Source organism: Streptomyces sp. NPDC002671, assembly GCF_053592475.1.
On the sequence record NZ_JBSFVU010000001.1, the window covers coordinates 57,034 to 112,700 of the forward strand.

Below are 55,667 nucleotides of genomic sequence, written 5' to 3' on the forward strand. Positions count from 1 at the left end.
TCGGCGCGCAGCGCGGCGAGTTGCGCGGGGTGCGTGAGCAGGGCGAGGACGCCGTTGCCGATGAGGTTGACGGTGGTCTCGTGACCGGCGATGAGCAACAGGTAGGCCATGCCGCGCAGTTCCTCGGCGGAGAGCCGGTCGCCGTCCTCGGCGGTGGTGCGGATCAGATCGCTGAGCAGGTCGTCGCTCGGGCCGGAGCACCGCTTGTCCTCGATCAGCTCGGTGAGGTACTCGGCGAGGCGGACGACCGCGGCGTACTCCGAGTCCGCGCTGCTCGGTGCGACCACCTCGGTGGACACCTTCCGGAACTCCGCGCGGTCCATGTCCGGGACGCCGAGAAGTTCGCAGATGACGGTGATGGGCAGCGGGTAGGCCAGCGACTCGATGAGGTCCGCACGGCCGTGCGGCAGCATCTCGTCCAGCAGGTCGTCGGTGATGCGCTGGATCCGCGGGCGCAGCTGCTCCACCCGGCGCATGGTGAACGCGCGGGTGACGAGGGAGCGCAGGCGAGTGTGCTGCGGCTGGTCGGTGGCCAGCAGGTACTTGCCGATCATCTGCTCGTCCAGGAAGGTCACGCCGATCCTGGCGCCGTCCTTGGCCAGCCGAGGGTCGGCGAGGGCCGCGCGCGCCTCCTCGTACCCCACGACCAGCCAGGTCTCGTAGCCGTCGTCGCTGTCCGGCAGCCGGACCCGGTGCACGGGGCCCTGCTCGCGCAGGCGCGCGTACACCGCATGCGGGTCCTCGCGGAAGGCGTCCCCGAACTCGCCCAGATCGACCACGCGTTGCCTGTCCATCGTTCCCCTTCCGGACTCCCCCCGAGGCGCACACCGGGCATCCCCCGGTACCGGGTCAACGCGCGGGTAACCCGCTTAGTGCCCGTCCTGCCCGTCCTGCCCGTCCTCGTCGAGAAGTCCCGCGTCGTAGGCCAACAGGGCGATCTGCACGCGGTTGTTGAGGCCGAGCTTGGCGAGGACGCGGGAGACGTGGGCCTTGACGGTCGCCACGCTCATGTACAGCTCAGCGGCGATCTGGGCGTTGGCCAGGCCCCGGCCGACGGCGACGGCGACCTCGCGCTCGCGGTCGCCCAGCACCGCGAGCCGGTCCCGCGCGCGTGCCTGCCGGGAGTCGGCGGCGGTGCCGGCCGCGTGCCGCATCAACTGGCGGGTGACGGCCGGGGACAGCACCGGCTCCCCGGCCGCGACCCGGCGCACCGCGTCGACGATCTCGGCGGGCGGGGTGTCCTTGAGCACGAACCCGGCGGCACCCGCGCGCAGGGCGTGCAGCACCTGTTCGTCGGCGTGGAAGGTGGTGAGCACCACGACCTGCGGGGCGTCCTTGCGACCGCGCAGCCGCTGCGTGGCCGTCAGCCCGTCCACCGACGGCATGCGGATGTCCATCAGGATCACGTCCGGGCGGGTGCGGTCGACGGCGGCCTCGACCTCGCTGCCGTCCGCGGCCTCCCCGACGATCTCGATGCCGTCGGCCCCGCCCAGCATGAGGGACAGGCCGGCCCGCACCAGCGGATCGTCGTCGACGAGGAGCAGTCTGATCGCAGTCATGGACCTTACGAAATCACGGTTCAGGAGGGGCTCGCCGAAAAAAGGCGTGCCCGGCCGTACAGGTGGTCCTGCGGACACGGACACATCAAGCGCAACCCGTGAGACATATGCCCCTCAGACTTGCCTGAATCGGTGAGGCACGTCGAAAGGGAATCGTCATGACGGAAACAGTTCTCGAGTACGAGAGCGACGCGATCTGCGAGCTGATGGAGGTGGAGGAAGAAGCGCGCGCCGACGACTGGCTGAAGAATTCCCTCCAGCAGGCGATCATGCTGGAACTCGCAACGCTGCCGCCCTATCTGTGCGGTTACTGGTCGATCATCGAGAAGACCAAGGAGGACGAGAAGATCTCCTTCATGATCAGGGAGATCGTCTTCGACGAGATGTCCCACCTGGGACACGTGTGCAATCTCCTCACCACGATCGGGGGGAGTCCGATCATCGCCGACAAGGGCGTCGTGGCCCCCTATCCGAGCCATCTGCCGGGCGGAGTGCGCCCCAATCTCCCGGACGAAGAAAACCAGGACGAGAACCTGACCGTCTACCTGAGCGGGCTGACCAGGAAATCGGTCGAAATGTTCTCCCGGATCGAGGCGCCCGTGAAGCCGCTTGCCAAGTTCGCGGCCGTGGGCGGGGGGAAGATCTACCCCTCGATCGGTGAGTTCTACGACGCGATCCTCAAGGCGTTCCAGAGGCCGGGCGTCCGCTTCACCGGCCGGAGGCAGGTGGTCTACGGCATGAGTGGTCACGGGAAGGGGAACAGCCTCTTCGCGATCAAGAACCTGGCGGATGCCGAGAAGGCAATCAAGATCATCCAGGAGCAGGGAGAAGGCACCCACTCGATGCCGGAGAACCCGTACGACGGGTACGAGGGCGAGCTTGCCCACTACTACACGTTCCGGCAGCTGTACCGGGGCAAGAAGCTGATCAAGGTGCAGGAGCAGCCCCCCAAGTGGGACTTCCAGGGGGCCGACATCAAGATGCCCGGCACGCGCCCCATGGGTGTGGTCCCGAAGGGCGGTTGGGCGGGAGACGAGAAGACCGCACCCGACGCGGAGGTCCAGAAGCTTCTGACGGAATTCAACGGCACCTTCAGTTCGATGCTCCGGTCGCTGGAGAAGGCTTGGCAGCAGGACGATGCGAAGGAAGCCGAGCGCCACCTGTCGGACGCGGTCGGAGACATGTTCGGCCTGGGCAGCCCCGCCCAGGCGTTGATGGACAAACCCCTGCGCAACGACCCCGCCAAGAGGTACGGACCGGAATTCCTCTACATCCCGAAGAAGCCCTGAGCACAGCTGCGTCCAGCCGGCGCCGGCCCCTCACTCCCCGCTCCACGGCAGCCACCCCCGCACCTCGAACCCTCCGTCCGCCGTCACCCCGTGCTCCAGGTGTCCGCCGGCCAGCGTGGCGCGTTCGGTCAGGCCGATCAGGCCCTGCCCGGAGCCGGGGACCGGAGGGACGTCGGAGGCTGGGGCGGGGTTGCGGACCGTGATCGTCAGGCCGGTTCCGGGGGCGCCGGTGACGCGGACGGTGACCTCGGTGCCCGGCGCGTGCTTGCGGGCGTTGGTCAGGGCCTCCTGGGTGATGCGGTAGGCGGTGCGGCCGATGGAGGCGGGTACGGCGGCAGGGTCGGCGACACGGTGGTCGAGGGTGACCTTCATGCCGGCCTCGCGGCTCTCGGCGACGAGCGTGTCCAGCGCGGCCAGCGTCGGCTGCGGGCGTCCCCCGGCCGCGTCGTCATGCTCGCCCGCCCGCAGTACGCCGATGATCTCGCGCAGGTCCTGCAGGGCTTCGTGGGCGCTCTCCCGGATGACCCCGGCGGCCCGCGCGATCTCCTCGCCGGGGGCGTCCGGCCGGAACTCCAGGGCCCCGGCGTGCACGCTGAGCAGGGTGAGCCGGTGGGCGAGCACGTCGTGCATCTCGCGGGCGATGGCCTCGCGGGCGAGCCGCTGCGCCTGATCGGCCCGCAGCTGCGCCTCCGTCTCGGCGCGCCGCGCCCGGTCGCGCAGGCTCACCGTGAGCTGCCGCTTGGAGCGGACGAACATGCCCCAGCCGAGGACCGAGACGGTCAGCAGCCCGGCGAAGGCGACGGCGCCGACGTACGGCAGCCCGGACTCGGGACGCCACCAGTAGTAGAGCGGGAGCAGCGCGAGGTTGGCTCCGCCGATCCAGCCGACGTACCGGAAGGGCCGGTGCACGGCGAGGGTGAACAGGGCGACGAGGGTGGCCGGGCCCGAGGTGTCGGACAGGAAGCCCACCGGGATCATCACGGCGGCCAGGCCGACCGGCCAGCGGCGGCGCAGCCAGACGGCCTGGACGGACAGGACGCCCAGGATCAGGTCGAGGCCGAGAAAGGACACCGGGATGTCCGGCTTGTTCAGCAGGCTCCGCGCGGCCAGCAGGTACAGCACCCAGACCAGCAGGTAGCAGCACACGTCCACGGCCCAGTCCCGCGCGGTGCGCCGGGGGCGCCGTCCGTCGGGTCCGGCGTCGGGGTCGGGCTCGTGCAGGACGGCGGAGGGGAACATCCAGCGGTGCACCCCGCCCCCGTGCGCGGCGGCCCGCTGGGCTCTGGGGGCTCTGGCTGGTTTCACGGTCGACCTTCTCTCACACCTTCTCTCACAGTCGACAAATCTAGGCAGCCCGGCCGCCCGTGGCCGCCCCGCGCGCGTGATCATCGACCGAAGTCGCGCGGGCAGCTACTTTCGGCGGACCCGCGGCCCTTCTTTCGACGTACCGACAGCTTCTCGGACGCCGGGGTTAACCCCCGGAAAACTCAAGGTACTTGACGGGAAAATCATCAGGTTTGTCATTGACATGCCACTATCTACGCGCGTCATCATGACGGCATGAGAACCCCCCACGCCACGCGTATCGGCGCCGCAGCCGCGCTCCTGTCCGCTCTCCTCGTCGGCGGCACCGTCTCCGCCACCACCGCGGACGCCGCCGCCACCTCGGCCGGCAGCATCTGCTACACCGACCTGCCCTCGCAGGCCTACGACACCCTGGACCTGATCGACCAGGGCGGCCCCTTCCCCTACTCGCAGGACGGCACGGTCTTCTCGAACCGTGAGCGCGTCCTGCCCTCCGAGTCCTACGGCTACTACCACGAGTACACGGTGATCACCCCGGGCTCCCCGACGCGCGGCGCCCGCCGGATCGTCACCGGTCAGGAGTACCAGGAGGACTACTACACGTCCGACCACTACGCCACGTTCGACCTCATCGACTTCACCTGCTGAGGTCCGACCGACGTCAGTGCCGCCATTGCGGTGGCGAGGCAGCGGCCCTGGTAGCGGGCCGCCGCCTCTGCGCTCTGCTCGGACGGGCCGTTGCCCTCGTGGTGGAGCGGGCCGTGTACGCGGACAGCAGCGTGGACTCTCCGCCCGCGTGCGCGTTCAGGGTCGTACCGAACGCCGTCACGACCTTGCCCCGGTAGCCGGGGACCGGGCAGTTCGCGCTGGATCCACCGGGCAGGGCGACTCCGCCATGCAGTTCGGCTTCGCCGCGCACCGTCCAGGGGGTCGGCCTGGCACTGCTGGAGGAGATCGAGCTGGACGGGGGGCGGGTGCTCAACCCGTCGTTCTCCGGCTATCCGCTGCCCACGATGGCGGATGTGCCGGCGGTGCGGGTGGAGATCCGGGAGCGGGCCGACCCGCATGCGCCGTACGGGCTCCGCGGCATCGGAGAGCTGCCGTCGATCTCGGCGACTCCCGCGGTGACCTCGGCGGTCAGGGCAGCCACCGGGATCGACCTCGACCGGGTCCCGATCCGCCCCGCCCACCTGCTGACCGACCTGCGCGGCACATCCCGGAACTGAAGAGCGGGATACACAGGCGGTGCTCGCCCTCACCCGCAGCTTGACAACAAGATCAGTAATCGATGCGGTCGGACTTGGCCAGCCACGCGTCGAACGGCGCCGTACGGTTCGGCAGGTCCAGCCGCTCGACCGACATCGGCCACATCGACTCGGCCTTCTTCTCGAACAGGTCGTAGAATTTGCGGTCGTCGAAGCCTGCCACCGCGGCGTCGTGCCGGTCGGCGGCGTAGACGATGCGGTCGACGCGCGCCCACAGTGCGGAGGAGAGGCACATCGGACACGGCTCGCACGACGTGATCAGGGTGCAGCCCTCGAGCGCGAAGGTGTCCAGCTTCTTGCAGGCGGCGCGCATCGCGCTCACCTCGGCGTGCGCGACCGGGTCCAGGGTCGCGGTGACCTGGTTGTTCCCGAGCGCGACGACCTCGCCGCCCTTGGCGACCAGCGCGCCGAACGGACCGCCGCCGTTCGTCACGCTGTCGGTGGCCAACGTGATCGCCTGTGCCATCCAGGCTCGTTCGAACTCCTGGACGCTCGTTTCCTGGGTGTTCGTGGTCACGGTCACTCGCTTTCGGAGAGGGTGGGGACTTTCTGGATGCTCCGCCGGTGCGCTCATCACGGCTCCAGGTCGCCCTTGATGACGGGCTGGTAGCGCACCACGTTGCCGCCGGGGTGCAGCTTGGGAAGCGTGTCGTCGTGCGCGGCCCGCTCCGGATCGGTGATCGGCTCGAACACCTCGTAGCCGACCACGATCTTGGCCGGCGCGCGGCGGGCCGTGCGCCGCAGCGGACTGTCGCCGATGCCGCCGGTAAGTGGAAGGCAGCCCACGGCACTCATCCCTTGCTCGGTCGCAACCCGCTTTGTTTCGTTGCAACTTGTACGAGGAGTACACAGCCAACCAAGCGAAGTCAGCCAGGCGTGAAAGACATGAAAGCAGCCGCAGACCCAGGCCGGCTTCTTCGTAGCTTCCTACAAGAGCCGGTCAGATCTGCGGCGTTAGAAAGCTCCCAGTACTGCAGCGGCAGTTGGCCTCAGCAGTAGCGGATCTCGTCGTCGTATCCGGCCAGCGGGCTGTCCTCGCACAGGTCCAGCAGCCAGACGGTGTCGCCCCAGCGGTAGTAGAGGCAGAAGCCGACGAGTGCTTCGCCGGGGCGCGAGCACAGCACCACTTCGGCGCGCGAGCCGGCGAGTTCGCCCTGCTTGCGGAAGGACTCGGCCAGCGCCCGGTGCTCCACCTCGTATCCGGCCTTCTCGAACTTCCGTACGGTCGGTGATTCCCGTGTTGGCCGGTCGTCAGCCCGCGGCCCTGCGGCCCCACGCCGTCCCGGCCAGCACCAGCGCGCCGCCCGCGAGGCCGAGGGCGCCGAGCCGCTCGCCGCCGAGCGCGATGCCGGCCGCGGCGGCCCACAGCGGTTCCGTGCCGAGCAGCAGGCTGACCCGGGACGGGGACGTACGGCGCACGGCCCACATCTGCACGAAGAACGCGAACAGCGTGCACAGCACGGACAGGAACAGCAGCCCCGCCCACTCCCGGACACCGAACCCGACCGCGGCCGTCCAGGGCGCCGGGCCGCCGGAGCCCGCGGCGAGGACGGCGAAGACGGCGACGGCGGTGCCGAGTTGGACCGTGGTCAGGGGCAGCGCCTCGGCGCCCTGTACGGCCCTGATCCGGGACATCGCGAGGACGTGCAGGGTGCGGGCGAGGGCGGCGAGCAGCATGAGGAGGTCGCCGGGCGAGGGCCGGGTGAAGCCGCCGCCTTGGGTGAGCAGGACGACGCCGAGCACCGACAGGGCCGCCGCGCCGAGGAAGGAGGGCGCGGGCCGGGTGCGGGTGACGGCGGCCTCGGCGAGCGGGGTGAAAATCATGGTGAGGCTGATGATGAGCCCCGCGTTGGTCGCCGACGTGTGCACGACGCCGTACGTCTCCAGCAGGAAGATCCCGCTCAGGATCAGTCCCAGCAGGGCCGCGCCGCGCCACTGGGCACCGGTCAGCGCCCGCAGCGCGGACCGCCCGGCCGTGGCGAGGACGGGGACGACCAGCGCGAACCGGAGCACCAGGACGGCGAGCACCGTGCGGGCGGTGGTGATGTCCTTCGCGGCGAGATAGCTGGCGCCCCAGAACACGGCGACGAGCAGGACCGGCAGGTCGGTGTGCCAGGCGCGGCGGAGCGCGGGTGCGCCGGGTACGGCGATCGACGACATGGGTACGGCTCTCCCGGTCTCCGGAGGGGGTGCGGAGACGTCGGTGGCTCGCACGCGGGGCGATCACCGTACCGGCGGCGACGATCTTCGGCCAGGGTTTTCCCGCCCGACCGGGTTCTACGGCCTCACTCGGGGAGCTCGTACGACCCGTACTCGGGGCTGCCCGCGAGGTCGTACGTCTGGATGGAGACGCCGGAGCCGGTGACGCGTCCGCCGATGTGCCGGAACCTGGTCGGCACGGCGCCCTCCGCGAACAGGCGGCGACCCGTGCCGAGGACGACCGGGAAGGTCAGCAGGTGCAGGGTGTCGATCAGCTGGAGGTCGAGCAGCGAGCGGACCAGGGCGCCGCTGCCGTGGATCTGGAGTTCGCCGTCCGTCCGCTCCTTGAGGGCCGCGACCTCCTTGGCGAGGTCGCCGCTGATCACGGTGGTACCGGCCCACTCCGGGGCGGTCAGCGTGGAGGAGACGACGTACTTGGGGAGTGCGTTGAGCTTGGCCGCGATCGGGTCGGCCGGGTCGGTCATCTTCGGCCAGTAGGAGGCGAAGATGTCGTAGGTACGGCGGCCGAGCAGGAAGCCGCCCACGCGGCCGAAGACCTCGGTGACGAACCGGCCGAAGTCCTCGTCGCCGTACGGGTAGCTCCAGCCGCCGTGGGTGAAGCCGCCGCTGGGGTCCTCCTGGGGGCCGCCGGGCGCCTGGTAGACGCCGTCGAGGGTGACGAACATGGTGGAGACGAGCTTGCCCATGACGGGTGCCTTCTTCCGGGTGCGGGGTCTGCTGTCATCACCTCAGACCCCGCCGTCACCCGCAACTCATCGGTTCAGCCGGCGTGTGTGGAGAACAGTCCGCCGGTCGGGCCCTGCTTGTCGCCGCCCTGGGCCTTCTTCAGGGCGTTGGCGAGGCTCTCGATGGTGAGCGACTGCAGGATCACCCGGCCGTTGCCCTCCAGGGTGGCCAGGGACAGGCCCTCGCCGCCGAAGACGGCGTTCATGATCCCCTGGCGGTTCAGGCCGCCGACGCGCTGGACGCCGTACTGGATGCCCTCCTCGAAGGCGACCACGCAGCCGGTGTCCACCTCGATGCGCCCGCCGAAGTCCGCCGGGTTGAGGTCGATGAAGTTGCCCGCCCCGGCGATGATCACCGTGCCGTGCCCGGTGAACTTCTCCAGGATGAAGCCCTCGCCGCCGCTCATGCCCGTGCGCCCGCCCTGGAAGGCGATGCCGAACTCGACGGTGGACTCGGCGGCCACGAAGGCGTCCTTCTCGGCGAACCACGCGCGTCTGCCGTCCAGTTCCAGGGCGCGCATCTCGCCCGGGAGCACGCCCGCGAAGCCGACCGTGCCCTCGCCGCCCTGGGCGGTGAAGTACTGGAACGCCAGCGACTCGCCGGCCAGCATGCGCTGCCCGACCTGCATGGCGGTACCCATGGCCTGGCGCAGCATGCCCCCCATGCCACCGCCCCCGCCCCCGCCGCTCTGCTGCTGACCACCGTTGCCGGACGGGCCGGACAGCCGCGTCTCCATGGTCACGTTCGTCGTCTTGAACAGGAACTTCCCCGCCTCGCAGTACACGGTCTGGCCGGGGTGCAGGTTGACGACCGCCATCTGCATGGCGGTGCCGACGATCTCTTGCTGAAGGGTCACGCGACGACAACGCGCGAGGGGGAGCGAAGAGTTCCGGCGCGCCGACATCCGTGTCCGTACGCCGCCAGCGAACGGTCCGTCCGGCCGCTGGGATGGAGCCATGACGACGACATACGGAACTCCCGGCGCAACGCACGGACCTCTTGACGGCAAGGTGGCCCTGGTCACCGGGGGCAGCCGGGGCATCGGCGCGGCGACGGCGCTGCGGCTCGCGCGGGCGGGCGCGGACGTGGCCGTGACCTATGTGAACGGCAAGGACGGGGCCGAGGAGGTCGTCCGGGCCGTACAGGCGCTGGGGCGCCGGGCGGTGGCCCTGCGCGCGGACTCCGCCGATGCCGATGAGGCGGCGGGCGCGGTGGAGCGCACCGTGGAGGCGCTGGGCGGACTGGACGTGCTGGTGAACAACGCGGGCGTGGGCGTCTTCGCACCGCTGGAGGGCCTCGCTCCGGCGGACGTCGACCGGGTGCTGGCGATCAACGTCCGCGGGGTGTTCCTGGCCTCCCAGGCGGCGGCGGTCCGCATGACCTCCGGGGCCCGGATCATCACCATCGGCACGTGCATGACGCAGCACGTTCCCGGGCCGGGCGGGACCCTTTACACGACGAGCAAGGCGGCCCTCGTGGGGCTGACCAAGGCGCTGGCCAGGGAGCTGGGCGAGCGTGGCATCACGGCGAACATCGTCCATCCGGGCCCGACCGACACCGACATGAACCCGGCGGACGGGCCGCAGGCCCCGGCCCAGGCGGCGATGACCGCCCTGGGCCGCTACGGCACGGCCGACGAGGTGGCCGCGACGGTGACCTACCTCGCCGGACCGGACGCCGCCTACGTCAGCGGCGCGGAGTTCGTGGTGGACGGAGGTTACGCGGCCTGAAGGAACGCGTGGGGCGCGCCGGTGCTGTCCGGGCCGGTGCGCCCCCGCGCGTGTGAGGGCGCGTCAGCCGCCCAGCTCCTGGTGGCGGGCCGACAGGGCGGCGCTGCCCTGCTCCGTCAGGGAGCCGAACAGGCGCAGGCGGGAGATGCCGCCGTCGGGGAAGATGTCCACCCGCGCGTGCGTGCCGACGGCCGGCTGCGGCAGCACGAAGCGGTGGTCGGTGTCGGGCTGGAGGCGGGTGCGCGGCAGGATCTCCGCCCAGTCGCCGTCCTCGCCGTCCTTCACCGAGACCGAGGCCCAGCCCGCGCTGTTGCCCTTCAGGTACGCAGTGTCGATCTCGATCGCGCGGATCTCGGACTGGGCGGCCAGCCGGTAGCGGATCCAGTCGTTGCCCTGGTCGCGGCGGCGGCGCGTCTCCCAGCCGTCGTCCATCTTGCGGGAGCGGCCCGGCTGGATGGTGTTGGTGGCCGGGGAGTAGAAGAGGTTGGAGGCGTCCTCGACCTGGCCGCCGTTCTCCAGCGCGACCACGTCGAAGGTGCCGAGCACGTCCAGCCACTTCGGGTCCGGTACGACCTCGCCGTACACGCGCAGGCGGGCGATGCCGCCGTCGGGGTGCTGGTTGACGCGCAGGTGCGTGAAGCGCTCTTCGACGGAGACGGCGAAACCGTTCGCCGCGTGGCCGCCGACGGCGGTGCGCGGAACGAGGGTCGTCCACTTCACGTCGTCGCCGAGCAGTTCCTCCGGGGAGGGGGAGCCGGGCACCGACGTGGCCTCGACCGACACGGCCTGCGGGTAGTTGCCGCGGAAGTGGGCGGTGTCGACGATGATCCCGCGGATCACACCGGGCGCGCCGAGCCGTACCAGCGCCCAGTCGTGGTCCTCGGCCGTCGGCCAGGGGTGCTCGGCAAAGACACCGCGCCGGCGGCGGGTCTCCCAGCCGTCCATGATCTTGCCCTTGTGCCCGAAGTGCTCGGGGTCGAACTCGGCCCGCTCGGGCACCAGGAGGTTCTCGCGCTGGGCGAAGAACTCGTCGTTGGCGGCGATGACACCGGCGCCGAGCTGCCGGTCGGCGAGGTTGGCGTACTGGGTGAAGGGGAAGTCGGCGGTGCGGTAGTCCGCGTACGGGTCGCCGCCTCCGTAGGGGTTCGCGTCGCCGGTGAAGGTAGGTATCGCCGTCACGGTGATCAGGGGTTCCTTTCGTGGTCGGCCGCTGCGGGTGCGGGGGTCGTCAGGGGCGGGTGAGCAGGGTGCCCTTCGGCGCGGTGAACTCGCCGTCGGCGACGATGCGTTCGCCGCGCAGCCAGGTGGACTTCACGACGCCGTACAGGGTCCGGCCGGCGTACGCGGTGACCCGGTTGCGGTGCTGGAGTGCGGCCGGGTCGACGGTGAAGGTCTCGTCGGGGGCGAGGACGGCGAAGTCGGCGTCGCGGCCGGCCTCGATGGCGCCCTTCTGCCCGAGGCCCACCAGGGCGGCCGTTTGCGTCGACATCCAGCGGACGACGTCCTCCAGGCCGTGGCCGCGCCCCCGGGCCTCGGTCCACACGGCGGAGAGGCTGAGCTGGAGGCCGGAGATGCCGCCCCAGGCGGTGGCGAAGTCGTCGGTCTTCAGGTCGGCCGTGGAGGGCGAGTGGTCGGTGACGACACAGTCGATGGTGCCGTCGGCGAGGGCCTCCCAGAGCAGGTCCTGGTTGGCGGCCTCACGGATGGGCGGGCAGCACTTGAACTCGCTGGCGCCGTCCGGGACTTCCTCGGCCGTGAGGGTGAGGTAGTGCGGGCAGGTCTCCACGGTGACGCGGACGCCCTCGGCGCGGGCGGCGCGGATCAGCGGCAGCGCGTCGCTGGAGGACAGGTGCAGGACGTGCACGCGCGCGTTCAGGCGCCGGGCCTGCGCGATCAGGGCCTCGACGGCCGTGTCCTCGGCGTCGCGCGGTCGGGAGGCGAGGAAGTCGGCGTACCGGGGGCCGCCGTGCTGCGGGGCGGCGGCCAGGTGGTTCGGGTCCTCGGCGTGCACGATCAGCAGCCCGTCGAAGCCGCTGATCTCCGCCAGGGACCGGGCGAGCCGGTCCTGGTCGAGGTGCGGGAACTCGTCCACGCCGGAAGGCGACAGGAACGCCTTGAAGCCGAAGACACCGGCGTCGTGCAGCGGGCGCAGGTCCTTGACGTTGTCGGGCAGGGCGCCGCCCCAGAAGCCGACGTCGATGTGCGCCTTGTCGGCGGCGACGCCCTGCTTCACCTTGAGATTCTCGACCGTGGTGGTCGGCGGCAGGGAGTTGAGCGGCATGTCGATCAGGGTGGTGATGCCGCCGGCCGCCGCCGCGCGCGTGGCGGTCCAGAAGCCCTCCCACTCGGTGCGGCCGGGGTCGTTGACGTGCACGTGGGTGTCGACCAGGCCGGGCAGCAGGACGTGGTCGCCGAAGTCCTCCAGCCGGGCCGTGGCGGGGACCTCGGCGTCGTACGGCAGTACGGCCGTGATCTTCCCGGCGGACACGGTGACCGTGGCGGCCCGCGTCCCTTCCGGAGTGATGACGCGCGTCGAGCGCAGCACCAGTTCAGCGTCGGACACCCGGACCCCTCTCTCTGCCGCCGTTTTACGCCCAGGAAAACGGGATTTACACCCACGTAACGGAATTCAACGTTCTGTTGAAGGAGTCTTCACTCCCGCTCCGGTGCCGTCAAGGGGCATGCCGCCGGGCAGCGCACCCCGAGTGCCCACTCTGGACGTTTCCACAGAACGGAATTAGAATTCCAGTAGGCAGAACGTAGCTACGCACAAGCAGGGAGTCAACCGACTCCCGGGTAGGCTGCTGCCCTTCCTGTCCGTCCCGAAAGGAACGCGCCGTGCCGACGTCCAGCGCCAGCACCAACGACTCCGCCAAGTCCTCCGCCGGCGGCGGGGTCCAGTCCCTGGAGCGCGCCTTCGATCTGCTGGAGCGGATGGCGGACGCGGGCGGCGAGGTCGGCCTGAGCGAGTTGTCCGCGACCAGCGGGCTGCCGCTGCCCACCATCCACCGCCTGATGCGCACGCTGGTCGCCTGCGGCTACGTACGGCAGCAGCCGAACCGGCGATACGCGCTCGGGCCGCGGCTGATCCGCCTCGGCGAGTCCGCCTCCCGGCTGCTCGGCACCTGGGCCCGCCCGTACCTCGCCCAGCTGGTGGAGGTGACCGGCGAGACGGCGAACATGGCGCTGCTGGACGGCGACGAGATCGTGTATGTGGCGCAGGTGCCGTCGAAGCACTCGATGCGGATGTTCACGGAGGTCGGGCGCCGGGTGCTGCCGCACTCCACGGGTGTCGGCAAGGCGCTGCTGGCGCATGTGCCCGACGAGGAGGTACGGGCCCTGCTCTCCCGCACGGGCATGCCCGCGGCGACGGAGAAGACCATCACCACGCCGGAAGGGTTCCTGGCGGCGCTGGAGGAGGTGCGCAGGCTCGGGTACGCCGTCGACGACAACGAGCAGGAGATCGGGGTGCGGTGCCTCGCGGTGTCCGTCCCGGACTCGCCCACGGCCGCGGCCATCTCCATCTCCGGGCCTGCGGGGCGGGTCACCGAGGCGGCGACGGACAAGATCGTGCCGGTGCTGCAGCAGGTCGCCGCCGAGCTGTCCCAGGCGCTGGCCAGCTCCGGCGTGTAAGCCTGTTCTTACGTTCGCGTTCCTACATCCTCGGTGATTCGCCGAACAGGTCCACCGCCGCCCTCACCTCCCCCAGTCCCTGCCCGAGCGCGCTGACCGAGCCGATCGCGCCCGCGATCAGCAGCAGGGAGCTGCGCAGGCGGGGGATCTCCGGGCTGCCGCCGGCGGCCATGGCGGCGAGGGCGGCGAGTTCGTCCTCGGCGATGGCCCGGTCCGGGAACTCCGCGGGGAGCGCGGCGAGTTCGCGTCGTAACCGGGACACGGCGGTCCGCAGTTCCGCCACTCTCGGGTCCTCGCCACTGCCGGTCACTGGCTTCTGCCCCAAGCTCCGCAACACAGCCCTCCCCCAGGCACGTCCTCGTGCGCGGGTCAGTAAACGCCACCGCGTGCGGGAGCGCCACAGCGCGCGCCGAAATTCAGCCCGCCGAAACCGGCCCGCTCAGCCCGCGTCAGGTATGCAGGACGCATGACGGACGAACTGCACGAGGAGGTCGCCGGGCTGCTGCTCGCCGCCGGTGGCGGCAGGCGGCTCGGAGGGCGGCCCAAGGCCCTGCTGGAGCACCGGGGGCGACTGCTGGTCGAGCATGCGGTGGGGGTGCTCAGGGCGGCCGGATGCCGGCGGATCCATGTCGTCCTCGGCGCACGGGCCGACGAGGTGCGCAGGCGCGCCGAGCTGTCCGGCTGCGTACTCGTGGACAACCCCGACTGGGCCGAGGGCATGGGCACCTCCCTGCGCGCCGGGCTCGGCTCGCTCGCGGGGACGGGGGCGCGCGCGGCCCTGGTGAGCCTGGTCGACCAGCCGGGCATCGGGGCCGAGGCGGTGGCGCGGGTGCTCGGTGCGTACAAGGACGAGGGCTCTCTGGCCTCAGCCGCCTACGACGGCGTGCGCGGGCATCCGGTCCTCTTCGGCGCGGCCCACTGGCCGGGTATCGCGGCGACCGCGACCGGCGACCGCGGGGCGCGCGCCTATCTGCAGGAGCACGCGGCGTCGGTCCGGCTCGTGGAGTGCGCGGACGTGGCCGAGCCGTACGACATCGACACCGAGGCCGACCTGAGCCACCTTGAGTCCTGAACCATCTTGAGTGAAGGGGGTGGCACCGAGCGCCACCTTGCCTCGACCCAGAGAATCTCGACATCAACAAACCATTGAAGTTCCACAATGAGGAAACTACTATCCACTGTTCAGAAGCGCCTGCCCGCACAGTCGGCGCTGTTCGCCCCGTTCGTGCCAGTTGGCACTTAGTGCCACCGCTGAAGGAAGTGACAGCTCATGTCCGCACCAGCGCCGTCCCCGCTGGCCATCGTCGACGCCGAGCCCCTGCCCCGGCAGGAGGAGGTCCTCACCGACGCGGCGCTCGCCTTCGTGGCCGAGCTGCACCGGCGGTTCACACCGCGCCGCAACGACCTCCTCGCCCGCCGCGCCGAGCGCCGCGCCGAGATCGCCCGCACCTCCACGCTCGACTTCCTCCCGGAGACGGCCGCCGTCCGCGCGGACGACTCCTGGAAGGTCGCACCGGCCCCGGCCGCGCTGAACGACCGGCGCGTCGAGATCACCGGCCCCACCGACCGCAAGATGACGATCAACGCGCTCAACTCGGGCGCGAAGGTCTGGCTCGCCGACTTCGAGGACGCCTCGGCGCCCACCTGGGAGAACGTGGTCCTCGGCCAGATCAACCTGATCGACGCCTACACCCGGAACATCGACTTCACCGACCCCAGGTCCGGCAAGTCGTACGCCCTCAAGGCGAACGAGGACCTCGCCACCGTCGTCATGCGCCCGCGCGGCTGGCACCTGGACGAGCGGCACCTCGTCGACGCCGACGGCCACGCCGTGCCGGGCGCCTTCGTCGACTTCGGCCTGTACTTCTTCCACAACGCCCAGCGCCTGCTGGACCTCGGCAAGGGCCCGTACTTCTACCTGCCGAAGACCGAGACGCACCTCGAAGCGCGGCTGTGGAACGACGTGTTCGTCTTCGCGCAGGACTACGTCGGTATCCCGCAGGGCACCATCCGTGCCACCGTCCTCATCGAGACGATCACCGCCGCGTACGAGATGGAGGAGATCCTCTACGAACTCCGCGACCACGCCTCGGGGCTGAACGCGGGACGCTGGGACTACCTGTTCTCCATCGTGAAGAACTTCCGTGACGGCGGCCCGAAGTTCGTCCTGCCGGACCGCAACGCCGTGACGATGACCGCCCCGTTCATGCGGGCCTACACCGAACTCCTCGTCCGCACCTGCCACAAGCGCGGCGCGCACGCGATCGGCGGCATGGCGGCGTTCATCCCCTCCCGCAAGGACGCCGAGGTCAACAAGGTCGCCTTCGAGAAGGTCCGCGCCGACAAGGACCGCGAGGCGAACGACGGTTTCGACGGCTCCTGGGTCGCCCACCCCGACCTGGTGCCGATCGCCATGGAGTCCTTCGACCGGGTCCTCGGCGACAGGCCGAACCAGAAGGACCGGCTGCGCGAGGACGTCCACGTGGCGGCGGCCGACCTCATCGCGATCGACTCACTCGCCGCAAAGCCGACGTACGCCGGTCTCGTCAACGCCGTCCAGGTCGGCATCCGTTACATCGAGGCCTGGCTGCGCGGGCTCGGCGCGGTCGCCATCTTCAACCTGATGGAGGACGCGGCGACCGCCGAGATCTCCCGCTCGCAGATCTGGCAGTGGATCAACGCGGGCGTCGAGTTCGAGAACGGCGAAAAGGCCACCCCGGAGCTGGCCCGCAAGGTCGCCGCCGAGGAACTGGGCGCCATCCGCAAGGAGATCGGCGAGGAAGCCTTCGCGGCCGGGCACTGGCAGGAGGCGCACGACCTGCTGCTCCAGGTGTCCCTGGACGAGAACTACGCCGACTTCCTCACCCTGCCGGCGTACCGGCAGCTCAAGGGCTGACGCCCACCCGACCGCGGCCCCGGGGAATCCCCCGGGGCCGTTACGCGCTCAGCCCAGGTGCGCGGACCAGTCCTGTTCCGCCGCGGGCTTGCCGTGCAGGTCGGGGACGCGCTTGAGCCAGTCCGGGCGGCCCGCCTGCGTCTTCGCCGCGCGGGCGGCCTCCTCGGCCGCGAGCTGCTGCCGGCTCGGGAAGTCGGTGGGCAGCCACTCGGCGGAGAGCCGTACACGCGCGAGGAGGTAGTCGACGTAGGCCGCGCGGACGTCGTCGGGGGTCGCGAACCCGGCGTCCTCGGCCAGCCAGGGGTCCGGGACCTCGGCGACGATCCCGCGCAGCAGCTCCTCGGTCACCCGGGGGGCCAGTTCGGCGTCGGCGGCGCGGACGTCGGGGCCGTAGTGGCCGAGGGCGTGGTGCCGGAAGTCGTACTTCTTGCCCGGGGTCCTGGTGTCCCAGCGGTGGTGGAAGACCAGGGCGGCGCCGTGGTCGATGAGCCACAGGCGCGGCGGGACGGTGCCGAGCGTCGGCCAGACCATCAGGTTGGAACTGTGCACCGTACGGTCCACGTTGACGGTCAGCGCGTCCAGCCAGACGATCCGGCCGGCCTCCAGCGGGTCCACGGGGAAGGTCTTCGCGAGTTCCGGGGTGAAGTCCCGCGCGCCCGGCAGATAGTCCATGCCGAGGTTGACGCCCGCGCTGGCGCCGTGCAGGTCGCGCACCTCCTGGTGCGGCTCCTCGGCGGCGATCGCCGGGTCGAAGTGGACGAGGACCAGTTCGGGGAAGCGCAGGCCGAGCGCACGCGCCAGCTCGCCGACGATCACCTCGGCGACCAGCGCCTTGTGGCCCTGCGCGGAGCCGGTGAACTTCACGACGTACGTGCCCAGGTCGTCGGCCTCGACGACTCCGGGCACGGAGCCGCCGGAGTGCAGGGGTTCGACGTAGCGGGTTGCGGTGACTTCAGTCAGCATTTGTGAGCATAGTAACCGGGCGTGACGGACCGGGCGGGATGGTCAGTAGTGGCTGTTCATGGCAGCACGCACCTCGCTGAGCGTGGCATGGGCCACCGCCCTGGCCCGCTCGTTTCCTTCGCGCAGCACCTCGCGGACGTGGGCGCGGTCCTGTGCGTACTCGGTTCGGCGGGCCCTGATCGGGGCCAGGTACTCGTTGACCGCCTCGGTCACGGTCTTCTTCAGCGCGGCGGCTCCCGCGGAGCCGATGCCGGCGGCCACCTCCTCGGGGGTCCGGTTCTGGCAGAGAGCTGCCAGCAGCAGGAGGGAGGACACCTCGGGGCGCGTGGCCGGGTCGTAGGTGATGTGGCGCTCGGAGTCGGTCCTGGCCCCCTTCAGCAGGCGGGCGGTCTCGTCGGCGGAGGCGGCCAGGGTGATGCCATTGCGGCGGCTCTTGCTCATCTTGGTGCCGTCCGTACCGAGCAGCAGCGGAGCGCTGGACAGCAGGGCATCGGGCTCGGGGAACACGGGGGTGCCGTTGCCGTAGCGGTCGTTGAAGCGGCGGGCGACGGTGCGGGTGAGTTCGAGGTGCGGGAGCTGGTCCTGGCCGACCGGGACCAGGTTGCCCTTGCAGAAGAGGATGTCGGCGGCCTGGTGGACGGGATAGGTGAACATCAGGCCGCTGACGGCGGACTGGCGCGAGTGGGCGATCTCGTCCTTGACCGTGGGATTGCGGTTCAGCTCGGCGACGGAGACGAGGCTCAGGAAGGGCAGCATCAGCTGGTTGAGGGCGGGGACGGCGCTGTGCGTGAAGATCGTGCTGCGGGCCGGGTCCACGCCGACGGCGAGGTAGTCCAGCACCAGTTCCTCGACGTGTCCGGTCAGGTCGTCCGCGACATCGCGGTCGGTCAGGACCTGGTAGTCCGCGATGATCACGAACATCTCCACTCCGAGGTCCTGGAGGCGGACCCGGTTGTGCAGCGTGCCGAAGTAGTGGCCGAGGTGCAGGCGGCCGGTGGGGCGGTCGCCGGTCAGCACCCGGAAATGTGCCGGGTCCTTGACGATCAGTTCTTCCAGCTGGGCGGTGGTGTTCACGACATCTCCTGGTGGGTCGGGTCGGTCTCGCCGTGCGGAGGACACGAGCCCTGGTCCAGGGAACGAAAAAGGGCCGTCCATCCGAACGGCCCGGGCGCATGAGGGTCATGCATGAGAGGTGGCCGCTCCTAAGCGGAGCGCCACCAGCTCAGACATGACGAAAGATGCATGGGCGCAGCATAGCGTCCAGCGGCACGCCGTCGGCCTGGATTGCACTGTCGGGTGGCGGAGCCGGGCTGCCAGCATGGTCGCGAAGCCACGCGCCTGATCGGCGCGGGCAGGGGAGGACGAACCCGGGGGGGCGCGGAATGCGTGGTGGCAGAGTTGCGGTCGTGGGCGGGAGCATCGCCGGATGCGCGGCGGCGCTCGCGCTGGCGCGGGGCGGGGCCGAGGGGATCACGGTGTACGAACGTGCGTCGCACCGCCTGGCCGACCGCGGGGTCGGGCTCGCCGTGCACGACGCCCGCTACGCGGAGCTGGAGGCGGCCGGCCGGCTCGACGCCTCGATGCCGTGGGTGGGGCTGGTCCGCCGCCGCTGGTACGTCCGGGCCGACGCGGCGGCACACGGCCCGCTCGGCCGCGAGATCGGCGTGATGCCCTTCCCGTTCCGCACCTACAACTGGGGCCCGCTCTGGCACGCGCTGCGCAGCCGGGTGCCCGAGGCGGCGGACTTCCGGGCCGGTTCTGCTGTGGAGGCGGTAGAGGTGACACCCCGGGGCGCCGAGGTGCACGCGGACGGGCGCAGCGAGCGGTACGACCTGGTGATCGGCGCGGACGGCTACCGCTCGACCGTGCGCGCGGCCGTGTACGCCGACGTCCGCCCCCGGTACGCCGGGTACCTGGCCTGGCGCGGCGCGTATCCGTCGGAGCGGCTGCGCGACCCGCAGCTGTGGGCCGAGGACGAGTGCGTGTACGTCGTCTTCGAGGGCGGCCATCTCATCGTGTACCGCATCCCGGATCCGGCCTCCGGCGGCCACCGGGTCAACTGGGTGCTGTACACGGCCCCGCCGCCGGGTCTCGACCAGGGCCTGGAGACACCCACGAGCCTGCCCCCGGGCACGGCGGGCGACGGACTGCGCGCCCATCTGGCCTACGTCGCGGCCGAGTTGCTGCCGCCCTACTGGGGCGACCTGGTGCGGGCGACGACGCACGAGGAGCTGTTCCTCCAGCCGATGTACGACTTTTCGGCGCCGCGTTACACGGTGGGCCGTGCGCTGCTCATGGGCGACGCGGCCACGGTCGCGCGCCCGCACACCGGCGCCGGCGCCGTCAAGGCGCTCCAGGACGCCACGGTCCTGGAGTCGGCCATGACGTCGGCGGCCACCTGGTCCGACGCCCTGGCCGCGTACGACGCCGACCGCACGCCCTCCGGCCGGGTCCTGGTCGACCTGGGGCGGCGGCTCGGGCGGGCCCTGGTCCAGGAGACCCCCAACTGGCGGACGCTCGACCAGGCGGGCCTGGAGACCTGGTGGAAGCAGGCGGACGGGACGGGGGCGTTCGGCGGGCGGGAGCTGCGGCGCGGGGATCGCGGGGACAGGGCCTAGGTCCCGCTTCCTGCCAGCGGGTTCGGCAGGGGCAGATAGCGGGCGTCCGCGCCGTCCGCGCCGGTCCAGCGCAGCAGCAGGTTGGTCTTGCCCGGCAGGGTCGGCGAGGCGAGCAGCGCGGGTATCTCGGGCAGGTCGTGCCGGGCGAGTTCGCGGCGGGCGGCGGGCCAGGGGTCGAGGCCGGGGTGGTGTTCGGCGAGGGCGGCGGCGATCTCGGTGAGGTGGTTGACGACCAGGCAGTACACCAGCCGCTCCCAGCCCGCCGCCCGGGACACGTCCGGCAGCAGCTTGGCGCCCTCGGCGTCCCGGAACAGCGCCTGCACGGGCGTCCCGGCCGCGTCCACGGCGACGAGCGTGTTCTGCAGGTGCGCCTCCAGGACGACGCCGTGCTCGGCGAACGCCGTGAGGGCGGGCGGCACGACCTGGCGCAGGTACGCCTCCCACCAGGCCTCCGGGTCCGCCGCGGCGGCCAGCGGACTGCCGTCGAAGCCCTCGGCCAGCCCGGCGGCGAGCAGCGGGGTGGCACCGGGCAGCAAGTGGCCGCGCAGGCCGTCACGGACGAGGACGGCCAACTCCTCGAAGGCGAAGGCCGCGGTGCGGTAGCCGCGGTCGCTCAGCCAGGCCGCGGGCCGGCCCATCGCGGCGAAGGCCTGCGTGACCGCCGTATCGGTGCGGCGCAGTTTCAGCAGGTCGTGGCGCCACAGCCGGCGGATGTCGTTGGTGATGCGGACGTCCAGGCTGAATTTCAGGAACAGGTCGCGCCCGGGCTCGTACACCGTGCGGACGGCGGCCGTGGGCCAGGCGGCGAAGGGGGTGGTGCCGAGCCGGACCAGGCGGCCGTCGGCGAAGGAGGGGGCGAGCTCACGGGCGACGAGGCCGAGCTGCCAGGGGTGGGCGGGCAGCAGCCGGTAGCCGGGCGGAGCGGTGCCGAGGGCGTCCAGGGCGCTCGTGTCGCCCTCCTCGGCCACCTGGTCCTCGCGGACGCCGAGCAGCACCAGCGGGAAGCGGGCGTGGGCCTCGGGGGCGTACGGCAGCCAGGACGCGGCCGGGCCGCCGCCGCGCGCCTTCGGGGCCGGGTGGCAGGGGTGGCCGGTGATCAGCGACTGCTCGGAGCGCAGGTACGGGTCCTCGGGCGGGGTCACCGTCGAGCGCGCGCAGAGCAGGGCCGCCACCGCCTCCCGGCTGTCGACCATCTCCGCGGGCAGGTCGCCGCCGGACAGCCCGGTGTGCCGGCGCAGCTCCTCGGTGACCAGTTTGACCAGCTCGGTGTGGCCGAGCCGGTGCCAGGCCCCGGCCGTGCGCACTTCGGGGTCGGCGGGCCGCCGGCCGTCCCGCACGCGCAGCAGCCGCCCGCCGCCCGGGAGCCGGTAGACGCGCCGGTCCCCGGAGTCCGGCAGCGGCTCGGCCAGCTCCCGCAGCAGACAGTTGAGCAGGGGGGCAGCCGCGTACGCGTCGGCACGCAGGCCGACGGTGTCGGCGGGGGGCTTGAGGTCCACGCGTTCCATTCGTTCTTCGTCCGGGACCGGCCGCGGCCGTCCCCTGGTCTCTGGGCCGGGGAGCCGGTCGCGACCAGTATGTCTGTCGTACGCGACAATCCTGCCTTGAGCAGTGCGTACCCGAGGAGCCGACCGTGTCCCGTCCCCCCACCGCCGAGACGAGGATCGCCGATGAGTTGGCGGCCGTCCGGCCCGCCCTGGCGGCCCGGTACGCGGCGGAGCTGCCCGGCGCCCGCGCGGCCGTGCTGAGCCGCCTGTGGCGGGCGCTCGCCCACGAGCCGCTGCCGTGGATCACTGGCAGGGTGCGGGGGGTGTACGGCCTGGCCCTGCGGCTGGCTGACGGCCGCACGCTGCACGGCCCGCACGCGGACCCGTACGCGACGAGCGCCTACGTGAGCGCCGTGCGCCTCGGCCAGGAGCGCTACGACGATCCGGCGCGGCTGATGACCGATCTCGCGGTGCCGCACGCGGCGGACTTCGCGGCCGAACTTGCCCACAGCGTAGCCTCGTTGGCGCTGTCGCGGGCCGACGCAGACCACCCGAAGGAGTGGCCCGAGCGGGACTGGGAGTGGGAGCAGCGGGTGGTGGACGGCCACCCCTTCCACCCCAACTGCCGTTCCCGTCCCGGCTTCTCGGTGACGGACCAGCTGGCGTACGGCCCCGAACACGGCCCGGTGGTGGAGCTGAGGACCGTACCGATGCCGCTCGCCGAGTGCCTGCTGAGCGGGGAGTGGCCGGAGGAACTGCGGGACGGGGAGCGCCTGTTGCTGCCGGTGCACCCGTGGCAGGCGGCGCATGTGCTGAAGCGGTCGTCCGCCCCCTGGCGCCCCGCGCACCCGCTCATGTCCCTGCGCACCCTGGCCGTGCCGGACGGGCCGCACGTCAAGACAGCTCTGAGTGCGCGGCTGACCTCCTCGGTGCGGGACATCTCCGCATACTCGATCGAGACGGCGGCGACCCTGTCGTCCTTCGCGACAGACCTGGCCACCCGCACCGACGGCCTGCTGCACATCACCCGCACCCTGGGCGCGGCCACCGCCCACTCCCCCGATCTGGCGGCCGTACTGCGCGAGTCCCCCCAGGCGTACGCGGGTCCGGGCGAGCGGGTGGTGCCGGTGGCCGCGCTGGCCACGACGCAGCTGCCCGACTCCCCCGCCTGGCTGGCCGCCTTCACCCGCCTCACCCTCACGGTCGGTCTACGGCTGCTGGACCTCGGGGTGGCCCTGGAGGCCCACGGCCAGAACCTCCTGGTGATCCTCTCGGCCGACCACACCCCCGTCCGCCTCGTCTACCGCGACCTCGCCGACCTCCGCATCAGCCCAGCCCGCCTCACCCGCCACGGCATCGCCCCACCCGCCCTGACCGGCCGCCTGATCACGGACGACGAAACGACCCTGCGCCGCAAGCTGTTCGGCTCCCTGGTGGCGGGGGCGCTTGCCGGTACGGCGGGGTCGGGCGCGGCGCTGGGGGCGGCGCTGGCGGCGGCCACACCGGAGCTTCCGGACACGGCAGACCTGCGGGCGCTACGCGAAGGCCCGGTCCCCGCAAAGGCGTTGACGCTGATGCGCCTGTCGCCTGGGCTCCGGGGAGACATCTGGGCCGGCCTGCCCAACCCGCTCACTCTGCTGAACTGATTTCGCGTCATATCCTTGCAGGAAAGAGGCGTTGGCCTCCCAATCCTCGAGAGCAGAAGATAACTGACGCCGACAGCAGTGACGGACTGATGACGCCGATCCGCCCCGAACAGCTGGAGCCGAGGGCGGTGATCGCGCAATCGCCGGACAACCAGTGCCCGGCTGGCGGGCCTGTTCTGACGGTACGGCGCCCGGCACAGTGGCGGTGCCTGCCGTTCCGGTTCCGGTCGCCTGCCGTTTTGGCACCCGGCGCATGTGGTCAATAGGATCCGCCGATGATCAGAAGACAACGGCTGGCGGCGGGCGTGTGCGCGCTGCTCGCCGCCCTGACGGCCGGGATCGCGGTCCCCGCCCCGGCCCTGGCCGACGAGACGGGGCAGCCCGCTCCCAAGGTCGAACTCGTGCTGGACGTCAGCGGCTCCATGCGTACGCGGGACATCGACGGCGGCTCCCGGATGGCCGCGGCGAAGCAGGCGTTCAACGAGGTGCTCGACGCGACCCCCGAGGAGGTTCAGCTCGGCATCCGGACCCTGGGCGCCAACTACCGCGGCAACGACCGCCAGACGGGCTGCAAGGACACCGCACAGCTCTACCCGGTCGGCCCGCTGAACCGGACCGACGCGAAGACGGCGGTCGCCACGCTGGCGCCGACCGGCTGGACGCCGATCGGGCCGGCGTTGGAGAAGGCCGCGCAGGACCTCGACGTCAGCGGCAGCGACGGCGGCACCCGCCGTATCGTCCTGATCAGCGACGGCGAAGACACCTGCCAGCCGCTGGACCCCTGCGAGGTGGCCCGTGAGATAGCCGCCAAGGGCATCGGGCTGACCATCGACACGCTCGGCCTGGTGCCGGACGCCAAGACCCGCGCCCAGCTCAGCTGCATCGCGGACGCGACCGGCGGCACCTACACCGACGTGCGGCACAAGGAAGAACTGAGCGACCGTGTCGGCCAGTTGGTCGACCGGGCCGCCGATCCGGTGGTGACCCCGGTGGCCACCGAGGGCACGGGCCAGTGCGCCGACGCGCCCGCGCTGAAGTCCGGGCTGTACACCGACCGCGAGGACTTCGGGCGGCAGCGCTGGTACAAGGTGGACGTCAACCCCGGCCAGGAACTGCGCGCCTCGGTCAGCGTGGCGGACGACCGGGCCGTGAACCCGAACTACGGCGTGCTGCTGCGGGCGGTGAACGCGCACGGCCGCGAGCTCGTGCGCGGCGAGGCCGCCGGCACCGGCCGCACCGACGTCATCTCCACGGGCCTGCGCTACCCGCGCCCCGACAACGACGACGACAACGCCACCCCCGAGACGGTGTGCCTCCAGGTCACCAACTCCTTCACGCCGGCCGCCGGTGTGAAGACGTCCCCGGGTCTGCCGCTGGAGCTGACCGTCGACGTGGTGGACGGTCCGGACAAGGCGAGCGACGTGGCCGCCTTCGGTCTCGGACGCGGCTGGTGGCTGCTCGGCGCGCTGGTGCTGGCCGGATTCCTGGCCGGTCTGCTGTGGGGCTGGGTGTCGCGCTGGCGGGTTGCTGTCTGGAGGACGAACTGATGCGTATCACGCGTATGTTGGGCACCGCGCTGCTGGCGCTCGGACTGGCCGCCGGACCGGCCGCCGCCGACTCCTCGCCCTCCCCCAGCGCCTCGTCCGACGACCAGGCGCCCACCCAGGCGGGCACCTCGTTCCGTACGGCGACGGAGATCGAGCAGGGCCAGCAGGCCTCCGCATCCGCCTCGACCGGTGACTACCTGTACTGGTCGTTCCCGGCGGACTCCGGCCAGCGGCCCACCGTCAAGGCGATGGTGAAGCTCCCCACGACGCACGCGGCCGAGACCTGGCAGATCGACGTGTACGACGGGCTGCGCCGCCGCCAGTCCTGCCAGTACGGCGCGGCGACGCGCACCGCCGCGCAGGGAGCGGCCTCGGTCGAGCTGGCCTGTGTGCTGCGCACGGTGCGCGCCTGGTCGGAGCCGTGGGCCAACGACCCGCTGCCGGGCACGTACTACGTCCGGCTGACGGTGGCGAACCTCGGCCCCACCGACCTCGGCCAGCCGGTGAGCGCGCACGTCCGCGTCGACTCCAAGGACATCGGGGGCGCCGCTGCGGTGGACGGCTCGCTGGCCAAGCCGCTCGTCCCCGGCATCGCCGTCAAGTCGGAGGAGAACAAGGACGGTTCGAAGGCGGCCGTGCTGTCCAGCTTCGGCTCGGACGACGGCTGGTCCTCCGGCTGGTGGACCGACCGCTGGGTGTGGACCGCGATCGGCGGCATGCTCGCCGCGCTCGCGGGCATCGGCGGCTACGCGCTGACGCGGGGCTCGGGACGGCCGTCCCAGGTGCCGCCCGGCGTCTGAGGCGACGTGAGCGAAGGCCCGCCTTTCGGCGGGCCTTCCGTTTTTCCCAACCGCCCGCCACTAGGCGGTCGGCTGAAGATGCGGAGTCCGGGCCGCGGCCCGTTTTCACGCCTCCCGCAGGCCTTTGGCCAGCGTGCCGTCCCCGGTCACCGTCACCCGCCCGGCCCGGACGGCGTCGGTCAGTCCCAACTCGCCCCGCGCCACGGCCTCGCACGTCGCCGCGTCCATCACCAGCCGTGCGTCCGCCTCGCCGGGCGCCGGCCCGTCGCCGTACACCGGCCCCTCCTGGGCGCCGACCCGCAGATGGAACTCGCCCTCCTCCAGCTGGACTTCGACCAGCCCTTCGCCCTCCAGGGCTCGCAGCAGCGGCAGGGCGAACCAGTGGGCGCGCACCGCGTCGGTCGGCCGCCGTTCCACCAGCTCCGCCGCGCCCCACGTTCCCAGCGCCTGCAGCACGGGCAGCAACTCACGACCCCGCGCGGTGAGTTCGTAGACGTACGCGGCGCCCGGCGGAGGCAGGCGGCGCCTCGTGGTGAGTCCGTCGCGCTCCATGTCCTTCAGCCGGGAGGCGAGTACGTCCGTGCTGACGCCGGGCAGGTCCGCGTGCAGGTCCGTGTAGCGGCGGGGGCCGGCCAGCAGCTCCCGGACGATCAGCAGGGTCCAGCGGTCGCCGACGAGGTCGAGGGCGCGGGCTGCGGAGCAGTACTGGTCGTAGCTTCGGCGTGGTGACATGCGACGCAGTCTAGACATGTTGTTGGACTTTCCAAGCTCCTACTTGGTAAAACCAAGCAACACGAGTTTCCGGAGGGACGCATGGAGTTCCGGCAGTCGAACAAGCTCAGCGAGGTCTGTTACGAGATCCGCGGCCCGGTGATCGAACACGCCAACGCGCTGGAGGAGGCGGGCCACAGCGTGCTGCGGCTGAACACCGGCAATCCCGCGCTGTTCGGCTTCGAGGCACCGGAGGAGATCCTCCAGGACATGATCCGGATGCTGCCGCAGGCCCACGGCTACACGGACTCGCGCGGCATCCTGTCCGCCCGCCGGGCGGTCGCCCAGCGCTACCAGAACCTCGGCCTGGACGTCGGCGTGGACGACGTGTTCCTCGGCAACGGCGTCTCGGAGCTGGTCTCCATGGCCGTACAGGCGCTGGTCGAGGACGGCGACGAAATCCTCATCCCCGCACCGGACTTCCCCCTCTGGACGGCGGTCACGACCCTGGCGGGCGGCAAGGCGGTCCACTACCTCTGCGACGAACAGGCCGACTGGACCCCGGACCTGGCCGACATGGCGGCGAAGATCACCGACCGCACCAAGGCCGTGGTCATCATCAACCCCAACAACCCCACGGGCGCGGTGTATCCGAAGGAAGTCGTCGAGGGCATCCTCGACCTGGCCCGCCGGCACGGCCTGATGGTGTTCGCCGACGAGATCTACGACCAGATCCTGTACGACGACGCCGTGCACCACTCGGCCGCGTCCCTCGCCCCGGACCTGGTGGTGCTCACCTTCTGCGGCCTGTCGAAGACGTACCGGGTCGCGGGCTTCCGCTCCGGCTGGCTGGTGGTGACCGGCCCCAGGCAGCACGCCAGGAACTACCTGGAGGGCCTGACCATGCTGGCCTCCATGCGGCTGTGCGCCAACGCGCCCGCGCAGTACGCCATCCAGGCCGCGCTCGGCGGACGCCAGTCCATCGGCGAACTCGCCGCTCCAGGGGGGCGGTTGTACGAGCAGCGGAACGTGGCCTGGGAGAAGCTGAACGAGATCCCGGGTGTGTCGTGCGTGAAGCCCAAGGGCGCGCTGTACGCGTTCCCGCGCCTGGACCCCAAGGTCCACAAGATCCACGACGACGAGAGGTTCGTCCTCGACCTGCTGCTCCGCGAGAAGATCCAGGTGGTCCAGGGCACCGGCTTCAACTGGCCCGCCCCCGACCACTTCCGCATCCTCACCCTTCCCCACGCCGACGACCTGGAGGCGGCGATCGGCCGGATCGGGCGTTTCCTGGGCGGCTACCGGCAGTAGCCTCGGCCTGCCGATCGGCAGGTCTTGGACGGTGCGATGGGCCGCCGTGAGACTCCCTCCACCTTCAGGCGCCGCCGGCGCGCCGCGTCCGCCCCGGCTGTCGTGGCTGGAGCGGACGCGGTGCCGGCCGCTGGCGTGCTACCCCCAGTACCCGAGGTGCACCGCGGCAGCCTCTTCGTAGAGGTACGGCCCCGACACCTCGACCGTGTTCCCGCCGGCCGCGAAGATCTGACGGCACGGGAGATCGAGCAGCGGCTCGTCGGGGTCCACTCCGGCGAGGACGTTCAGCTCTGTCGCCGCGAGTGCGTAAACCACCCGGCGGATGCCGCTCCAGTAGATCGCGCCCGAGCACATCGCGCACGGCTCGGTGCTGGTGTACAGCGTGGCCTCGGCGAGCTGGTCCGGCGTCAGCGTGCGCGACGCCTGCCGGACCAGGTTCGTCTCCGCGTGGCCGGTGACATCGTGCTCCGTGATCACGGTGTTCTCGGCGGTGAGCAGGACGTTCCCGGTCGCGTCGGTCAGCAGCGCGCCGAACGGATGGTTGCCGTGCTTGCGCGCGCGGGCTGCGAGGTCGATGGCCGCGAGGAGGTGAGCCCGGTCCTGATCGGTCGGCGTGTTCGAAGCTGGTTGCATGACGTGCTCCTCATAGGGGGTGAAGCTGGTTGGCGAAGCTGCCGCGGGCCAGCCGGGGGGGTGTCGCTCGCGGTCAGCCCGGTGATGGTGCTGGTGATCACGTTGTCGGTTCATCTGGTTCGCGGACTTAGCGGGTGCCGCGGTCCAGGCGACGGGTCCGTCACGTCGCTTGCTGCCGGTGACCCGGTTCCTTCGGTCGCAGTGGGTAGGTCCGCGGTCACATTTCTGTGAGCAGTCGGGTCAGGAGCTCGCCCATGCGCGAGGCCGAGTCGCGGCCGGCCTGCAGGACCTCTGCGTGGTCCAGGGGCTCGGCGGTCATTCCGGCTGCCAGGTTGGTGACCAGGGACCGCCCGAGCACCTCGGCGCCGCCCGCGCGGGCGGCGATCGCCTCCAGTGCGGTGGACATGCCGACCAGGTCTGCGCCGAGGGTGCGCAGCATCCGGATCTCGGCTGGGGTCTCGTACTGCGGGCCGGGCCACTGGGCGTACACACCCTCGGTGAGTGTCGGGTCGATCCGGCGGCACAGTTCGCGCAGTCGGGGCGAGTACAGGTCGGTCAGGTCGAATCTGGTAGCCGAGGACGGCCAGCACAAGAGCGGTCAAAAGCCCGAACTGGCGCCCGGCGGACCGGCCAACGACGGGGCTCGTCAGCGACATGACGGCGCCTTCACCTTCGCGAGGGGAAATGGGGGTTTGCGAGCGGCATCCTCGTTCCGCGCCATCACTTGTCAGACAAGTGGACTCGCGGGACACTTTTAACCTGAGCGCAGGGGATGCGTCAAGAAGCGGAGGAGGTACCGGTGGCTGACAACCAGCCCCGACGACGGCCGGTGGTCGTGCTGTACGAGCGGATCGTGGAAGCCATTCGCGAGGGCGTCTACCCGCCGGGTTCACCGATGCCCAGTGAGCCCAAGCTCGCCGCCGACCTCGGGGTGAGCCGGCCGGCACTGCGCGAGGCGCTGATCCTGCTCCAAGAGGACGGCGTACTCGACGCGCGCCGCGGTGTCGGCCGCACGGTCAACCAGCCGCCGCAGCGCGGGTTCGAGCAGCTGCGCCCGATGGAGCAGCTGCTCGGCGGCGGGCGGGGGGCGCGGGCCACCGTCCTGCGGCACGACATCGCGGAGCCGACGGACTTCTCCACCCAGCACCTGCTGCTCTCCGCCAAGGACCGGGTCCCCTTCTGGGAGGTCGTCCTGGAACTCGACGGCCTGGCCTGCTGCCTGGCCCAGGAGTGGGCGGCTCCCCCGGAGAGGCTGCGTGAGCTGCTCCCGGAACTCGCCGATGCGCTGAGCGAGCCCCCGACGCCGCCGAGCTCCATGCTCAAGGTGCTGCTGGAGGCCGGGCGAGAGCTGCCGCTGCGCGGCTCGGCCACGATCGTGGCCTCCATGCTCGGCCAGCGCCGCGGCCAGCAGCTCGCGCGCCCCGCGGACACCCCCGCCATCCTGACCACACAGGTCGTACAGGTAGGACGGACCCCGGTACTGGCAGCCAAGTACATGCTGCCCTCCGGAGCCCCCGCCCTGCCGGTGCTGCAGGCCCGGTGAATCACAGCGGCAACCCGCAGGGTGTCACCATCCCAGCCGCACTCGCCTTGTCTGACAAGTGACGGGCGCGTGGAATCCAGCCGCTGGTATGTGACCGCCTCCTGGCAGCGCGCGCCCGTCCCCCTCCTGCCGCTGGAGGCGGCCCTGGCCCGGGGCGTGGTCGCGGTGGACATGAACGACGACCACCTCGCCGCCTGGCACCTGGACGTGCACGGCAACCCGGTCGGCGAACCACGGCGCTTCTTCTACGACCTGTCCGGCACCACCCAGCACCGCGACGCGAAGATCCGGCACGCACTGAACCGGCTGCTGCACCACACCCAGCGCTGCGGGGCCTCGGCGGTCGCGATCGAGGATCTCGACTTCACCGACGGCACATCCCGGGAGAAGCACGGCCGTAACAAGTGCTTCCGCCGCCTGATCTCCCGCCGTCGTCGCGGTCGACCGCCTACACCAGCCGCTGGGGCGCCCAGCACTGGCAAAAACCCCTCACCACCAAGACCCGTACAACCACGCAACGACCGAAGTGATCGTTCATTAGGAACGGTGAATTGTCTCAAGAGGAGCCAGAGCGGAGGACGACAAGCAATAAGAACCAACGACAAGGAGTGCACGATGGAAGCTCGGCTGAACGTCTCCGCCAGCCCGGTCGCGGCCAAGTTCGGGAAGCACCTCGTCGCGGCGGACAGGGTGCTCGCGGACTCGACGCTGCCGAAGGCGACCCGGGAACTGGTGAAGCTCCGCGCCAGTCAGATCAACGGCTGCGGTTTCTGCACCGACATGCACACCAAGGACGCCGCCCACGCCGGGGAGACCTCGGTGCGCCTCAACCTGGTGGCCGCCTGGCGGGAGGCCACGGTGTTCACCGAGGCCGAGCGCGCCGCCCTGGAGCTGACGGAGCAGGGCACCCGCGTGGCCGACGCGGCCGGCGGGGTCACGGACGAGGCCTGGTCGAACGCCGCCAAGCACTTCGACGAGGAGCAGCTCACCGCCCTGGTGTGCCTCATCTCCCTCATCAACGCCTTCAACCGCGGGAACATCATCATCAGGCAGCCCGCCGGCGACTACCAGCCCGGGCAGCACGGATGACAGAACACGGATGACAGCACTCCGGCACCGACACTGACGGTGGCTGCCCGTCCGGACCAGTTCGCCCTGCGCGCCGAGGCCGCCCTGTGGCACCGTGCTGACAGACGAGCGGAAGGGCCGGCACGTGGGTGACCTCTTTCTCGTCCGGCACGGCGAGACCGAGTGGTCGCGGTCCGGACGGCACACCGGCTGGACCGACGTGCCCCTCACCGAGCACGGCCGGGAGGAGGCGCGCCGGCTGGTGCCGCTGATCCGCTCGCACCGGATCGGCGCGGCCTTCGTCAGCCCCCTGCAACGGGCCCGGGAGACCGCCCGGCTCATCGGCATCGACGACGCCCGGGTCGATGCCGACCTGCGCGAATGGGACTACGGCGGGTACGAGGGTGTGACCACCGTGGAGATCCAGCGGAGCCGGCCCGGCTGGTTCCTGTTCACGGACGGGGTCGCGCCGGGTCCGCCCGAACATCCCGGGGAGACCCCGGAGCAGGTCGGGGAGCGCGCCGACCGGATGCTGGCCAAGGCGGACGCCGCCCTCGCGGACGCCGAGGGGATCGTCGTCCTGATCGCCCATGGGCACTTCCTGCGCGTCCTCACCGCCCGCGCCCTGGGGCTGCCCCCGCAGCACGGCGCCCTTTTCCAGCTCGCGACCGGGGCGCTGAGCCGCATCGGCACGGAGCACGGGCGGCCGGTCGTGGCGGGATGGAACATCCGGCCGGCCTGACCGGCCCGCTCCCTGGCAGGCGCACCCGGCCCGTTGTCGGACCCCGGTCGTACGCTGCATCCGAGCCGCCCGTCCGGCGGTTTCAGGGCATCCGACGACACGGGGAGGGAGCACGCCGTGACCCGACCGCCGACCGTCGCGCAGCGGCGCGTGATCGACGCCGCCGATCCGGTCACCGGGCGGCTGCGCGGGACCGAGGCGCAGCTCGCGGCCCTGGTGAAGCGGGGGCTGGCGTTCCGGCACCCCCGGCCGCCGCACGACCACTTCCTCACCCCGGCGGGGCACCGGATACGCGAGTCGCCGCCTGAGGCGGGGGCCGCGGACGGGAGCAAGGCGCCGGAGCGGGCCGCCCCCGCGACGGGGGTGTTCGCGGCGCGCGTCGGCGGGGAGGAGGAGGCCCCGGCGTCCGGTCCGGCGCGGCTGCGCGAGGTGCACAGCGCCTGGCAGGGGCTGCTGGAGCTGCGCCGGATGACCCATCCCGACGGCGCTACGGACCGGCCCTGCGGCTGGGAGCGCGCGCATCTGGTGCGGGCCGCCGCCCTCGCTCTGGAGGCGGCCGGGCACCGCCCTGAGGGGCCGGAGGGCCCCGGCTACCGGGTGCGGGCGACCGCGCAGCCGGAGGCGGTCGCCGTGTACGCGCCGGACGCAGCGAGCCTCACCGCCTGCGCGGCCACGCTGGAGCGGGCGGGCTGGCAGGCCGGCGAGTACACCGAGCCGCGCACCAGGATGCGCTATCTGCTGGCCTCGCCGCGCCGGGTCTGAGCGGCATGCCAAGATCGTGCATCGAAGAGTCGAACGTGAGTGAACGTGAGCAAGTGCGAGAAGGGGAAGCAGTGGCCGAACCGTATTCCGTCCGTGTGACCGTGCGTGGCTACGAGACCGACACACAGGGCCACCTCAACCAGGCGGTGTACCTCAACTACGCCGAGCACGCCCGCTGGTCGCTGCTCCAGGAGGCCGGCATCAGCCAGACCCGGCTCACCGGCCAGGGCGTGGGGCCGGTGGCGCTGGAGACGACGATCAGCTTCCGGCGTGAGCTGCTCGCTGGTGAAGAGGTCGACGTGACCTGCGAGTTCGAGTGGAGCGGCGGCAAGACCTTCCGTATCCGCCAGCAGGTCGTCAAGACCGACGGCACGCTGGCGGCCGAGATCACCGCGGTCGGCGGTCTGCTGGACCTCAAGGCGAGAAAGCTGGTCCCCGACCCGGCGGCGGTCTTCAAGGAACTGACCACGGATCCGGGACTGTTCGGCCTGTAAGCCGCCCAGGCGGCTTGTGAGCCGGCCACGCGGTTTGTGAGCCGGCCATGGCCTACGCGTCGAGCAGCTCCGGACTGTGCTCGGCGTCGTAGGCCGCCCGCGCCTCCGCGATGTACACCCGGTTCCGCTCGGCCCAGTCGGTCATCCGCTGCAGCGTCTCGTGCAACTCCTGGGCGGCCGGGGTGAGTTCGTACTCCACTTTGGGCGGCACCGTCGGATGCACGGTGCGCGTGACCAGGCCGTCGCGCTCCAGGTTGCGCAGGGTGAGCGTGAGCATGCGGCGGCTGATGCCCTCGATGCCACGCTCCAGCTCGGTGAACCGGATGGGTCCGTGAGCGGCGGCGACGAGGATCTGCACGCTCCATTTCCCGGCCACCCTGTCAAGAACTTCCCGGACCGGGCACGCGTGCGCGTTCACTGCCTGGACGGTAACACCGGTGTTCCTCTGGGACATCGGACTGCCTCCTTACGGCGGCCTCCATGGTCACTGACGATGTTCCCCGTTACAAGTCGTGTACCAAGACGCGTAGGGAGAACGGGGAGCCATGTCGGCCACCATCGAGCACAGCCCGTCACCGGCGGCGGTGACACCTTCACGGGCCTACTCCCGCTGGGCGTCTCTCGCCGTACTCTGCGCGGGAACCCTGATGACGGTCCTGGACGCCAACATCGTCACCGTGGCGATGCCCGCCATCCAGAGCGACCTCGGCTTCAGCGGGCCGGGGCTCGCCTGGGTCGTCAACGCCTATCTGATCGCCTTCGGCGGGCTGCTCCTGCTGGTGGGCCGGCTCGGTGATCTGGTCGGCCGCAAACGGATGTTCACGTCCGGGCTCGCCGTGTTCACGGCCGCGTCGGTGCTGTGCGGGACGGTGACCGAGCAGGGCACGCTGATCGCGGCGCGGGCCCTGCAGGGCGTGGGCGGGGCGATGGCCTCGGCCGTGGTCCTCGGCATGCTGATCGCGCTCTTTCCCGAACCCCGGGAACAGGCCCGCGCCATCGCGGTGTTCAGCGCGGTCGGCGCGGGGGGCGGCGCGCTCGGCACCTTCCTCGGCGGGGCGCTGACCCAGGGCCTGAACTGGCACTGGATCTTCCTGATCAACCTGCCGATCGGCGTGGCCGCGTGGTGGGCGGCGGTGCGCGTGCTCGCCCCCGAGCGGGGCGCCGGGCTCGGCAGGGGCGCCGACTACCCGGGGGCCGCGCTGGTCACGGGGGCGCTCATGCTCACGGTGTACGTCATCGTCGGCTCCGGCGACCGCTCGCCGGCCTCGACCCTGCTCCTGGCGGCCCTCGCGCTCGCCCTGTTCGCGGCGTTCACCCTGCGCCAGGCGCGGGCCGCACGGCCCCTGCTGCGGCTTCGCCTGTTCCGCTCCCGGGTGCTGAGCGGTGCGAACGCCGTGCAGGTGACGATGATCGCGACGATGTACGGCTTCCAGTTCATCAGCGCGCTGTATCTGCAACGCGTGCTCGGCTACGACGAGTTGACGACCGGTCTCGCGTTCCTGCCCGCCCCGGTCGTGATCGGTCTGCTGATGCTGGGGCTGTCGGCGCGCACCATCGGCCGGTTCGGCCCGTACCGGGTGCTGCTGGCCGGGCTGGCCCTGATCACCGCCGGCATGGCCCTGCTCAGCCGCGCTCCGGCCGACGGCTCCTACGCGGCCGACGTCCTGCCGCCGATGCTGCTGCTCGCCGCCGGGTTCGCCGCGGCCATGCCCGCGCTGACCGGGCTCGCCATGTCGGGAGCGCGGGAGGAGGACGCGGGCCTGGCCTCCGGGCTGTTCAACACCACGCAGGTGGTGGGTGGTTCGCTGGGTCTGGCGGTGCTGTCGACGCTGGCGGCGTCACGCACCGACGGACTGCTCGGCCGGGGTGCGCAGTTGGTCCCGGCCACCGCGGCGGGCTACCAGCTGGCCTTCCGGGTGGCGACGGGGTTCGCGGTGGCAGCGCTGGTGCTGGCGGCGGCGGTCCTGCGGCCGGGACAAGAGGACTGAGGACTAACGCGGGCCGAACGCCTCCTTGTGGTCCAGCGCCCACTCCCGGTACGTCCGCGCGGGCCGGCCCAGCAGCTCCGCCACCTCCCCGGTGACGACCGCGTTGCCGCCCTTGCGGACGAAGGCGGTGGCGGTCAGGATGCCCTCGGCCTGCGCGTCGTCGAAACCCCAGGCGGAGACGAGGAATTCGCGTGTCTCGGCCGGCGACAGATCGCGCGTGGTGATCGGGCGGCCGAGGACGGAGGCGAGTACGGCGGCCTGTTCGGGGACACTGATCGCCTCCGGCCCGGTCAGGGTGTACGTCCGTCCCGCGTGCCCGCCCTCCACGAGGACGCGTGCCGCGACCTCGGACACGTCCCGGGGGTCGATCACCCCGGACGGCCCGTCACCGGTCTGGTTCGGCACCGGCTCGCCCGCCTCGACGGCCTGCGCCCAGCTCAGCGTGTTCGAGGCGAAGGACGAGGGCCGCAGGATCGTCCACTCGGTGCCGCTGTCCCGCAGGGCCTGCTCGCCGGGCACGTGCCAGGCGCCCGACGGGCCGACGTCGGGGTCGCCCGTCGCGATCGCGGAGAGCTTCACCAGCCGCCCGACGCCCGCCGCACGCGCCGCCGCCACCAGCGCCTGGTCGCGTCCCGAGTCCGGACCGGGCGCGCCCAGCAGGAACGCGGCCGTCACCCCGGTCATCGCGGCCTCCAGGGAAGCCGGTTCGAGGTAGTCGCCGCGGACCACCTCCACTCCGGAGGGCACCGGGGCCTTCGCCGGGTTCCGGGTCAGGGCGCGCACCTTCTCGCCGCGCGCCGCGAGCTGTCGTACGAGTTCACTGCCGATGGTGCCCGTGGCACCGGTCACGAGGATCATGCACTCCACGGTGCGCCGGGCGGCGAGCGGCGCTCTTGGAAATTCCGGCACGGTTCGCCCGTCTTCCCGTCCCGCGGCTCGCCTACGGTGGAGGGGTGACGAACTCCCGTGCCGAACAGGCCCTTCCGCTGCCCGAGGTCCTGAGCGCCTGGATCACCGGGGTCCGGACCGTGTCCGTGGCCGGGCCGCCCGAGGCGGCGTTCACCCATCTCCCGGACGCGGCCACGAAGGTCGTCGTACGCGTGGGGGTGACCGGGCAGCGCGACGTCCTCGCCGTCGGTCCACGGGTGCGGGCCTCCTACCACGACGGCAAGGCCCTCGCCTCCTGCGTGGAGCTGCGCCTCGCCCCGGGCACGGCCCGGCCGCTCCTGGGCGTCCCGGCGGCCGAGCTGGTGGGCAGGGTCGTGCAGCTCGGCGAGCTGCCGGGCCGGACGGCCCGCCAACTGGAACGGGAGTTGCGGTGGTTGACCGCCGAGGAGACGGTGGCCCACCTCGCGGACACGCTGCCCGAACGGCTGACCGCGTCGGCGGACCGCACCCGCACCGCGCTGGTACGGGCCGGGGTCGACGCGATGTCGGTCCAGGCCGGCCGGGTACCGGGGCAGGTCAGCGAGGTCGCACGTGAACTGGCCGTCAGCGAACGGCACTTGCGCAACCTCTTCGCGGAGGGCGTCGGCCTGTCCCCCAAGCACTACTCCCGCATCAACCGCGTACGCGCGGTCCTCACGCACGCCCCGACCGCGCCCTGGGCCGAACTCGCCGCCGCCACCGGCTACTACGACCAGGCGCACATGACGTCCGACTTCCGTGCCCTGATGGGCGTCCCGCCACGCTCGTACTTCACCGGCCGGCTGCCCGCGGCCACCCCCTGCCAGGCCGGGCCCGGCCCCCGGCCCTGACTCAGGACGTGGCCGCCTCCTCCCGGGTCGGCACCGCTACCTGGTTGAAGCCGTAGTACAGGGCGAGCAGCCCGTGTGCGGCGAGGGTGAGGGGTGCGGACACGAAGGCGAGGCCCACCGTCACCGGGTAGGCCAGGGAACCGAGGGCGAAGCGCACCCGGGTCCGGCGGGCCGCCGTGGCGTCGACGCGGGCGTCGAAGAGGCGGCCGGTGCGGGTGAGATGCCACCACAGGGCCTGGAAGGCCAGCGCCATCGCGACCATCACCAGGCTGTACACGGCCGCCGCCGCGTGGGAGGCCGTGTCCTCACGCAGGTATTCCGCGAGCATGGCCGTCGGCCAGGGAATGGCGGCCACCACCATCAGCAGCGCCAGGTTCAGGAACATCAGCGTGCGGTCGACCCGGGCGACGTAACTGAACACCTGATGGTGGTTGACCCACATGATGCCGATCACCAGGAAGCTGACCACATAGGCGGCGTACGACGGCCACTGCCCGCCCAACGCGTGCCACAGGCCGCCGTGTTCACCCACCTTGGGCACCTTGATCTCCAGGATGAGCAGGGTGATGGCGATGGCGAACACGCCGTCGCTGAAGGCCTCGACACGGCCGGACTCGTTCATAAGCCCAAGACTGCCGTACATGGGCGTGCGGGGTACGACAACTGCCGCACCCCGCGTCTCACCTGTGACAGGCCAACCCTCAGTGGGCAGGCGCCAGTTCCTCCCCAGACTCCATCGGGTGTGTGACGTCCTCGGCCTCGCTGCCCCGGCCCAGGTGGTTGAAGACCAGGTTGAGCAGGAGCGCGGTGACGCAGCCGGTGGAGATGCCCGAGTCGAGGACGATCCTCGCGGTCTCCGGGAAGGCGTGGTAGAAGCCCGGCGCGGTGATCGGGATGATGCCGATCGCGAGGGAGACGGCCACGATCAGGACGTTGTTGTCCTTCTCCAGGCCGGCCCGGACCAGGGTCTGGATGCCGCTCGCGGCGACCGAGCCGAACAGGACCACGCCGGCGCCGCCGAGGACCGGCCGCGGGACGACCGCGATGAGCGAGGCAGCCGCCGGGCACAGGCCCATCAGGACCAGGAAGCCGCCGCCGACCGCCACGACGAAGCGGCTGCGGATCCGTGTCATGGCGACCAGGCCGATGTTCTGCGCGAAGGCGCTGCACATGAAGCCGTTGAAGACGGGGCTGAGGGCCGAGCCGAGGGTGTCGGCGCGCAGGCCCGCCGCGATGGTCTTCTCGTCCACCGGGCGTTCCACGATCTCGCCCAACGCCAGCATGTCGGCGGTGGATTCGGTCATGGAGACGACCATCACCACGCACATCGACAGGATGGCGGCGATCTGGAACTGCGGGGCGCCGAAGTGGAACGGCGTCGGGAAGCCGACCAGTTTCGCGTCCGCCACCGGCCCGAAGTCCGTGACGTCGAACGGGATCGCGATCAGCGTGCCCACGACCAGGCCGAGCAGCACGGCGATCTGCTTGACGAAGCCGCGGGTGAAGCGGCGCAGCAGCAGAACGACGACGAGGGTGATGCCGGCGAGGCCGAGGTTGGTCGTCGAACCGTAGTCGTGCGCCGCCGGGTTGGGCCCCTGGGCCCAGTTGAAGGCGACCGGGAGCAGGGAGATGCCGATGAGCGTGATGACCGTACCGGTGACGACCGGCGGGAAGAAGCGGACGGCCTTGCTGAAGAAGGGGGCCGCTATGAAGCCGAGGAGGCCCGCGACGATCACCGCGCCGAAGATCATGGGCAGGGCGTCGGACTTGTCCTTGGCGGAGGCGACGATCGCCGTCATGGGGGCGACGCCGGCGAAGGTGACGCCGTTGACGAAGGGCAGCCGGGCGCCGATCTTCCAGATGCCGAGGGTCTGCAGGAACGTGGCGAGCCCTGCGGTGAACAGACAGGCGCCGGTAAGGAACGTGAGGTCGGTGGCGGACAGGCCTATGGCAGCGCCGACTATCAGGGGCGGGGCGACGACTCCCGCGTACATGGCGGCCACATGCTGAAGGCCGCTGGTCGCCATCTTGAGGGCGGGGAGTTTCTGGTCGACTGGGTGGATCTCGTCAACGGGGTGAGCGGACACGGCGGCTCCTCCGGTCGGTTGACACGTCGGCTGGGACGCGGGTTTCAGGGAGGTGGTGCGCGGCGGTCGTGCGGGACCGGAGGCCCCTTGAGGGGGCCAGGGGACGGTGACCGTTCCGGGACGCGCGCGTTCACGCGCGCCCCGGAGACGGCCGCCATGGACCCCGCTCGGGTCCACGGCTGCCGGCCAGGAGCCGTCCCTCCCGGCCGGAGTCCAGCAGTGGCTCAGCCCTTGGCGGCGATCTGCGCCAGGCGCTGGGCCTCGGCCCGCGTGGAGCGGGCGATGGCGTCCTCGTCGACGGTGAGCAGGCGGCCGTCCTCGACGATCTGCCGGCCGTTGACGAAGGAGGCGGTGACCGGGGCCGCCGCACCGAAGACCAGGGCGGTCACCGGGTCGGCGATGGAGGCGTGGGCAATGGTGTCCAGCTTCCACAGCACCAGGTCGGCGAGCTTGCCGGCCTCCAGCGAGCCGGTCTCGGCGGCGCGGCCGAGGACCTGGGCGCCGCCGTAGGTGCCGAGCCTGAGGGCCTGGCGGGCGTTGAGCGCGGCCTCCTTGTGGGCGCCGAGCCGGTTGATGAGCAGGGCGTTACGCAGCTCGGTGTGGAGTTCGCCGGACTCGTTGGAGGCGGTGCCGTCGACGCCGAGGCCGACCGGGACGCCGGCGGCGAGCATGTCCGGGACCCGCGCGATACCTGCCGCCAGGCGGGCGTTGGACGACGGGCAGTGGGCGACACCGGTCTTCGTACGGCCGAAGGCGGCGATGTCGGAGTCGTTCATGTGGACGCAGTGCGCCATCCACACGTCCTCGCCGAGCCAGCCGGTGGACTCGAAGTAGTCGGTCGGGCCCATGCCGAACAGCTCGTGGCAGAACTTCTCCTCCTCGACCGTCTCGGAACCGTGGGTGTGCAGCCGCACGCCGAGGCGGCGGGCCAACTCGGCACCCTCACGCAGGAGTTCGGTGGAGACGGAGAACGGGGAGCACGGGGCGACGGCGACCTGGGTCATCGCGTCGAAGGAGGCGTCGTGGTGCTCCTTGACCGTCGCCTCGGTCGCGGCGAGCGCACCGTCCAGGGTCTCGACGGCGAAGTCCGGCGGCAGTCCGCCGTCCTTCTCGCTGCGGTCCATGGAGCCGCGGGCCAGGGTGAAGCGGACACCCATCTCGCGGGCGGCGCGGATGATCGCGCCGGACAGGTCGCCGGAGCCCTGCGGGTAGACGTAGTGATGGTCCATGGCGGTGGTGACGCCGCCGCGGGCCATCATCGCGAGCGAGCCCTGGGCCGCCGCGTACACCATCGGCTCGTCGATACGCGCCCACGTGGGGTAGAGCGCGACGAGCCAGTTGAAGAGGTTGTGGTCCGTGGCCAGGCCCCGGGTGATCCACTGGTAGAAGTGGTGGTGGGTGTTGACCAGGCCGGGGGTCACGAGGTGCCCGGTGGCGTCGATGCGGCGTACGACGTTCTCCAGGCCCTCGGGGGCCTTGCCCGCGCCGACCGCCTCGATGCGGTTGCCGGCGATGACGACGTACCCGGAGGCGTACTCGGTGTCGTCGGCGTCGACGGTTGCGATCGAACAGTTCTCGATGACGATGCGCTGAGCTGCTGCCATGATTCGTCCTTTTCGCTCAGTGGACTGAAGTGGGAGGGCACGGCAGGACCCTAGAAGTTTTGAGTGCCGTGACCGGGGAGGCGGAAGGGCGCGTCTCCCCGGTCACGGGTGCCGAGGTTCGGGTACGTCAGAGGTTGGTGAGGTCCACCGGGATCTTCGGCTCGCAGCCGTCCCGGAGGATGGTCGCCTCGATCAGGCCGTAGGGCCGGTCGGCGGCGAAGTACACCTCGTTGTCGTTCTTCAGCCCGAAGGGCTCCAGGTCGACCAGGAAGTGGTGCTTGTTCGGCAGCGAGAAGCGGACCTCGTCGATCTCGCTGCGGTTGTTGATGATGCGCGCGCCCATCTGGTACAGCGTCTGCTGCAGCGAGAGGGAGTACGTCTCGGCGAAGGCCTGGAGCATGTGCTTCTTGACCTGCTCGTAGGACTTCTCCCAGTTGGGCATCTTCTGCTCGTCGTCGGTCCAGTTGAACCGCCAGCGGCCGGAGACCTGGGTGGCCAGGATGCGGTCGTACGCCTCCTGGAGGGTCGTGTACTTGTCCTTGACGTAGCCCCAGAACTCGGAGTTCGTCGAGTTCATCACGACCAGGTCCTTCAGGCCGGAGATGACCTCCCACTTCTCACCGTCGAAGGTGATCTGGGTGAGGCGGGTCTCCTGGCCCTTGCGCACGAAGGAGTGCTTGACCTCGTCCGCTCCGATGAACTTGGAGTTGGCGTCGGAGGTCTCGATCCGCTCCCAGGCGTACTCCTCGATGCGGATCCGGGCCCGGTGGATCGGCTCCTGCGAGGTGACGAAGTGGCGGGCGAGGTGGATGCCGAACTGCTCGGCGGACTCGATGCCGTACTCCTTGGCGAACGCGTACACCGTGTTCTTGGTGGTGTCGGTCGGCAGACAGTTGGCGTTGGAGCCGGAGTAGTGGACCTCACTCATGTCGCCGCTCAGCGCCACGGAGACGTTGAGGTCCTTGATGTGGTGGGTGGCGCCGTCCCGCGTGATCTTTACGACTCGGTTCTCGGCCTTGCCGTACTGGTTCTGTCCCAGGATCGTGGGCATGTTTCTGCTAGCTCCCTCGGTAAACGGAGTAGCCGAACGGGTTGAGCAGCAGCGGTACGTGGTAGTGCTCACCCGGCACGACGGCGAACGTGATCGCCACCTCCGGGAAGAACACGGACCGCGCACCGCTGTCCCGATTCGCGGGGGCGTCCTGCTGCGCATCGGCTTGCTTCTTCTCGAAGTACGGTTCGACGTCGAAGTCGAGCCGTACGTGGGTGGTCCCCGCCGGCAGCGCCGGCAGGTCCTTGCACCGGCCGTCGGCGTCGGTCGCGGAGCCGCCGAGCGCCTGCCAGCTCGCGTCACGGCCGCTGCGGGCCGCGAGCTGGACGGCGACGCCCTCGGCGGGGCGGCCGACGGAGGTGTCCAGGATGTGCGTGGACACGGAGGCGGTGGTGCTGGTGCTCATGGTGTCAGGCGTCCTCTTCGACGAGTCGGGCCAGTCGGATGCGGTTGATCTTGCCCAGCTCGGTGCGGACGAGCTCCCGCTCCTGCTCCGGCGCGTTGCCGATCCGCTCCTTGACCGCGTCCCGCATCTGCTCGCCGGTCCGGCCGGTGGCGCAGATGAGGAAGACATGGCCGAACTTCTCCTGGTAGGCCAGGTTCAGTTCGAGCAGCTCCGTCTTGAGCTCCTCGGAGGCGCCGGCCATGCCGCGCTGCTCGCGGGCGGAGGTCGGGTCGCCGGGCTTGGGGCGCCCGATCGGGGGGTGTCCGGCCATCGCCTCTTCGAGGTCGGCCGTGGTCAGCTCGGCCATGGCTGCGTCACTGGCGGCGTAGAGGGCCTCGACGGTGGCGTAGGGGCGGGCGGCGGACAGTCGCCGGGCCCACTCGGTGGAGGCGCACGCCTCGTGGAGGGCGGCCAGCGCCGCGTGCTCCTCCAGGTCGTTGAACCGGGCCAGGCCCGGGGGCGTGGAAGTCGTAGTCACGGGAGCCTCCGTGGCCGGGAACGGCCTTCGTGCTGAACGGGCTGCCGATAGCTAACGCCCCCGGAAACCCCACGTCAACACTTTGTTGAAAAATCCGCGTAACAAGAAGGATCCCGTTGCGCTCAGGCGCCCTTCTCCCGGTTGAGGTAGTTGTAGACAGTGAAGCGGCTGACGCCCAGCGCGCTCGCCACGGTCTCCACTCCGTGCCGCACGGCGAAGGCGCCGCGCGCCTCCAGTATCCGCACGACCTCCTGCTTGGCCTTGCGGTCCAGGTCGGCCAGCGGCCTGCCCTTCCGGCGCTCCATGGCGGCCAGGATGTGATCGAGGGAGTCGGCGAGCTGGGGCAGGCGTACGGCGACGACGTCGGCGCCCTCCCAGGCGAGGACGACATCCTCGGGGCCAGCCTCGTCCGGCGGGAGCAGCTCCCCGCCCATGGCGTCGACCAGCGGCTTCACAGCCGCGATGAAGGGCTCGTCCCCGGTCACCGGTCCCCCTCCCCGATCACGTTGACCTGGAGCGAGACCCGGGTGGCACCGGCCTCCAGGGCCTTGCGCAGCAGCGCGTCCACGGCCGTGAGCACGCTGTCGGCGCCCCCTTCGGCCGTGTTGCCGAACGGGCCGACGTCGACGGCGTCCAGCTCGGCAGCCTCGATGACCTGCCGCGCCACCAGGGCGTGCGCGGGCGCCTCGTCGAGGTCGAAGGGCTCGGTCGTGAACTCCACTCTCAATCGCACGCGCACAACCTAACGCGCGGCACGGATTTTCGGGCAGCCCCGCCGGGTCCCCCTTGACAAGCAGCGACACGCCGCTGCAATCTTCCATTACGCAGAAACGAACTTCCGCAATATGGAATCTCAACCACGGAAGGGAGCGCGGCCCGAATGGGATTTGCAGACCAGCGCTTCAACGTCAACCTGTCGATCCTCTTCACGGAACTCCCGCTCCTGGAGCGCCCCGCGGCTGCCGCCGCGGCGGGCTTCACCGCGGTCGAGCTGTGGTGGCCCTGGGTCGACTCCCCCACCCCCGAGCAGTCCGAGCTCGACGCCCTGAAGAAGGCGATCGAGGACGCGGGCGTCCAGCTCACGGGCCTGAACTTCTACGCCGGACAGCTGCCGGGCCCGGACCGTGGCGCCCTGTCGATCCCCGGTGAGGAGTCGGACAGGTTCCGCGCCAACATCGACGTGGCCATCGCCTTCGCCCGGTCCCTCGACTGCACGACCTTCAACGCCCTGTACGGCAACCGCGTCGACGGGGCGGACCCGGCCGAGCAGGACGCGCTCGCCGTGGAGAACCTGGTCCTCGCGGCCCAGGCGGTCGGCCGGGTCGGCGGGACGATCCTGATCGAGGCCCTCAACCAGCCCGAGTCGCCGAAGTGCCCGATCGTGAGCGCGCCCAAGGCGATCGAGGTCGTGGACAAGGTCAACGCGGCGACGGGCCTCGGGAACGCGAAGTTCCTCATGGACCTCTACCACCTGTCCATGAACGGCGAGGACCTGCCGTCGGTCATCGAGCGGTACGCGGCGAAGACCGGCCACGTGCAGATCGCCGACAACCCGGGCCGCGGCGCCCCCGGGACGGGCTCGCTCCCGCTGGAGGAGCTGCTCGACCAGCTGAAGAAGGCCGGTTACGACGGCTGGGTCGGCCTGGAGTACAAGCCGGGCGACCGTCCGAGCGCCGAGGCCTTCGAGTGGCTCCCGCGCGAAGCGCGTGCCGCGCGTTGAACCCCCTGACTTTGCAAGGCAGTTGAGAGAGGCACCCCCAATCATGAGCAACACCCTCGCAGATTCCTCCCACCCGACCCGCCCGGCGATCGCGTGGATCGGCCTCGGCATCATGGGCTCCCCCATGTCCGAGAACCTGATCAAGGCGGGTTACCAGGTCACCGGCTTCACCCTGGAGCAGGACAAGCTGGACCGGCTGGCCGCCGCGGGCGGCGCCGCGGCCTCCTCGATCGCCGAGGCCGTGCGCGACGCCGACGTGGTGATCACCATGGTGCCCGCGTCGCCCCAGGTAGAGGCCATCTCCTACGGCCCCGACGGCATCCTGGAGAACGCCAAGCCGGGCGCCCTGCTGATCGACATGTCCTCGATCACCCCGCAGACCTCCGTCGACCTGGCGAAGGCCGCCAAGGAGAAGGGCATCCGCGTCCTCGACGCCCCCGTCTCCGGCGGTGAGGCCGGCGCCATCGAGGCCGTGCTCTCGATCATGGTCGGCGGCGAGCAGGCCGACTTCGACATCGCCAAGCCGATCCTCGAGGCGCTCGGCAAGACCATCGTCCTGTGCGGCCCGCACGGCTCCGGCCAGACCGTGAAGGCGGCCAACCAGCTGATCGTCGCCGTGAACATCCAGGCGTGCGCCGAGGCCGTGGTCTTCCTGGAGAAGTCCGGCGTGGACCTGACGGCCGCGCTGGACGTCCTCAACGGCGGCCTCGCGGGCTCGACCGTGCTGACGCGGAAGAAGGACAACTTCCTGGGCCGCGACTTCAAGCCCGGTTTCCGTATCGACCTGCACCACAAGGACATGGGCATCGTCACCGACGCCGCCCGCAACGTCGGTGCCGCCCTGCCGGTCGGCGCCGTGGTCGCCCAGCTGGTCGCTTCGCTGCGCGCCCAGGGTGACGGCGGCCTGGACCACTCGGCCCTGCTGCGGGCCGTGGAGCGCCTCTCCGGCTCCCAGGTCTGACCGCCTCCCTTCAGACTTCCGGGCCGCGGTGCCGCCGACACCTGTCCTGTCGCGCCCAGGCGTCGCCGCGGCCCGGAATCAGCTTCAACAAACTGTTGACGTTCAGATCGCCCCACTCCTAGGCTCCACAAAGCGGAAACAGGTTTCCGCTGCCACCCGCACGGAAGGTCCACGATGTCGAAGCGCGTGCTCACGACAGAGTCCGGCGCCCCGGTCGCCGACAACCAGAACTCAGCCTCCGCCGGCGTCGGCGGCCCGCTCCTCCTCCAGGACCAGCACCTCCTGGAGAAGCTCGCGCGCTTCAACCGCGAGCGCATCCCGGAGCGCGTGGTGCACGCCCGCGGCTCGGGCGCCTACGGCCACTTCGAGGTGACCGACGACGTCACCGGCTTCACCCACGCCGACTTCCTGAGCGAGATCGGCAAGCGCACCGAGGTGTTCGTGCGCTTCTCGACGGTCGCCGACTCCCTCGGCGGCGCGGACGCGGTGCGTGACCCGCGCGGTTTCGCCGTCAAGTTCTACACCGCGGAGGGCAATTACGACCTCGTCGGGAACAACACCCCGGTGTTCTTCATCAAGGACCCGATCAAGTTCCCGGACTTCATCCACTCGCAGAAGCGCGACCCGTTCACCGGCAAGCAGGAGCCGGACAACGTCTGGGACTTCTGGGCGCACGCCCCCGAGGCCACGCACCAGGTGACCTGGCTGATGGGCGACCGCGGCATCCCGGCGTCGTACCGCCACATGAACGGCTACGGCTCGCACACCTACCAGTGGACGAACGCCGAGGGCGAGGCCTTCTTCGTCAAGTACCACTTCAAGACCAACCAGGGCATCCGCAGCCTGAGCAGCGAGCAGGGCGCGGAGACCGCGGGCAAGGACCCCAACTCCCACCAGACGGACCTGCTCCAGGCGATCGAGCGCGGGGTCAACCCGTCCTGGACGCTGCACGTCCAGATCATGCCGGCGGCCGAGGCGGCGGAGTACCGCTTCAACCCGTTCGACCTGACGAAGGTGTGGCCGCACAGGGACTACCCGCTGCAGCGGGTGGGCCGCCTGGTGCTGGACCGCAACCCGGACAACGTCTTCGCCGAGGTCGAGCAGGCCGCGTTCTCCCCGAACAACTTCGTTCCGGGCATCGGCCCCTCCCCCGACAAGATGCTCCAGGGCCGCCTGTTCGCCTACGCGGACGCCCACCGCTACCGCCTGGGCGTCAACCACACGCTGCTGGCCGTCAACGCCCCGAAGGCGACGACCGCGCAGAACTACGGACGCGACGGCTTCATGGCGGCCAACGCGCAGGGCCGCGGCGCCAAGAACTACGAGCCGAACTCGTACGACGGCCCGGTGGAGACCGGCCGCCCGCTGTCGGCCCCGCTGGCCGTCTCCGGCCACACGGGCAACCACGAGGCGCCCCTGCACACCAAGGACGACGACTTCTTCCAGGCGGGCGAGCTGTACCGCCTGATGTCGCAGGAGGAGAAGTCCCGCCTCGTCGCGAACATCGCCGGCGGCCTCTCGCAGGTCTCCCGCGACGACGTGATCGAGAAGAACCTGGCCCACTTCCACGCCGCCGACCCGGACTACGGCAAGCGCGTGGAGGAGGCGGTCCGCGCCCTGCGCGAGGACTGAGGCCGCAGACGACCCGTGGCAGCCGGGCGGCCCGGATGAGGGGTGGCCGGTCGGAACAGCTCGCGGGTGAGGCGAGGACCGCGGCGGCTTGTGAGCCAGTGCGGTGGTGAAGGTCCGGGGCCTCCTTCTCGACCTGAGGGAAGGAGCGCCCGGGTCCGTCGCAACCGCCGCGGTCCCAGCCAGAACGAGACTCCGTCCGGCGGCGCGAATGTCCTGTCGCGCCCAGCCTCGCGCCGTCGGGCGGTCACCACAGTCACCACAGAGTGCGCAGCGCTCCCCTGTCCAGGGGAGCGCTTTCTGCGTTGTCCAGCGCTTCCGCGCTGTCCGGGGTGCGTATCCGCCGCGCTCGCAGCACGCTGAAGGCATGGGCAATCCGACGCAGTATCCGCACATCGTGGTCCATGCCCCGGCCCTGGACGGCTCCCGGCGCGTCACCGAGGGAGACGTGGTCCTGGGGATCGCCTCCCACCTGGACGACGTCGTGGAGATCCTGCGGCTGGCCGACCTGGACCGGATCGAGGTCGAGGAGAGCGACCTCATCGAGTGGCAGGGCGGCGGGCCGGACGACTGGCCGGGCCTGTCGGAACACGAGGTGTAGACACATACAAGAGGTGCGGGAGAGCCGCGTACAGCAACGGCCGTACGGTGGCTACGCAAGCCTCAAATCAAGCTCAGAACACACGCGATGGAGGCGCCAACGGGTCCCGCGACCGGGCACAGTAGCGGCACGCGGGACCCGCCGGCACGGGGGCGGCGGGCCCCGCGCAACACAGCTCTGCCCGTGGTGCCGGGCATGCGAGAGGGGCGGCCCGTCCCGTCGGACGGACCGCCCCTCGCGGCTGTCGTACGCGTCAGACCCGCGTCGTGGGCGTCAGACCTTCAGCGTCCTGATCGCCGTCGGCGCGTGGCCGGGCTCGGTGGCGAGCTCCTCGAACTCGACCACGTTGCTGATGTCGTTGGTGCCGGACATCGAGATGTTGGTGACCCGCTCCAGGATCGCCTCGACCACGACCGGGACCTGGAACTCGGCCGCGAGCTTCTTGGCCTCCTCCAGGGCGACACCGAGCTCGTTCGGGTCGGTGACGCGGATCGCCTTGCAGCCCAGGCCCTCCGCGACCTTCACGTGGTCGACGCCGTAGACGCCCAGCTCGGGCGAGTTGATGTTCTCGAACTCCAGCTTGACCTGGAAGTCGATGTCGAACGCCCGCTGCGCCTGGCGGATCAGGCCCAGGTAGGAGTTGTTCACCAGGACGTGGACGTAGGGGATCTTGTGCTGGGCACCGACGGCCAGTTCCTCGATCATGAACTGGAAGTCGTAGTCGCCGGAGAGGGCGACGACGGCCGCCTCCGGGTCGGCCTTCGCCACACCCAGCGCGGCCGGGACGGTCCACCCGAGCGGGCCCGCCTGGCCGCAGTTGATCCAGTGCCGCGGCTTGAAGACGTGCAGCATCTGCGCGCCGGCGATCTGGGAGAGGCCGATCGTGGAGACGTACCGGGTCTCCGGGCCGAAGGCCTTGTTCATCTCCTCGTACACGCGCTGCGGCTTGATCGGGATGTCGTCGAAGTGCGTACGGCGCTGGAGGGAGGCCTTCTTCTCCTGCGCCGAGGCCGCCCAGGCGCCGCGGTCGGGCAGTTTGCCGGCCGCCTTCAGCTCCTTCGCGACCTCGACGAACAGCTCCAGCGCGGCCTTCGCGTCGGAGGCGATGCCGTAGTCCGGGGCGAAGATCTTGCCGATCTGGGTGGGCTCGACGTCGACGTGGACGAACTTCCGGCCGGCGGTGTAGACGTCCAGCTTGCCGGTGTGGCGGTTGGCCCAGCGGTTGCCGATGCCGAGGACGAAGTCGGACTCCAGGAAGGTCGCGTTGCCGTAGCGGTGCGAGGTCTGCAGGCCGACCATGCCGGCGTTCAGCTCGTGGTCGTCCGGGATGACGCCCCAGCCCATCAGGGTCGGGACGACCGGGGTGCCGGTCAGCTCGGCGAACTCGACGAGGAGGTCGGCGGCGTCGGCGTTGATGACACCGCCGCCCGCGACGATCAGGGGGCGCTCGGACTCGTTGAGCAGGCCGATCGCCTTCTCGATCTGGGCGCGGGTCGCGGCGGGCTTGTAGACCGGCAGCGGCTCGTACGTCTCCGGGTCGAACTCGATCTCGGTGAGCTGCACGTCGATCGGCAGGTCGATGAGGACCGGGCCGGGGCGGCCGGAGCGCATCAGGTGGAAGGCCTGCTGGAAGACGCCGGGGACCTGGGCGGCCTCCAGGACGGTGACCGCCATTTTGGTGACCGGCTTGGCGATCGAGGCGATGTCGACGGCCTGGAAGTCCTCCTTGTGGATCACGGCGGTCGGGGCCTGGCCCGTGATGCACAGGATCGGGATGGAGTCACCGATGGCCGAGTACAGGCCGGTGATCATGTCGGTGCCGGCGGGGCCGGAGGTGCCGATGCAGACACCGATGTTGCCGGCGTGGGTACGGGTGTAGCCCTCGGCCATGTGGGAGGCGCCCTCGACATGGCGGGCGAGGGTGTGCGTGATGCCGCCGGAGGCCTTGAGGGCCGCGTAGAACGGGTTGATGGCCGCGCCCGGCACACCGAAGGCGTCGGTGACGCCCTCGCGCTTGAGGATCTCAACTGCCGCGCGGGCAGCGGTCATACGAGCCATTGAGTACTCCTGCTTCGGCTGTCGGATGCGTACTCCCGTCGCGCCCCGCGGTGAGCACAGTCTCCAGTGTTCGATGTCCAGCAATTTCCGCAATGCGGAACTTAACTTCTACTATCTGAAATCAATCTAGGGGGATGGGCGAACGGCGTCAAGAGTGGGCAAGTTCCGGACAGACGGGGCGCGGCAGGAGGACGATGGGATGCCGCCGCCCGGTGCGGCGGCCCGACGCCACAGTTGTGACGCGACGCCTTGGAGTGGCCATGCCCGAGAGCGTGCCGGTGCGCTGTCCGGCCTGCCGGCGCGAGCACGTCTACCTCGCGCCGGCGTATCCGTGCGTCTGCGGCACCCCCGCCGGCCCACGGCTGGATCCGGCCACCGGCCCGGCCGTAGGGGCACACCGGTCCTGGGAGGACGAGTGGGTCACCGTGCCCTGCGCCTCCTGCGGACGCGTCAACCAGTGGCCCCACCCCGAGCTGGGCTGCCCCTGCGGCACGGCGCTGCGCCTCGCGGTCATCGCCCCGACCTCACCGAGGACGAAGCCGGAGCCGGACCGGTCGGCGACACCGGACGCCGCGGGGGACGTCCCCGGCAACCCTCCCGGCTTCCAGCCGCACCCCGTCCGCACCGCGCGGGACGCCGTCACCGCTGCCGTGCTCTACCTCGGGTGGCTCGGCTACCGCGACGTCCGGCGGGCCGACCAACGGCCTCCCAGCGGCATCGGGCTCGCCGCGCGCGGACTGCTCGCGCAGGTCGATCCGACCGTGCGCCCGGCCTCGCCGCGGGACGTGGAGTGCCTGTGGCTGACGGCGATGACGGAGTCCGCGGACTGTGTGTACTTCTCCCTCGGGGGTTACACCGACGAGGCCCGCGCCCGCGCCTTTGCGCTGGGCATCGCGCTGTTCGTCCTCGCCCCCACAGGCACCCCGCAGCCGGTGAACGAGGCCGCCCGCACCCTGCACGCGACGGGCGCGGGCACGAGCCGGCCGGGAGCCCCCACCCGCGACGGGCGGACGATCACCTGACGGCTCCCCGGCCCCGGGCCGATATGAAAAGGTTCCGGTGCCGAGCGCGACCCCCGTCCGTGCTCGGCACCGGAAGACTCACACCCCGTACCGCTCCCGCAGCTCGATCTTGCGCACCTTTCCGGACACGGTCATCGGGAAGGCGTCGAGGATCTGCAGGCGGCTGGGGATCTTGTAGTGCGCGAGCCTGCCGCGGCAGTAGCCGCGCAGCTCGTCCAGGGTGAGCGGGTCGGCCGGGTCGTGCGGGATGACGCAGGCCAGGACCTCCTCGCCGTACGTCTCGTGCGGCACCCCGACCACCTGGACGTCCCTGATCTTCGGGTGGGCGTAGAGGAACTCCTCGATCTCGCGCGGGTAGACGTTCTCCCCGCCCCGGATGATCATGTCCTTGATCCGGCCGACGATCTCGACGTACCCGTCCTCCCGCATCACCGCGAGGTCCCCGGTGTGCATCCAGCGCCCCGCGTCCACGGCCTCGGCGGTCTTCTCGGGCTCGTTCCAGTAGCCGAGCATCACGCTGTAGCCACGGGTGCACAACTCGCCGGCCGTGTCCCGCGGTTGGGTCACCCCCGTGGCCGGGTCGACGATCTTGACCTCGAGGTGGGGCAGCACACGGCCGACGGTTCCGGTGCGGTGCTCCAGGTCGTCGTCCATGCGGGTCTGCAGGGAGACCGGGGAGGTCTCGGTCATGCCGTAGCAGATGGACACCTGCTCCATGTGCATCTCGGCCACCACCCGCTTCATCACCTCCGCCGGGCAGGGCGAGCCCGCCATGATGCCGGTGCGCAGCGTGGAGAGGTCGTACGTCGCGAACTCGGGGAGGTTCAGCTCCGCGATGAACATGGTCGGGACGCCGTACAGGGAGGTGCACCGCTCCTGCTGGACCGCCTCCAGCGTGGCCTTCGGGTCGAAGGACGGCGCCGGGATGACCATGCAGGCACCGTGCGAGGTCGCCGCCAGGTTGCCCATCACCATGCCGAAGCAGTGGTAGAAGGGCACCGGGATGCAGACCCGGTCCTGCTCGGTGTAGGCGATCGACTCCCCGACGAAATAACCGTTGTTGAGGATGTTGTGGTGGGAGAGCGTGGCGCCCTTCGGGAAGCCGGTCGTGCCCGAGGTGTACTGGATGTTGATGGGGTCGTCGCAGGACAGCTGCTCGTACGGGGCGTCCCCGGTCCCGCGCGCCAGCAGCGCCGCCCAGCCCGGGTCGCCGATGTACACGACCTCGCGCAACTCGTGGCAGTTGCCGCGCACTTCGTCGACCATGGCTCGGTAGTCGCTCGTCTTGTGACTCAGCGAGGCGAACAGGAGGGAGATTCCGGCCTGGTTGAGAACGTACTCGACCTCGTGGGTGCGGTAGGCCGGGTTGATGTTGACCATGATCGCGCCGATGCGGGCGGTGGCGTACTGCACCAGGACCCACTCCGGGCAGTTGATCGCCCAGATGCCCACCCGGTCGCCCTTGGTGACGCCACTGGCGACCAGCGCCTGCGCCAACTCCTCGACGTCCGCGGCGAACTGGGCGTACGTCCAGCGCCGCCCGGAGGGGACGTCGACCAGGGCCTCGCGGTCGGGCCAGGCCGCCACGGCCCGGTCGAGGTTGGCACCGATGGTGTCGCCGAGCAGCGCGGTGGTGCCCGTCCCGTGCGTGTACGACAGCTGTGCGGTCACCCGTTCCTGCGTCACCGGAAGTCCTCCTCGCGGTACTCGTCCGCGGAGCCCGCGGCCGTCGCCTCGCGCAGTTCGATCCGGCGGATCTTGCCGGAGACGGTCTTGGGCAGCGCGCCGAACTCCAGCCTGCGGACGCGCTTGTAGGGCGCGAGCACCTCGCGGGAGTGCTCGAAGATGACCTTCGCGGTGTCCGGGCCGGGCTCCCAGCCCTCGGCGAGGACGACGTACGCCTTGGGCACGGCCAGCCGCAGCTCGTCCGGTGCGGGCACGACGGCCGCCTCGGCCACCGCCTCGTGCTCCAGCAGCGCGCTCTCCAGCTCGAACGGACTGATCTTGTAGTCCGAGGCCTTGAAGACGTCGTCGGCGCGGCCGACGTAGGTCAGGTATCCGTCCTCGTCGCGGGAGGCGATGTCGCCGGTGCGGTAGTAGCCGCCGGCCATGGCCTCGGCCGTGCGGTCGGGGTCGCCGTGATAGCCGGTCATGACGCCGACGGGGCGCTCGGACAGGTCGAGGGCGATCTCGCCCTCGGTGGCGCCGGGGGCTCCGGAGACCGGGTCCAGCAGCTCCACCCGGAAGCCGGGGCTGGGCCGGCCCATCGAGCCGGTCTTCAGCTGCTGGCCGGGGCTGTTGGAGACCTGCACGGCGGTCTCGGTCTGCCCGAAGCCGTCCCGGATGGTGACGCCCCAGGCCCGCCGGACCTGCTCGATGACCTCGGGGTTGAGCGGTTCGCCGGCGGCGACGGCCTCGCGGGGCGGGGTGGCGAGCTGGCCGAGGTCGGCCTGGATGAGCATGCGCCACACGGTCGGCGGGGCGCAGAAGGTGGTCACCCCGGCCCGGTCCATCTCGGCCATCAGGCGGGCCGCGTCGAACCGTGTGTAGTTGAAGATGAAGACGGTCGCCTCCGCGTTCCACGGGGCGAACAGGTTGGACCAGGCGTGCTTGGCCCAGCCGGGCGAGGAGATGTTCAGGTGCACGTCGCCGGGCTTGAGGCCGATCCAGTACATGGTGGACAGGTGGCCCACCGGGTACGAGGTGTGGGTGTGCTCGACCAGCTTGGGCCGGGCGGTCGTCCCGGAGGTGAAGTACAGCATCAGCGGGTCGTCGGCGAGGGTCGGGCCGTCGGGGGCGAACTCGGCGGGCGCCGCGTACGCGTCCTCGTACGCCTCCCAGTCCTGCTCCGGCGTTCCGCCGACCGCGATGCGGGTGTAGGCGCCGGGCACGTCGGCGAACTTGGCCGCGTCCTCGGCCCGGACGATCACGTGCTTGACCCGGCCCCGCTCGACGCGGTCCGTGAGGTCGGCGGAGCCGAGCAGTGGGGTGGCCGGGATGACGACGGCGCGCAGTTTCATCGCGGCCAGCGCGGTCTCCCACAGCTCGGCCTGGTTGCCGAGCATGACGAGGATGCGGTCCTCGGCGGCGACGCCCCGCGCGCGCAGGTGGTTCGCGACCCGGTTCGAGCGCTCCGCCAGCTCCGCGAAGGTCAGCCGGGTCTCGGTGCCGTCCTCCTCGACGATGTGCAGGGCGGTCCGGTCGTTGCCGGCGGCGATCGAATCGAACCAGTCCAGCGCCCAGTTGAACCGCTCGGGGCGTGGCCAGGAGAAGCCGTCGTAGGCGGTGGCGTAGTCCTCGCGGTGTTCCAGCAGGAAGTCCCGGGCGCTGCGGAACAGTTCCGTGGCCGTCGTCATCGGTCGTCCTCCTCCTTCTTCGGGCCGTCCGCCGGCGGGGCGCGCCCCGACCGCGCCCTTTCGGCTCACTGCCCTGATCCCGACCATTGCCGGGCGGCTCTCTGGCATCGTCTAATCCGTGATACAGGTCTCACTACCCCCGAACGGGGGTGGACCGCGCCGAAGGAGCGATGAGTTGGCAGCAGAGACCGTGGCGGCGTCGGAGATACGCGGTGCGCTCGCCCGGCTGCGACGCGCCACCGGACTGCCCGTCGCGTTCGGCGGGCTGGTCGAGTACGGCCGGGAGCGGATCCGGATCAGCGAACTGAGCGGCAACCACACCACCTCCCTCAGCTCGCTCGCCGTGTCCTCCGGCAACGGGCTCGGCGGCAAGGCGGTGGCGCTGGCCCGGCCGTGCGCGGTGACGGACTACTCCAGTGCCCGGCACATCAGCCACGAGTACGACGTGCCGGTGGCCGCCGAGGGCATCCGCTCGGTGGTCGCGGTGCCGGTGGTGGTGCGGCGCCGGGTGCGCGGGGTGCTCTACGGCGCGCTGCGCACCGCCCAGCCGCTCGGCGACCGGACACTGGGCGCCACGGTGGCGGCGGCGCGGGACGTGGAACAGGCGCTGGTACTGCGGGACGAGGCGCGGGAGCTGCTGGCGGCGGCCCGGCCGGAGCCCGCCGACGTGGCCCGTAGCGGGGGCGCGGCCTGGGAGCAGGTGCGCGAGGCGCACGCGGCGCTGCGCTCGCTCGCGCCCCGGATCACCGACCCGCAGCTGCGGGCCGAACTGCTCGCCGCGTGCGGGCTGCTGGCCGAAACGACCCCGGCCCGGGCCGGTACGACTCTGGCCCCGCGGGAGCTGGACGTGCTGTCCTGGGTGGCGGCGGGCGTGACCAACGCGGGGGTGGCCGAGCGGCTGGGGCTGCGTCCGGAGACGGTCAAGGGGTATCTGCGTTCGGCGATGCGGAAGCTGGGCGCCCACACGCGAGGGGAGGCGGTGACCGCGGCCCGCAGGGCGGGGCTGCTGCCGTGAGGTCCTGGTGCCCTGGACGGGGCCTGCCGTCGCGGCGGTGGCGCGGCCGTAAGGAAACCTTTCCATTCATGCAGCGACGCTTTGAATTTCCCTATGCTTGTCCGTTTGTTATTTCCCTCACCACGGCTTCCGTCCGAATTCCAGGGATCGTTGCCTAGAATTTGGCCCGGACACGACACAGGAGGGGAGCGGTGACCGTGCGACGGGACTTCCAGGAGCCTGCCCGATGCCGCACCGACCTGGTCATCGGCCGCGAGGAGCTGTTCGCCACCGCCCGGGAACAGCTCGCCGCCGGGGGCAGTGTGCTCCTCCACGGCCCCGCCGGAATAGGGAAATCGACCGTCCTGCGGGCATTGGCCGAGGAATACGGCGCCACCGCGCGCACCGTGTTGCGCTGCTCGGCCACGGAGTCCGAATCCCACCTCCCCTTCCTCGCCCTCGCCGACCTCCTCGGGCTCGTCCTCGACGACGTCTCGCCCCGGCTGCCCGCCGCCCAGCGCACCGCCCTGGAGTCGGCCCTCACCGGCCGCGGCGAGTCCAGTCTCCAGCGCGACGGCCTCGCGCTGCGCCTCGCGGTGCTCTCCGCACTGCGCGCGCTCGCCGCGCGCGGCCCGGTCCTGGTCGTCGCCGACGATCTGCAGTGGCTCGATCCGGCCAGCGCCGAACTCCTCGGCTTCGCCGCCCGCCGCCTGGAGGGCACCGCGGTGCAACTGCTGTGCGCGGTACGGACGGAGGGCCAGAACAGCCAGGAGTACGACCGGCAGCTGCGCGCCTGTCCGCCGGACACGGTCGCCGTACGGCTCGGCGCGCTCAGCCACGCCCAGGTCGCCCGGCTGCTCGACCACCGCGGCCACGGCGGCCTGCCACGCTCCACGGTCCGCGAGATCCACCGCACCAGCGGCGGCAACCCGCTCTTCGCCCTGGAGCTGGGCCGCGCCCTCGCCGACAGC

At 71.1% G+C, this 55,667-nt stretch carries 57 protein-coding genes and 1 pseudogene (2 of these 58 only partly in view); 26 read left to right on the forward strand and 32 right to left on the reverse strand.

Translation table 11 applies throughout. The annotated features are described in order from the left end of the window. A protein-coding gene (locus ACWD35_RS00265) for a cytochrome P450 family protein (RefSeq protein WP_451348854.1) crosses the window boundary here: on the reverse strand, positions 1–794 show its 5' portion. 397 nt of this gene lie to the left of the window's left edge; 794 of the gene's 1,191 nt are visible here — the first part of the coding sequence; it begins with the start codon at positions 792–794; its stop codon lies off the left edge, out of view. Between the two features lie 75 nt (positions 795–869). Then, positions 870–1,559 carry a response regulator gene (locus ACWD35_RS00270; protein ID WP_451348855.1) on the reverse strand — a complete coding sequence of 230 codons (690 nt, stop codon included), beginning with the start codon at positions 1,557–1,559 and terminating at the stop codon, positions 870–872. Between the two features lie 158 nt (positions 1,560–1,717). Here ACWD35_RS00270 and ACWD35_RS00275 point away from each other — a divergent pair, with 158 nt between their 5' ends. After that, positions 1,718–2,848, forward strand: a complete 1,131-nt coding sequence (locus ACWD35_RS00275; RefSeq protein WP_451348856.1) for a ferritin-like domain-containing protein — start codon at positions 1,718–1,720, stop codon at positions 2,846–2,848. 30 nt (positions 2,849–2,878) lie between these two features. Here ACWD35_RS00275 and ACWD35_RS00280 read toward each other — a convergent pair whose 3' ends face one another. Beyond that, positions 2,879–4,087, reverse strand: coding sequence for a sensor histidine kinase (locus ACWD35_RS00280; protein ID WP_451349302.1), 1,209 nt, complete (start codon positions 4,085–4,087; stop codon positions 2,879–2,881). 321 nt (positions 4,088–4,408) lie between these two features. On the opposite strand from ACWD35_RS00280, the gene ACWD35_RS00285 reads away from it, so the two are divergent. Beyond that, entirely contained in the window at positions 4,409–4,801 is a 393-nt protein-coding gene (locus tag ACWD35_RS00285) for a ribonuclease domain-containing protein (RefSeq protein WP_451348857.1), read from the forward strand. Positions 4,802–4,814: 13 nt separating this feature from the next. Here the strand turns inward: ACWD35_RS00285 and ACWD35_RS00290 are convergent, their stop codons facing one another. Next, a complete protein-coding gene (locus tag ACWD35_RS00290; RefSeq protein WP_451348858.1) occupies positions 4,815–5,135 on the reverse strand; it encodes a hypothetical protein in 321 nt (106 codons plus the stop codon). Between ACWD35_RS00290 and ACWD35_RS00295 the strand changes: the two genes are divergently transcribed. Next, positions 5,113–5,379 carry a hypothetical protein gene (locus ACWD35_RS00295; RefSeq protein WP_451349303.1) on the forward strand — a complete coding sequence of 89 codons (267 nt, stop codon included), beginning with the start codon at positions 5,113–5,115 and terminating at the stop codon, positions 5,377–5,379. The two genes, ACWD35_RS00290 and ACWD35_RS00295, sit on opposite strands and share 23 nt — an antisense overlap. Before the next feature lie 52 nt (positions 5,380–5,431). Here ACWD35_RS00295 and ACWD35_RS00300 read toward each other — a convergent pair whose 3' ends face one another. The 6 genes from ACWD35_RS00300 to ACWD35_RS00325 all read right to left on the reverse strand — a co-directional run bounded on the left by ACWD35_RS00300 (position 5,432) and on the right by ACWD35_RS00325 (position 9,220). After that, the gene (locus tag ACWD35_RS00300; RefSeq protein WP_451348859.1) at positions 5,432–5,935 is read right to left on the reverse strand and encodes a nucleoside deaminase; all 504 of its coding nucleotides are present in this window, start codon (positions 5,933–5,935) and stop codon (positions 5,432–5,434) included. A 56-nt stretch (positions 5,936–5,991) separates the two neighbouring features. Continuing rightward, positions 5,992–6,204: a hypothetical protein gene (locus ACWD35_RS00305; protein WP_451348860.1), complete on the reverse strand. Its 213-nt coding sequence runs from the start codon at positions 6,202–6,204 to the stop codon at positions 5,992–5,994. A 203-nt stretch (positions 6,205–6,407) separates the two neighbouring features. Then, entirely contained in the window at positions 6,408–6,611 is a 204-nt protein-coding gene (locus tag ACWD35_RS00310; RefSeq protein WP_451348861.1) for a hypothetical protein, read from the reverse strand. A gap of 58 nt (positions 6,612–6,669) precedes the next feature. Then, complete coding sequence (locus ACWD35_RS00315) at positions 6,670–7,578, reverse strand: DMT family transporter (protein WP_451348862.1); 909 nt, start codon at positions 7,576–7,578, stop codon at positions 6,670–6,672. A gap of 125 nt (positions 7,579–7,703) precedes the next feature. After that, positions 7,704–8,324, reverse strand: coding sequence for a dihydrofolate reductase family protein (locus tag ACWD35_RS00320; RefSeq protein WP_451348863.1), 621 nt, complete (start codon positions 8,322–8,324; stop codon positions 7,704–7,706). A 74-nt stretch (positions 8,325–8,398) separates the two neighbouring features. After that, complete coding sequence (locus tag ACWD35_RS00325; RefSeq protein ID WP_451348864.1) at positions 8,399–9,220, reverse strand: AIM24 family protein; 822 nt, start codon at positions 9,218–9,220, stop codon at positions 8,399–8,401. A gap of 100 nt (positions 9,221–9,320) precedes the next feature. Here ACWD35_RS00325 and ACWD35_RS00330 point away from each other — a divergent pair, with 100 nt between their 5' ends. Continuing rightward, the gene (locus ACWD35_RS00330) at positions 9,321–10,094 is read left to right on the forward strand and encodes an SDR family oxidoreductase (RefSeq protein ID WP_451348865.1); all 774 of its coding nucleotides are present in this window, start codon (positions 9,321–9,323) and stop codon (positions 10,092–10,094) included. A 63-nt stretch (positions 10,095–10,157) separates the two neighbouring features. Here the strand turns inward: ACWD35_RS00330 and alc are convergent, their stop codons facing one another. Next, positions 10,158–11,273 carry an allantoicase gene (gene alc / locus ACWD35_RS00335; RefSeq protein ID WP_451348866.1) on the reverse strand — a complete coding sequence of 372 codons (1,116 nt, stop codon included), beginning with the start codon at positions 11,271–11,273 and terminating at the stop codon, positions 10,158–10,160. A 49-nt stretch (positions 11,274–11,322) separates the two neighbouring features. After that, entirely contained in the window at positions 11,323–12,657 is a 1,335-nt protein-coding gene (allB, locus tag ACWD35_RS00340) for an allantoinase AllB (protein WP_451348867.1), read from the reverse strand. A gap of 275 nt (positions 12,658–12,932) precedes the next feature. On the opposite strand from allB, the gene ACWD35_RS00345 reads away from it, so the two are divergent. Then, positions 12,933–13,727, forward strand: coding sequence for an IclR family transcriptional regulator (locus ACWD35_RS00345; protein ID WP_451348868.1), 795 nt, complete (start codon positions 12,933–12,935; stop codon positions 13,725–13,727). Positions 13,728–13,749: 22 nt separating this feature from the next. Here the strand turns inward: ACWD35_RS00345 and ACWD35_RS00350 are convergent, their stop codons facing one another. Then, positions 13,750–14,064, reverse strand: a complete 315-nt coding sequence (locus ACWD35_RS00350; protein WP_451348869.1) for a DUF5955 family protein — start codon at positions 14,062–14,064, stop codon at positions 13,750–13,752. Positions 14,065–14,193: 129 nt separating this feature from the next. Here ACWD35_RS00350 and ACWD35_RS00355 point away from each other — a divergent pair, with 129 nt between their 5' ends. Both ACWD35_RS00355 and aceB read left to right on the forward strand, forming a co-directional pair. Continuing rightward, positions 14,194–14,799, forward strand: a complete 606-nt coding sequence (locus ACWD35_RS00355; RefSeq protein ID WP_451348870.1) for a nucleotidyltransferase family protein — start codon at positions 14,194–14,196, stop codon at positions 14,797–14,799. Between the two features lie 198 nt (positions 14,800–14,997). After that, positions 14,998–16,623: a malate synthase A gene (gene aceB / locus ACWD35_RS00360; protein ID WP_451348871.1), complete on the forward strand. Its 1,626-nt coding sequence runs from the start codon at positions 14,998–15,000 to the stop codon at positions 16,621–16,623. Positions 16,624–16,671: 48 nt separating this feature from the next. Here aceB and ACWD35_RS00365 read toward each other — a convergent pair whose 3' ends face one another. Together ACWD35_RS00365 and trpS are read right to left on the reverse strand one after the other, a co-directional pair. Next, entirely contained in the window at positions 16,672–17,586 is a 915-nt protein-coding gene (locus tag ACWD35_RS00365) for a HipA family kinase (protein ID WP_451348872.1), read from the reverse strand. Positions 17,587–17,628: 42 nt separating this feature from the next. Further along, positions 17,629–18,660: a tryptophan--tRNA ligase gene (gene trpS / locus ACWD35_RS00370; protein ID WP_451348873.1), complete on the reverse strand. Its 1,032-nt coding sequence runs from the start codon at positions 18,658–18,660 to the stop codon at positions 17,629–17,631. A gap of 308 nt (positions 18,661–18,968) precedes the next feature. On the opposite strand from trpS, the gene ACWD35_RS00375 reads away from it, so the two are divergent. Continuing rightward, positions 18,969–20,204 carry an FAD-dependent monooxygenase gene (locus ACWD35_RS00375; protein ID WP_451348874.1) on the forward strand — a complete coding sequence of 412 codons (1,236 nt, stop codon included), beginning with the start codon at positions 18,969–18,971 and terminating at the stop codon, positions 20,202–20,204. Here ACWD35_RS00375 and ACWD35_RS00380 read toward each other — a convergent pair. Next, a complete protein-coding gene (locus ACWD35_RS00380; RefSeq protein WP_451348875.1) occupies positions 20,201–21,709 on the reverse strand; it encodes an IucA/IucC family protein in 1,509 nt (502 codons plus the stop codon). The two genes, ACWD35_RS00375 and ACWD35_RS00380, sit on opposite strands and share 4 nt — an antisense overlap. Before the next feature lie 125 nt (positions 21,710–21,834). Between ACWD35_RS00380 and ACWD35_RS00385 the strand changes: the two genes are divergently transcribed. The 3 genes from ACWD35_RS00385 (at position 21,835) to ACWD35_RS00395 (ending at position 25,681) form a co-directional block, all read left to right on the forward strand. Then, entirely contained in the window at positions 21,835–23,334 is a 1,500-nt protein-coding gene (locus ACWD35_RS00385; RefSeq protein ID WP_451348876.1) for an IucA/IucC family protein, read from the forward strand. A gap of 275 nt (positions 23,335–23,609) precedes the next feature. Further along, positions 23,610–24,881, forward strand: coding sequence for a VWA domain-containing protein (locus ACWD35_RS00390; protein ID WP_451348877.1), 1,272 nt, complete (start codon positions 23,610–23,612; stop codon positions 24,879–24,881). Then, on the forward strand, positions 24,881–25,681 hold the full coding sequence (locus tag ACWD35_RS00395) for a hypothetical protein (protein ID WP_451348878.1): 801 nt from the start codon (positions 24,881–24,883) through the stop codon (positions 25,679–25,681). The genes ACWD35_RS00390 and ACWD35_RS00395 overlap by 1 nt, the downstream gene beginning before the upstream one ends. A 105-nt stretch (positions 25,682–25,786) precedes the next feature. On the opposite strand, the gene ACWD35_RS00400 is transcribed toward ACWD35_RS00395, so the two are convergent. After that, complete coding sequence (locus ACWD35_RS00400; protein WP_451348879.1) at positions 25,787–26,413, reverse strand: winged helix-turn-helix transcriptional regulator; 627 nt, start codon at positions 26,411–26,413, stop codon at positions 25,787–25,789. Between the two features lie 81 nt (positions 26,414–26,494). Between ACWD35_RS00400 and ACWD35_RS00405 the strand changes: the two genes are divergently transcribed. Beyond that, positions 26,495–27,703: a pyridoxal phosphate-dependent aminotransferase gene (locus tag ACWD35_RS00405; RefSeq protein ID WP_451348880.1), complete on the forward strand. Its 1,209-nt coding sequence runs from the start codon at positions 26,495–26,497 to the stop codon at positions 27,701–27,703. A 138-nt stretch (positions 27,704–27,841) separates the two neighbouring features. On the opposite strand, the gene ACWD35_RS00410 is transcribed toward ACWD35_RS00405, so the two are convergent. Continuing rightward, a complete protein-coding gene (locus ACWD35_RS00410; protein WP_451348881.1) occupies positions 27,842–28,336 on the reverse strand; it encodes a nucleoside deaminase in 495 nt (164 codons plus the stop codon). A 217-nt stretch (positions 28,337–28,553) separates the two neighbouring features. Next, positions 28,554–28,898: pseudogene (locus ACWD35_RS00415) on the reverse strand (phosphorylase family protein); the annotation flags it as partial. Between the two features lie 237 nt (positions 28,899–29,135). Here ACWD35_RS00415 and ACWD35_RS00420 point away from each other — a divergent pair. From ACWD35_RS00420 to ACWD35_RS00440, 5 genes are all read left to right on the forward strand, one after another. Further along, on the forward strand, positions 29,136–29,879 hold the full coding sequence (locus tag ACWD35_RS00420; protein WP_451348882.1) for a GntR family transcriptional regulator: 744 nt from the start codon (positions 29,136–29,138) through the stop codon (positions 29,877–29,879). A gap of 615 nt (positions 29,880–30,494) precedes the next feature. Beyond that, positions 30,495–30,968, forward strand: a complete 474-nt coding sequence (locus ACWD35_RS00425; protein WP_451349304.1) for a carboxymuconolactone decarboxylase family protein — start codon at positions 30,495–30,497, stop codon at positions 30,966–30,968. A gap of 124 nt (positions 30,969–31,092) precedes the next feature. Then, on the forward strand, positions 31,093–31,689 hold the full coding sequence (locus ACWD35_RS00430) for a histidine phosphatase family protein (RefSeq protein ID WP_451348883.1): 597 nt from the start codon (positions 31,093–31,095) through the stop codon (positions 31,687–31,689). A gap of 117 nt (positions 31,690–31,806) precedes the next feature. Continuing rightward, positions 31,807–32,451 (forward strand): hypothetical protein, encoded by a 645-nt coding sequence (locus ACWD35_RS00435; RefSeq protein ID WP_451348884.1) that lies wholly within the window; start codon positions 31,807–31,809, stop codon positions 32,449–32,451. 71 nt (positions 32,452–32,522) lie between these two features. Beyond that, a complete protein-coding gene (locus ACWD35_RS00440) occupies positions 32,523–32,945 on the forward strand; it encodes an acyl-CoA thioesterase (protein WP_451348885.1) in 423 nt (140 codons plus the stop codon). Between the two features lie 52 nt (positions 32,946–32,997). On the opposite strand, the gene ACWD35_RS00445 is transcribed toward ACWD35_RS00440, so the two are convergent. Continuing rightward, a complete protein-coding gene (locus ACWD35_RS00445; protein WP_451348886.1) occupies positions 32,998–33,399 on the reverse strand; it encodes a winged helix-turn-helix transcriptional regulator in 402 nt (133 codons plus the stop codon). 91 nt (positions 33,400–33,490) lie between these two features. Between ACWD35_RS00445 and ACWD35_RS00450 the strand changes: the two genes are divergently transcribed. Next, complete coding sequence (locus ACWD35_RS00450) at positions 33,491–34,933, forward strand: MFS transporter (RefSeq protein ID WP_451348887.1); 1,443 nt, start codon at positions 33,491–33,493, stop codon at positions 34,931–34,933. A 3-nt stretch (positions 34,934–34,936) separates the two neighbouring features. Here the strand turns inward: ACWD35_RS00450 and ACWD35_RS00455 are convergent, their stop codons facing one another. Beyond that, a complete protein-coding gene (locus ACWD35_RS00455) occupies positions 34,937–35,791 on the reverse strand; it encodes an NAD(P)H-binding protein (RefSeq protein WP_451348888.1) in 855 nt (284 codons plus the stop codon). A gap of 95 nt (positions 35,792–35,886) precedes the next feature. On the opposite strand from ACWD35_RS00455, the gene ACWD35_RS00460 reads away from it, so the two are divergent. After that, positions 35,887–36,690, forward strand: a complete 804-nt coding sequence (locus ACWD35_RS00460) for a helix-turn-helix domain-containing protein (RefSeq protein ID WP_451348889.1) — start codon at positions 35,887–35,889, stop codon at positions 36,688–36,690. A 1-nt stretch (position 36,691) separates the two neighbouring features. On the opposite strand, the gene ACWD35_RS00465 is transcribed toward ACWD35_RS00460, so the two are convergent. The 8 genes from ACWD35_RS00465 to ACWD35_RS00500 all read right to left on the reverse strand — a co-directional run bounded on the left by ACWD35_RS00465 (position 36,692) and on the right by ACWD35_RS00500 (position 43,088). Continuing rightward, positions 36,692–37,312, reverse strand: a complete 621-nt coding sequence (locus tag ACWD35_RS00465) for a TMEM175 family protein (protein WP_451348890.1) — start codon at positions 37,310–37,312, stop codon at positions 36,692–36,694. Between the two features lie 79 nt (positions 37,313–37,391). Then, entirely contained in the window at positions 37,392–38,777 is a 1,386-nt protein-coding gene (locus ACWD35_RS00470) for a nucleobase:cation symporter-2 family protein (RefSeq protein WP_451348891.1), read from the reverse strand. Positions 38,778–39,001: 224 nt separating this feature from the next. Then, the gene (locus ACWD35_RS00475; protein WP_451348892.1) at positions 39,002–40,381 is read right to left on the reverse strand and encodes an 8-oxoguanine deaminase; all 1,380 of its coding nucleotides are present in this window, start codon (positions 40,379–40,381) and stop codon (positions 39,002–39,004) included. Positions 40,382–40,508: 127 nt separating this feature from the next. Next, positions 40,509–41,432, reverse strand: a complete 924-nt coding sequence (gene pucL / locus ACWD35_RS00480) for a factor-independent urate hydroxylase (RefSeq protein ID WP_451348893.1) — start codon at positions 41,430–41,432, stop codon at positions 40,509–40,511. Positions 41,433–41,439: 7 nt separating this feature from the next. Continuing rightward, on the reverse strand, positions 41,440–41,838 hold the full coding sequence (gene uraH / locus ACWD35_RS00485; RefSeq protein ID WP_451348894.1) for a hydroxyisourate hydrolase: 399 nt from the start codon (positions 41,836–41,838) through the stop codon (positions 41,440–41,442). Positions 41,839–41,842: 4 nt separating this feature from the next. After that, positions 41,843–42,355 (reverse strand): 2-oxo-4-hydroxy-4-carboxy-5-ureidoimidazoline decarboxylase, encoded by a 513-nt coding sequence (gene uraD / locus ACWD35_RS00490; RefSeq protein WP_451348895.1) that lies wholly within the window; start codon positions 42,353–42,355, stop codon positions 41,843–41,845. A gap of 122 nt (positions 42,356–42,477) precedes the next feature. Continuing rightward, on the reverse strand, positions 42,478–42,789 hold the full coding sequence (locus tag ACWD35_RS00495; protein WP_451349305.1) for a helix-turn-helix domain-containing protein: 312 nt from the start codon (positions 42,787–42,789) through the stop codon (positions 42,478–42,480). 47 nt (positions 42,790–42,836) lie between these two features. Then, entirely contained in the window at positions 42,837–43,088 is a 252-nt protein-coding gene (locus tag ACWD35_RS00500; protein ID WP_451348896.1) for a hypothetical protein, read from the reverse strand. Positions 43,089–43,235: 147 nt separating this feature from the next. Between ACWD35_RS00500 and ACWD35_RS00505 the strand changes: the two genes are divergently transcribed. From ACWD35_RS00505 to ACWD35_RS00520, 4 genes are all read left to right on the forward strand, one after another. Beyond that, positions 43,236–44,075, forward strand: a complete 840-nt coding sequence (locus tag ACWD35_RS00505) for a TIM barrel protein (protein ID WP_451348897.1) — start codon at positions 43,236–43,238, stop codon at positions 44,073–44,075. Between the two features lie 43 nt (positions 44,076–44,118). Beyond that, a complete protein-coding gene (locus ACWD35_RS00510; protein ID WP_451348898.1) occupies positions 44,119–45,036 on the forward strand; it encodes a 2-hydroxy-3-oxopropionate reductase in 918 nt (305 codons plus the stop codon). A 174-nt stretch (positions 45,037–45,210) separates the two neighbouring features. After that, positions 45,211–46,668, forward strand: coding sequence for a catalase (locus ACWD35_RS00515; protein ID WP_451348899.1), 1,458 nt, complete (start codon positions 45,211–45,213; stop codon positions 46,666–46,668). 364 nt (positions 46,669–47,032) lie between these two features. Beyond that, positions 47,033–47,266, forward strand: coding sequence for a hypothetical protein (locus ACWD35_RS00520; RefSeq protein ID WP_451348900.1), 234 nt, complete (start codon positions 47,033–47,035; stop codon positions 47,264–47,266). Positions 47,267–47,539: 273 nt separating this feature from the next. Here the strand turns inward: ACWD35_RS00520 and gcl are convergent, their stop codons facing one another. After that, a complete protein-coding gene (gene gcl, locus ACWD35_RS00525) occupies positions 47,540–49,324 on the reverse strand; it encodes a glyoxylate carboligase (RefSeq protein ID WP_451348901.1) in 1,785 nt (594 codons plus the stop codon). Positions 49,325–49,584: 260 nt separating this feature from the next. On the opposite strand from gcl, the gene ACWD35_RS00530 reads away from it, so the two are divergent. Continuing rightward, positions 49,585–50,346, forward strand: a complete 762-nt coding sequence (locus ACWD35_RS00530) for a hypothetical protein (protein WP_451348902.1) — start codon at positions 49,585–49,587, stop codon at positions 50,344–50,346. Between the two features lie 78 nt (positions 50,347–50,424). Here ACWD35_RS00530 and ACWD35_RS00535 read toward each other — a convergent pair whose 3' ends face one another. Then, complete coding sequence (locus ACWD35_RS00535; protein ID WP_451349306.1) at positions 50,425–52,017, reverse strand: AMP-binding protein; 1,593 nt, start codon at positions 52,015–52,017, stop codon at positions 50,425–50,427. 11 nt (positions 52,018–52,028) lie between these two features. Next, positions 52,029–53,702 carry an AMP-binding protein gene (locus tag ACWD35_RS00540; protein ID WP_451348903.1) on the reverse strand — a complete coding sequence of 558 codons (1,674 nt, stop codon included), beginning with the start codon at positions 53,700–53,702 and terminating at the stop codon, positions 52,029–52,031. 175 nt (positions 53,703–53,877) lie between these two features. Between ACWD35_RS00540 and ACWD35_RS00545 the strand changes: the two genes are divergently transcribed. Together ACWD35_RS00545 and ACWD35_RS00550 are read left to right on the forward strand one after the other, a co-directional pair. Further along, complete coding sequence (locus ACWD35_RS00545; protein WP_451348904.1) at positions 53,878–54,717, forward strand: response regulator transcription factor; 840 nt, start codon at positions 53,878–53,880, stop codon at positions 54,715–54,717. A gap of 191 nt (positions 54,718–54,908) precedes the next feature. Continuing rightward, positions 54,909–55,667: the 5' end (the start) of an AAA family ATPase gene (locus tag ACWD35_RS00550; protein WP_451348905.1), read on the forward strand. It continues 2,061 nt past the right edge of the window; the window shows 759 of its 2,820 coding nt (coding positions 1–759); its start codon is at positions 54,909–54,911; its stop codon lies beyond the right edge, outside the window.

Bases quoted from the DNA above. Each gene is read 5' to 3' on its own strand.
- ACWD35_RS00270 (WP_451348855.1), bottom strand. From the start codon at position 1,559: ATGACTGCGATCAGACTGCTCCTCGTCGACGACGATCCGCTGGTGCGG.
- ACWD35_RS00275 (WP_451348856.1), top strand. From the start codon at position 1,718: ATGACGGAAACAGTTCTCGAGTACGAGAGCGACGCGATCTGCGAGCTG.
- ACWD35_RS00280 (WP_451349302.1), bottom strand. From the start codon at position 4,087: ATGTTCCCCTCCGCCGTCCTGCACGAGCCCGACCCCGACGCCGGACCC.
- ACWD35_RS00285 (WP_451348857.1), top strand. From the start codon at position 4,409: ATGAGAACCCCCCACGCCACGCGTATCGGCGCCGCAGCCGCGCTCCTG.
- ACWD35_RS00315 (WP_451348862.1), bottom strand. From the start codon at position 7,578: ATGTCGTCGATCGCCGTACCCGGCGCACCCGCGCTCCGCCGCGCCTGG.
- ACWD35_RS00320 (WP_451348863.1), bottom strand. From the start codon at position 8,324: ATGGGCAAGCTCGTCTCCACCATGTTCGTCACCCTCGACGGCGTCTAC.
- ACWD35_RS00330 (WP_451348865.1), top strand. From the start codon at position 9,321: ATGACGACGACATACGGAACTCCCGGCGCAACGCACGGACCTCTTGAC.
- ACWD35_RS00355 (WP_451348870.1), top strand. From the start codon at position 14,194: ATGACGGACGAACTGCACGAGGAGGTCGCCGGGCTGCTGCTCGCCGCC.
- aceB (WP_451348871.1), top strand. From the start codon at position 14,998: ATGTCCGCACCAGCGCCGTCCCCGCTGGCCATCGTCGACGCCGAGCCC.
- ACWD35_RS00365 (WP_451348872.1), bottom strand. From the start codon at position 17,586: ATGCTGACTGAAGTCACCGCAACCCGCTACGTCGAACCCCTGCACTCC.
- ACWD35_RS00375 (WP_451348874.1), top strand. From the start codon at position 18,969: ATGCGTGGTGGCAGAGTTGCGGTCGTGGGCGGGAGCATCGCCGGATGC.
- ACWD35_RS00380 (WP_451348875.1), bottom strand. From the start codon at position 21,709: ATGGAACGCGTGGACCTCAAGCCCCCCGCCGACACCGTCGGCCTGCGT.
- ACWD35_RS00390 (WP_451348877.1), top strand. From the start codon at position 23,610: ATGATCAGAAGACAACGGCTGGCGGCGGGCGTGTGCGCGCTGCTCGCC.
- ACWD35_RS00395 (WP_451348878.1), top strand. From the start codon at position 24,881: ATGCGTATCACGCGTATGTTGGGCACCGCGCTGCTGGCGCTCGGACTG.
- ACWD35_RS00400 (WP_451348879.1), bottom strand. From the start codon at position 26,413: ATGTCACCACGCCGAAGCTACGACCAGTACTGCTCCGCAGCCCGCGCC.
- ACWD35_RS00405 (WP_451348880.1), top strand. From the start codon at position 26,495: ATGGAGTTCCGGCAGTCGAACAAGCTCAGCGAGGTCTGTTACGAGATC.
- ACWD35_RS00410 (WP_451348881.1), bottom strand. From the start codon at position 28,336: ATGCAACCAGCTTCGAACACGCCGACCGATCAGGACCGGGCTCACCTC.
- ACWD35_RS00425 (WP_451349304.1), top strand. From the start codon at position 30,495: ATGGAAGCTCGGCTGAACGTCTCCGCCAGCCCGGTCGCGGCCAAGTTC.
- ACWD35_RS00445 (WP_451348886.1), bottom strand. From the start codon at position 33,399: ATGTCCCAGAGGAACACCGGTGTTACCGTCCAGGCAGTGAACGCGCAC.
- ACWD35_RS00450 (WP_451348887.1), top strand. From the start codon at position 33,491: ATGTCGGCCACCATCGAGCACAGCCCGTCACCGGCGGCGGTGACACCT.
- ACWD35_RS00455 (WP_451348888.1), bottom strand. From the start codon at position 35,791: ATGATCCTCGTGACCGGTGCCACGGGCACCATCGGCAGTGAACTCGTA.
- ACWD35_RS00465 (WP_451348890.1), bottom strand. From the start codon at position 37,312: ATGAACGAGTCCGGCCGTGTCGAGGCCTTCAGCGACGGCGTGTTCGCC.
- ACWD35_RS00475 (WP_451348892.1), bottom strand. From the start codon at position 40,381: ATGGCAGCAGCTCAGCGCATCGTCATCGAGAACTGTTCGATCGCAACC.
- pucL (WP_451348893.1), bottom strand. From the start codon at position 41,432: ATGCCCACGATCCTGGGACAGAACCAGTACGGCAAGGCCGAGAACCGA.
- uraH (WP_451348894.1), bottom strand. From the start codon at position 41,838: ATGAGCACCAGCACCACCGCCTCCGTGTCCACGCACATCCTGGACACC.
- ACWD35_RS00495 (WP_451349305.1), bottom strand. From the start codon at position 42,789: ATGGGCGGGGAGCTGCTCCCGCCGGACGAGGCTGGCCCCGAGGATGTC.
- ACWD35_RS00505 (WP_451348897.1), top strand. From the start codon at position 43,236: ATGGGATTTGCAGACCAGCGCTTCAACGTCAACCTGTCGATCCTCTTC.
- ACWD35_RS00510 (WP_451348898.1), top strand. From the start codon at position 44,119: ATGAGCAACACCCTCGCAGATTCCTCCCACCCGACCCGCCCGGCGATC.
- ACWD35_RS00515 (WP_451348899.1), top strand. From the start codon at position 45,211: ATGTCGAAGCGCGTGCTCACGACAGAGTCCGGCGCCCCGGTCGCCGAC.
- ACWD35_RS00520 (WP_451348900.1), top strand. From the start codon at position 47,033: ATGGGCAATCCGACGCAGTATCCGCACATCGTGGTCCATGCCCCGGCC.
- gcl (WP_451348901.1), bottom strand. From the start codon at position 49,324: ATGGCTCGTATGACCGCTGCCCGCGCGGCAGTTGAGATCCTCAAGCGC.
- ACWD35_RS00530 (WP_451348902.1), top strand. From the start codon at position 49,585: ATGCCCGAGAGCGTGCCGGTGCGCTGTCCGGCCTGCCGGCGCGAGCAC.
- ACWD35_RS00540 (WP_451348903.1), bottom strand. From the start codon at position 53,702: ATGACGACGGCCACGGAACTGTTCCGCAGCGCCCGGGACTTCCTGCTG.